This window comes from Rhizobium sp. AC27/96 (assembly GCF_001692325.1).
Classification (GTDB): domain Bacteria; phylum Pseudomonadota; class Alphaproteobacteria; order Rhizobiales; family Rhizobiaceae; genus Rhizobium.
Window position 1 is genome coordinate 1 of record NZ_LXKN01000024.1, and the last position, 56,256, is coordinate 56,256.

At 60.2% G+C, this 56,256-nt stretch carries 56 protein-coding genes and 2 tRNA genes (1 of these 58 only partly in view); 34 read left to right on the plus strand and 24 right to left on the minus strand.

Annotated elements, in window-relative coordinates; all coding sequences use genetic code 11:
* Nucleotides 1-130: 130 nt before the first annotated feature.
* A complete protein-coding gene (locus A6U86_RS19960) occupies nt 131-2,692 on the minus strand; it encodes an FAD-dependent oxidoreductase (RefSeq protein WP_068394713.1) in 2,562 nt (853 codons plus the stop codon).
* Here A6U86_RS19960 and A6U86_RS19965 point away from each other — a divergent pair.
* Complete coding sequence (locus A6U86_RS19965; protein ID WP_068394714.1) at nt 2,692-2,877, plus strand: hypothetical protein; 186 nt, start codon at nt 2,692-2,694, stop codon at nt 2,875-2,877. The genes A6U86_RS19960 and A6U86_RS19965 overlap by 1 nt on opposite strands.
* A gap of 16 nt (nt 2,878-2,893) precedes the next feature.
* Here A6U86_RS19965 and A6U86_RS19970 read toward each other — a convergent pair whose 3' ends face one another.
* On the minus strand, nt 2,894-3,784 hold the full coding sequence (locus tag A6U86_RS19970; protein ID WP_068394715.1) for an amino acid ABC transporter substrate-binding protein: 891 nt from the start codon (nt 3,782-3,784) through the stop codon (nt 2,894-2,896).
* A 146-nt stretch (nt 3,785-3,930) separates the two neighbouring features.
* Complete coding sequence (locus A6U86_RS19975) at nt 3,931-4,794, minus strand: haloalkane dehalogenase (protein WP_068394716.1); 864 nt, start codon at nt 4,792-4,794, stop codon at nt 3,931-3,933.
* 71 nt (nt 4,795-4,865) lie between these two features.
* Here A6U86_RS19975 and A6U86_RS19980 point away from each other — a divergent pair, with 71 nt between their 5' ends.
* The 3 genes from A6U86_RS19980 to A6U86_RS19990 all read left to right on the plus strand — a co-directional run bounded on the left by A6U86_RS19980 (nt 4,866) and on the right by A6U86_RS19990 (nt 7,963).
* A complete protein-coding gene (locus tag A6U86_RS19980) occupies nt 4,866-5,348 on the plus strand; it encodes a MarR family transcriptional regulator (RefSeq protein ID WP_083196916.1) in 483 nt (160 codons plus the stop codon).
* Between the two features lie 147 nt (nt 5,349-5,495).
* The gene (locus A6U86_RS19985; RefSeq protein ID WP_244510021.1) at nt 5,496-6,182 is read left to right on the plus strand and encodes a cysteine hydrolase family protein; all 687 of its coding nucleotides are present in this window, start codon (nt 5,496-5,498) and stop codon (nt 6,180-6,182) included.
* A gap of 578 nt (nt 6,183-6,760) precedes the next feature.
* On the plus strand, nt 6,761-7,963 hold the full coding sequence (locus tag A6U86_RS19990) for a Hint domain-containing protein (protein ID WP_068394718.1): 1,203 nt from the start codon (nt 6,761-6,763) through the stop codon (nt 7,961-7,963).
* A gap of 158 nt (nt 7,964-8,121) precedes the next feature.
* On the opposite strand, the gene A6U86_RS19995 is transcribed toward A6U86_RS19990, so the two are convergent.
* Entirely contained in the window at nt 8,122-8,856 is a 735-nt protein-coding gene (locus A6U86_RS19995; RefSeq protein WP_068394719.1) for a dienelactone hydrolase family protein, read from the minus strand.
* Nucleotides 8,857-9,120: 264 nt separating this feature from the next.
* Between A6U86_RS19995 and A6U86_RS20000 the strand changes: the two genes are divergently transcribed.
* A complete protein-coding gene (locus tag A6U86_RS20000) occupies nt 9,121-10,602 on the plus strand; it encodes a S10 family peptidase (RefSeq protein WP_244510026.1) in 1,482 nt (493 codons plus the stop codon).
* Nucleotides 10,603-10,644: 42 nt separating this feature from the next.
* Here A6U86_RS20000 and A6U86_RS20005 read toward each other — a convergent pair whose 3' ends face one another.
* Nucleotides 10,645-11,262, minus strand: coding sequence for a TetR/AcrR family transcriptional regulator (locus A6U86_RS20005; RefSeq protein ID WP_068394721.1), 618 nt, complete (start codon nt 11,260-11,262; stop codon nt 10,645-10,647).
* 79 nt (nt 11,263-11,341) lie between these two features.
* Here A6U86_RS20005 and A6U86_RS20010 point away from each other — a divergent pair, with 79 nt between their 5' ends.
* On the plus strand, nt 11,342-11,953 hold the full coding sequence (locus tag A6U86_RS20010; RefSeq protein ID WP_068394722.1) for an NAD(P)H-dependent oxidoreductase: 612 nt from the start codon (nt 11,342-11,344) through the stop codon (nt 11,951-11,953).
* 4 nt (nt 11,954-11,957) lie between these two features.
* On the opposite strand, the gene A6U86_RS20015 is transcribed toward A6U86_RS20010, so the two are convergent.
* The gene (locus tag A6U86_RS20015; RefSeq protein ID WP_068394723.1) at nt 11,958-13,472 is read right to left on the minus strand and encodes a mechanosensitive ion channel family protein; all 1,515 of its coding nucleotides are present in this window, start codon (nt 13,470-13,472) and stop codon (nt 11,958-11,960) included.
* A gap of 250 nt (nt 13,473-13,722) precedes the next feature.
* Here A6U86_RS20015 and A6U86_RS20020 point away from each other — a divergent pair, with 250 nt between their 5' ends.
* Nucleotides 13,723-15,309: an aldehyde dehydrogenase (NADP(+)) gene (locus tag A6U86_RS20020; protein ID WP_068394724.1), complete on the plus strand. Its 1,587-nt coding sequence runs from the start codon at nt 13,723-13,725 to the stop codon at nt 15,307-15,309.
* Between the two features lie 64 nt (nt 15,310-15,373).
* Here A6U86_RS20020 and A6U86_RS20025 read toward each other — a convergent pair whose 3' ends face one another.
* Complete coding sequence (locus A6U86_RS20025) at nt 15,374-16,534, minus strand: NAD(P)/FAD-dependent oxidoreductase (RefSeq protein WP_068394725.1); 1,161 nt, start codon at nt 16,532-16,534, stop codon at nt 15,374-15,376.
* 74 nt (nt 16,535-16,608) lie between these two features.
* Between A6U86_RS20025 and A6U86_RS20030 the strand changes: the two genes are divergently transcribed.
* Entirely contained in the window at nt 16,609-17,064 is a 456-nt protein-coding gene (locus A6U86_RS20030) for a MarR family winged helix-turn-helix transcriptional regulator (protein ID WP_068394726.1), read from the plus strand.
* A gap of 46 nt (nt 17,065-17,110) precedes the next feature.
* Here the strand turns inward: A6U86_RS20030 and A6U86_RS20035 are convergent, their stop codons facing one another.
* Complete coding sequence (locus tag A6U86_RS20035) at nt 17,111-18,031, minus strand: 3-hydroxyacyl-CoA dehydrogenase (protein ID WP_068394727.1); 921 nt, start codon at nt 18,029-18,031, stop codon at nt 17,111-17,113.
* A 250-nt stretch (nt 18,032-18,281) separates the two neighbouring features.
* On the opposite strand from A6U86_RS20035, the gene A6U86_RS20040 reads away from it, so the two are divergent.
* A complete protein-coding gene (locus A6U86_RS20040; protein ID WP_068394772.1) occupies nt 18,282-19,265 on the plus strand; it encodes a substrate-binding domain-containing protein in 984 nt (327 codons plus the stop codon).
* A 69-nt stretch (nt 19,266-19,334) separates the two neighbouring features.
* Here A6U86_RS20040 and A6U86_RS20045 read toward each other — a convergent pair whose 3' ends face one another.
* From A6U86_RS20045 to A6U86_RS20065, 5 genes are all read right to left on the minus strand, one after another.
* A complete protein-coding gene (locus A6U86_RS20045; RefSeq protein WP_068394773.1) occupies nt 19,335-20,600 on the minus strand; it encodes an ABC transporter substrate-binding protein in 1,266 nt (421 codons plus the stop codon).
* Nucleotides 20,601-20,739: 139 nt separating this feature from the next.
* Nucleotides 20,740-21,576, minus strand: a complete 837-nt coding sequence (locus A6U86_RS20050; protein WP_068394728.1) for a carbohydrate ABC transporter permease — start codon at nt 21,574-21,576, stop codon at nt 20,740-20,742.
* Nucleotides 21,573-22,496 (minus strand): carbohydrate ABC transporter permease, encoded by a 924-nt coding sequence (locus tag A6U86_RS20055; protein ID WP_068394729.1) that lies wholly within the window; start codon nt 22,494-22,496, stop codon nt 21,573-21,575. Before A6U86_RS20055 ends, A6U86_RS20050 begins: the two co-directional genes overlap by 4 nt.
* Nucleotides 22,489-23,652, minus strand: a complete 1,164-nt coding sequence (locus tag A6U86_RS20060) for an ABC transporter ATP-binding protein (RefSeq protein WP_068394730.1) — start codon at nt 23,650-23,652, stop codon at nt 22,489-22,491. Before A6U86_RS20060 ends, A6U86_RS20055 begins: the two co-directional genes overlap by 8 nt.
* Complete coding sequence (locus A6U86_RS20065) at nt 23,649-24,485, minus strand: metallophosphoesterase (RefSeq protein ID WP_068394731.1); 837 nt, start codon at nt 24,483-24,485, stop codon at nt 23,649-23,651. Before A6U86_RS20065 ends, A6U86_RS20060 begins: the two co-directional genes overlap by 4 nt.
* 232 nt (nt 24,486-24,717) lie before the next feature.
* Between A6U86_RS20065 and A6U86_RS20070 the strand changes: the two genes are divergently transcribed.
* From A6U86_RS20070 to A6U86_RS20095, 6 genes are all read left to right on the plus strand, one after another.
* Nucleotides 24,718-24,927: a SlyX family protein gene (locus A6U86_RS20070; protein ID WP_068394732.1), complete on the plus strand. Its 210-nt coding sequence runs from the start codon at nt 24,718-24,720 to the stop codon at nt 24,925-24,927.
* A gap of 121 nt (nt 24,928-25,048) precedes the next feature.
* Nucleotides 25,049-25,795, plus strand: a complete 747-nt coding sequence (msrA, locus tag A6U86_RS20075; RefSeq protein WP_083196918.1) for a peptide-methionine (S)-S-oxide reductase MsrA — start codon at nt 25,049-25,051, stop codon at nt 25,793-25,795.
* Between the two features lie 130 nt (nt 25,796-25,925).
* Nucleotides 25,926-26,849: a bestrophin family protein gene (locus A6U86_RS20080; protein WP_068394734.1), complete on the plus strand. Its 924-nt coding sequence runs from the start codon at nt 25,926-25,928 to the stop codon at nt 26,847-26,849.
* A 64-nt stretch (nt 26,850-26,913) separates the two neighbouring features.
* Complete coding sequence (locus A6U86_RS20085; RefSeq protein ID WP_068394735.1) at nt 26,914-27,453, plus strand: sigma-70 family RNA polymerase sigma factor; 540 nt, start codon at nt 26,914-26,916, stop codon at nt 27,451-27,453.
* On the plus strand, nt 27,440-28,210 hold the full coding sequence (locus A6U86_RS20090; protein ID WP_068394736.1) for an anti-sigma factor: 771 nt from the start codon (nt 27,440-27,442) through the stop codon (nt 28,208-28,210). Before A6U86_RS20085 ends, A6U86_RS20090 begins: the two co-directional genes overlap by 14 nt.
* A 22-nt stretch (nt 28,211-28,232) precedes the next feature.
* The gene (locus A6U86_RS20095; RefSeq protein ID WP_068394737.1) at nt 28,233-28,949 is read left to right on the plus strand and encodes a Bax inhibitor-1/YccA family protein; all 717 of its coding nucleotides are present in this window, start codon (nt 28,233-28,235) and stop codon (nt 28,947-28,949) included.
* A gap of 417 nt (nt 28,950-29,366) precedes the next feature.
* Here A6U86_RS20095 and dgoD read toward each other — a convergent pair whose 3' ends face one another.
* Both dgoD and A6U86_RS20105 read right to left on the minus strand, forming a co-directional pair.
* Complete coding sequence (gene dgoD, locus A6U86_RS20100) at nt 29,367-30,515, minus strand: galactonate dehydratase (protein ID WP_068394738.1); 1,149 nt, start codon at nt 30,513-30,515, stop codon at nt 29,367-29,369.
* 31 nt (nt 30,516-30,546) lie between these two features.
* The gene (locus A6U86_RS20105; RefSeq protein ID WP_068394739.1) at nt 30,547-31,341 is read right to left on the minus strand and encodes a FadR/GntR family transcriptional regulator; all 795 of its coding nucleotides are present in this window, start codon (nt 31,339-31,341) and stop codon (nt 30,547-30,549) included.
* Between the two features lie 365 nt (nt 31,342-31,706).
* Between A6U86_RS20105 and A6U86_RS20110 the strand changes: the two genes are divergently transcribed.
* The 6 genes from A6U86_RS20110 to A6U86_RS20135 all read left to right on the plus strand — a co-directional run bounded on the left by A6U86_RS20110 (nt 31,707) and on the right by A6U86_RS20135 (nt 38,515).
* The gene (locus A6U86_RS20110) at nt 31,707-32,138 is read left to right on the plus strand and encodes an OsmC family protein (RefSeq protein ID WP_068394774.1); all 432 of its coding nucleotides are present in this window, start codon (nt 31,707-31,709) and stop codon (nt 32,136-32,138) included.
* Between the two features lie 121 nt (nt 32,139-32,259).
* Nucleotides 32,260-32,739: a hypothetical protein gene (locus A6U86_RS20115; protein ID WP_068394740.1), complete on the plus strand. Its 480-nt coding sequence runs from the start codon at nt 32,260-32,262 to the stop codon at nt 32,737-32,739.
* A 229-nt stretch (nt 32,740-32,968) separates the two neighbouring features.
* Complete coding sequence (locus tag A6U86_RS20120; protein ID WP_068394741.1) at nt 32,969-33,577, plus strand: TetR family transcriptional regulator; 609 nt, start codon at nt 32,969-32,971, stop codon at nt 33,575-33,577.
* Nucleotides 33,578-33,638: 61 nt separating this feature from the next.
* On the plus strand, nt 33,639-34,787 hold the full coding sequence (locus A6U86_RS20125; protein ID WP_068394742.1) for an efflux RND transporter periplasmic adaptor subunit: 1,149 nt from the start codon (nt 33,639-33,641) through the stop codon (nt 34,785-34,787).
* 22 nt (nt 34,788-34,809) lie between these two features.
* Entirely contained in the window at nt 34,810-37,968 is a 3,159-nt protein-coding gene (locus A6U86_RS20130) for an efflux RND transporter permease subunit (protein ID WP_068394743.1), read from the plus strand.
* A 124-nt stretch (nt 37,969-38,092) separates the two neighbouring features.
* Nucleotides 38,093-38,515 carry an ASCH domain-containing protein gene (locus tag A6U86_RS20135; protein WP_068394744.1) on the plus strand — a complete coding sequence of 141 codons (423 nt, stop codon included), beginning with the start codon at nt 38,093-38,095 and terminating at the stop codon, nt 38,513-38,515.
* A 25-nt stretch (nt 38,516-38,540) separates the two neighbouring features.
* Here the strand turns inward: A6U86_RS20135 and A6U86_RS20140 are convergent, their stop codons facing one another.
* The 3 genes from A6U86_RS20140 to A6U86_RS20150 all read right to left on the minus strand — a co-directional run bounded on the left by A6U86_RS20140 (nt 38,541) and on the right by A6U86_RS20150 (nt 40,839).
* Nucleotides 38,541-39,284 carry a metallophosphoesterase family protein gene (locus tag A6U86_RS20140; RefSeq protein ID WP_068394775.1) on the minus strand — a complete coding sequence of 248 codons (744 nt, stop codon included), beginning with the start codon at nt 39,282-39,284 and terminating at the stop codon, nt 38,541-38,543.
* A gap of 235 nt (nt 39,285-39,519) precedes the next feature.
* Nucleotides 39,520-39,993 (minus strand): VOC family protein, encoded by a 474-nt coding sequence (locus A6U86_RS20145; RefSeq protein WP_068394745.1) that lies wholly within the window; start codon nt 39,991-39,993, stop codon nt 39,520-39,522.
* A gap of 99 nt (nt 39,994-40,092) precedes the next feature.
* Nucleotides 40,093-40,839, minus strand: coding sequence for an SDR family oxidoreductase (locus A6U86_RS20150; RefSeq protein WP_068394776.1), 747 nt, complete (start codon nt 40,837-40,839; stop codon nt 40,093-40,095).
* Nucleotides 40,840-40,951: 112 nt separating this feature from the next.
* Between A6U86_RS20150 and A6U86_RS20155 the strand changes: the two genes are divergently transcribed.
* Entirely contained in the window at nt 40,952-41,866 is a 915-nt protein-coding gene (locus tag A6U86_RS20155; protein WP_068394746.1) for a LysR family transcriptional regulator, read from the plus strand.
* Between the two features lie 5 nt (nt 41,867-41,871).
* Here the strand turns inward: A6U86_RS20155 and pdxA are convergent, their stop codons facing one another.
* Entirely contained in the window at nt 41,872-42,888 is a 1,017-nt protein-coding gene (gene pdxA, locus A6U86_RS20160; protein ID WP_068394747.1) for a 4-hydroxythreonine-4-phosphate dehydrogenase PdxA, read from the minus strand.
* On the minus strand, nt 42,885-44,174 hold the full coding sequence (locus A6U86_RS20165) for a four-carbon acid sugar kinase family protein (protein ID WP_068394748.1): 1,290 nt from the start codon (nt 44,172-44,174) through the stop codon (nt 42,885-42,887). Before A6U86_RS20165 ends, pdxA begins: the two co-directional genes overlap by 4 nt.
* A 444-nt stretch (nt 44,175-44,618) precedes the next feature.
* Between A6U86_RS20165 and A6U86_RS20170 the strand changes: the two genes are divergently transcribed.
* Nucleotides 44,619-44,966 (plus strand): CAP-Gly domain protein, encoded by a 348-nt coding sequence (locus A6U86_RS20170; RefSeq protein WP_068394749.1) that lies wholly within the window; start codon nt 44,619-44,621, stop codon nt 44,964-44,966.
* Nucleotides 44,967-45,066: 100 nt separating this feature from the next.
* On the opposite strand, the gene A6U86_RS20175 is transcribed toward A6U86_RS20170, so the two are convergent.
* From A6U86_RS20175 to A6U86_RS20190, 4 genes are all read right to left on the minus strand, one after another.
* The gene (locus A6U86_RS20175; protein ID WP_068394750.1) at nt 45,067-46,131 is read right to left on the minus strand and encodes a D-alanine--D-alanine ligase family protein; all 1,065 of its coding nucleotides are present in this window, start codon (nt 46,129-46,131) and stop codon (nt 45,067-45,069) included.
* 280 nt (nt 46,132-46,411) lie between these two features.
* Entirely contained in the window at nt 46,412-47,230 is an 819-nt protein-coding gene (locus A6U86_RS20180) for a hypothetical protein (RefSeq protein ID WP_158008769.1), read from the minus strand.
* Nucleotides 47,184-47,813, minus strand: coding sequence for a hypothetical protein (locus tag A6U86_RS20185; RefSeq protein WP_068394752.1), 630 nt, complete (start codon nt 47,811-47,813; stop codon nt 47,184-47,186). Before A6U86_RS20185 ends, A6U86_RS20180 begins: the two co-directional genes overlap by 47 nt.
* A gap of 342 nt (nt 47,814-48,155) precedes the next feature.
* Nucleotides 48,156-48,230 (minus strand) — tRNA-Thr (locus tag A6U86_RS20190).
* Between the two features lie 153 nt (nt 48,231-48,383).
* Here A6U86_RS20190 and A6U86_RS20195 point away from each other — a divergent pair.
* The 11 genes from A6U86_RS20195 to A6U86_RS20245 form a co-directional block, all read left to right on the plus strand.
* On the plus strand, nt 48,384-48,668 hold the full coding sequence (locus A6U86_RS20195) for a hypothetical protein (protein WP_244510023.1): 285 nt from the start codon (nt 48,384-48,386) through the stop codon (nt 48,666-48,668).
* Nucleotides 48,669-48,809: 141 nt separating this feature from the next.
* Nucleotides 48,810-50,102 (plus strand): UDP-N-acetylglucosamine 1-carboxyvinyltransferase, encoded by a 1,293-nt coding sequence (gene murA, locus A6U86_RS20200; RefSeq protein ID WP_068394753.1) that lies wholly within the window; start codon nt 48,810-48,812, stop codon nt 50,100-50,102.
* 132 nt (nt 50,103-50,234) lie between these two features.
* On the plus strand, nt 50,235-50,678 hold the full coding sequence (locus A6U86_RS20205) for a DUF2948 family protein (RefSeq protein ID WP_068394754.1): 444 nt from the start codon (nt 50,235-50,237) through the stop codon (nt 50,676-50,678).
* 60 nt (nt 50,679-50,738) lie between these two features.
* Nucleotides 50,739-52,037 carry a histidinol dehydrogenase gene (hisD, locus tag A6U86_RS20210; protein ID WP_068394778.1) on the plus strand — a complete coding sequence of 433 codons (1,299 nt, stop codon included), beginning with the start codon at nt 50,739-50,741 and terminating at the stop codon, nt 52,035-52,037.
* Between the two features lie 3 nt (nt 52,038-52,040).
* Nucleotides 52,041-52,514: a UPF0262 family protein gene (locus A6U86_RS20215; RefSeq protein WP_068394755.1), complete on the plus strand. Its 474-nt coding sequence runs from the start codon at nt 52,041-52,043 to the stop codon at nt 52,512-52,514.
* Nucleotides 52,515-52,519: 5 nt separating this feature from the next.
* Nucleotides 52,520-52,987: a low molecular weight phosphatase family protein gene (locus A6U86_RS20220; protein WP_068394756.1), complete on the plus strand. Its 468-nt coding sequence runs from the start codon at nt 52,520-52,522 to the stop codon at nt 52,985-52,987.
* Between the two features lie 142 nt (nt 52,988-53,129).
* Nucleotides 53,130-53,348: a translation initiation factor IF-1 gene (infA, locus tag A6U86_RS20225; RefSeq protein ID WP_004117876.1), complete on the plus strand. Its 219-nt coding sequence runs from the start codon at nt 53,130-53,132 to the stop codon at nt 53,346-53,348.
* A gap of 112 nt (nt 53,349-53,460) precedes the next feature.
* A complete protein-coding gene (locus tag A6U86_RS20230) occupies nt 53,461-54,081 on the plus strand; it encodes a Maf-like protein (RefSeq protein WP_068394757.1) in 621 nt (206 codons plus the stop codon).
* Between the two features lie 3 nt (nt 54,082-54,084).
* A complete protein-coding gene (gene yacG, locus A6U86_RS20235) occupies nt 54,085-54,300 on the plus strand; it encodes a DNA gyrase inhibitor YacG (protein ID WP_068394758.1) in 216 nt (71 codons plus the stop codon).
* A 197-nt stretch (nt 54,301-54,497) separates the two neighbouring features.
* Nucleotides 54,498-54,573 (plus strand) — tRNA-Phe (locus A6U86_RS20240).
* A gap of 942 nt (nt 54,574-55,515) precedes the next feature.
* On the plus strand, nt 55,516-56,256 hold the 5' portion of the coding sequence (locus A6U86_RS20245) for a helix-turn-helix domain-containing protein (protein ID WP_068394759.1). It continues 180 nt past the right edge of the window; the window shows 741 of its 921 coding nt (coding positions 1-741); the start codon lies at nt 55,516-55,518; the stop codon falls past the right edge of the window.

Here is a 56,256-nt window from a genome sequence, read left to right on the forward strand (position 1 = left end):
AAAAGGCTGCGGACGTGTCTACGCCCAAGGCGGTGACCGATAACGTCCAAACTCCCCAACTCAAAAAGCAAACTGCCCGCCTGGAAACCAAACGGGCAGCCAACGGACTTTGGTCTTGAAGAGCAGGCGATCAACTGCGTGGCTTCAGATTTTCGGCATCATAGAGCGGCTTGTAGCCAACGCCGGCAACTTCGACCGGATAGGTCTCGCCGAAATATTCCACCTTCAGCTTGCGGCCTTCCTGGGCATGGGACCAGGGGAGGTAGGCAAGCGCGATGTTCTTGCCGATGGTCGGGCCGTAGGCGATCGAGGTGGTGAAGGAGCGGCGGCCGAGCTCGTCGACCAGGGTCTCGCCGGTTTCCGGGTCCATGACCGGCAGGATGCCGACGGGGTAGCGGGCGACGCCATTGGAGTCGATATTATCAGTCAAGATAAGCGTGCATAGCATGGCCGGCTGATGCTCGCGAGCGCGATATTCGAGATGCTTGGCCTTGCCGCGGAAATCGGCATCCTTGACCTTCGGGCGGGCCAAATCTGCTTCGAGCAAGTTATATTCCGTCAGCAGGTCGGCATTCTGCAGGCGCAGGCTCTTTTCCATGCGGCGGCTATTGGCATAGGTCTCTACGCCGACGGCGATGGCGCCGGTTGAACGCAGTGCGTCCCAGACTGCCAACGCGTCGCCATAGGCCATGTGCAATTCCCAGCCCTGTTCACCGACATAGGAAATGCGGAATGCGGTGACGTTCTTGCCGGCGATGCGGATCTGCTTGATCGCGGCGAAGGGGAAGTTCTCGTGTGAGAGGTTTTCCGGGTTTTCGACCACTTTCTGCAGGTTCGCGCGGGCATTCGGTCCCCAGATACCGATCGTCACATAGCGTTCGGTGACGTCGGTGATGGTGACGTCGAAGCCCTTGTCTTCGGCAACGCGGCGCATGTAGTGGAAATCGCGCGGGCCGGCATCGGCGCCGTCGATCAGGCGGCAGCGATCGGCCATGCGGATGACGGTGAAGTCGGCGCGCACCATGCCTTCGTCGTCGAGGAAGTGGGTGTAGATACCCTTGCCGATATTGGCATCGCCGCCGATTTTCGCCGCGCAGAGCCATTCCAGCAGCGCGACATGATCAGGACCCTCGATGTCATACATGGCGAAATGCGAGAGGTTGATGATGCCGCAATCTTCGCTTAACGCCAGGTGCTCGGCATTGGAAACGCGCCAGAAATGGCGGTTGTCCCATTCGTTTGCGCGCACCGGGATGCGGTCGCCGTATTTCTCCAGAAGGTGCTCGTTGGCGGCATAACCATGCGCGCGCTCCCAGCCGCCGAGCTCCATGAAGTAGCCGCCAAGCTCCTTTTCGCGCTCATAGAAGGGCGAGCGGCGGATGTTGCGGCCGGTGGCATAGGGTTCGCGCGGATGGACGGCGGGATTGTAGATCTTCTGGGCTGCCTCGGTGCAGCGGCCTTCGATGAACTTCTCTTCCAGCATATGCGGGTAGAAACGGGAATAATCGATCCTGTTGTGGTCGATGGGTGTGCGGCCATCGGTCATCCAGTCGGCGACGAGCTTGCCGAAGCCGGGGCCGTCCTTCACCCAGATGGCGACGCAATACCAGAGACCGCGAACCTTCTGGCTTTCGCCGACGGACGGACCGCCATCGGTGGTGACCTGTAGGAGGCCGTTGAAGGAATGGCCTTCATTGTAGCCGAGTTCGCCGAGGATCGGCGTCAGTTCCATGGCGCGCTCGAGCGGCTCGATGATCTGCTCCATGTCGAGATCGCGCTGCGAAGGCGAAAGGCGGGCCTCATGCTTTTCAAGGAGATCGCGCGGATGGCAGAGGCGCGGGTTCTTCTCTTCGTAGTAACCCCATTCGATCTGGCCGCCTTCGGCAGTCTTCGGGTCGCCGGTGTCGCGCATATAGGCGGAGTTGCCCTGGTCGCGCATCAGCGGGAAACCGATTTCCTTGCCGGTGTTGGCAAACTCGTTATAGGGGCCGAAGAAGGTCAGCGGGTGGTCGACTGGCATGACCGGCAGGTCTTCGCCAACCATTTCGGCGATCAGGCGGCCCCAGAGTCCGGCGCAGACGATGACATATTCCGCCTCGATCGTGCCGCGATGGGTGACGACACCGGTGATGCGGCCGTTCTTGACGATGAGCGACTGGGCCGGCGTGTTGGCGAAGGATTGCAGCTTGCCGCTCTTTTCGCCCTGGTCGATCAGCTTGCCGGCAACGGTCTGCGAGCGGGGGATGACAAGGCCGGCATCCGGGTCCCACATGCCGCCCTGCACCATGCTTTCCTCGATCAGCGGGAATTTTTCCTTGATCTCGGCGGCGTCGACCAGGCTCACGCGCGTGCCGAAGGCCTTGCCCGAAGTCACCTTGCGCTTGATTTCCGCCATGCGGTCGTCGTCGCCGACACGGGCGACTTCCAGGCCGCCGACGCGGGCGTAATGACCGAGCTTATCGTAGAAATCGATGGAGTAGAGGGTCGTCCAGCAGGAGAGGAAATCATGGCTGGTCGTGTAGCAGAAGTCGGAGGCGTGCGCCGTCGAGCCGATATCCGTCGGGATGCCTGATTTGTCGATGCCGACAATATCATCCCAGCCGCGCTCGATCAGATGATGAGCGATCGATGCGCCGACGATACCGCCGAGCCCGATGATGACGACCTTCGCCTTTTGAGGAAATACTGCCATTGCGTGCGACCCTGATTGATACTGAAAGCGGATTTTATGATGTGCGCGGCGGCGACCAGAGCCTGTCTACGACATATTCAAGATGCTTGCACGACGACCACCAGACCGTCCAGCTTGAGAAGCGCGGGATTTTGCCATCTTGGGCATGGGGCGAGGATGTCGCAAAGGCGATGGCACGCTTTTAGGCCCGTATCGGCTGCCCTATTGCGGAATGGATTGCATCATGATCTCGCGACGCAAGAGTGGGCCTTCTTCACCAAAATAGCTTGTGAGCAATTTGCTGAAATCATCCGATTGGAATGTTTCGGTCAGGGTCTGATCGACCAGCAGGCGGAAAGCGGAATCATCCTTCCGGAGAGCGATGCCATAGGGCTCATGCGTGAAGAGACGGTTGCCTATCACAAGCGCAGCCGGCTTGTGGGCATGGGTTGCCAGATCGAAAAGCAGCGCGCGGTCGGCAAAATAGGCGTCGATCTTATGGTCTTCGAGCGCGGTCAGGCCGTCCTGATGCGTGGCGAATTCCGCGATTCGTGTTTTCGGTATATCGGGGCCGAGTGCTTCGCGCAGCGTCGCACCCGTCGTCGTGTCGGCGCGAACGCCGATCGTGTTCGTCGCGGGCGCCTGCCTGGCGGAAACCTGCGTCGGCATCTTGTCGAGGAAAAGCACTTTCAGATAGTCGGGCGAATCCTTGCGCAACAGGGCACTCGCGCCGGTCAGGAAGATCGGCTGGGAAAAATCGACGTTCTGGCGCCGGCCGAGATTGATGGTGAGGGCGCCACAGAGAAGGTCGACCTGGCCGCTTTTCACCGCATCGAAGCCATCAGCGAGGGTGGTTTCGATATAATCGCGCTTCAGATTGGCGACCTTGGCTCCCACGGCATCGGCTATTTTCCCGCAGAGATCGATGGCATAGCCCGTCGGGTTGCCATCTTTCTTCTTGAAGGAGAAGGGAGCCTCGTCGCTGATATAGCCGATCCGGATCGTGCCTTTTTGCGCGATGAGGTCGAGCGTCTGCGCGGCTGCAGCCGTATAGGCGGATATGCCGAGAACAATGCCTGCCAGAACCAATCGTCGCATGCAATTCGCCGGCATATCCTGATCTCCGAAAGAAAAATGGGCGATCGCAAAGGCTTAGGCGCAGATTATGGGCTGGCAGGTTTTTGTCAACGGCGGTTTGTCTTTGGCACTTTGCTATCGAGCAAAGGTGGCGGAGACTTCCCGCTAGAAAGACTGTGTGCTTACCTTGATAGCGAATGACGATCCGCCCAGCCGGAAATCGCAGCGGCGATGGCCTCCGGCTGATCTTCCGGTGCGTTGTGCCGGGCAGGTCCGCAATTCTGGACCTCCAGATTGGCTATATTCGCCCGGCACCAGGCCGTCAGCGTCTCTCCGATCAACAATGTTTCGGCCGGGCCGTCGAAGGTCAGGAGAAGCTTGGGAACTTCAGTGCTTTTCGCGAGCCAGGCGTCGTAAGCTTCGATGCGCTCGATCACATCGGCCGGTTCGCCTTCGATCGGCATCGAGCGCGGCCAGGCAAGTAGTGGTCGGCGGCTTTCACGCGTCGGATAGGGGGCTGCGTAGACGGCATGATCCTCTTCGCTAAGGCCATTGAGTACGGTGAGCTTCAGCGCCTGCTCGATGAAGAAATTTTCGTCCAGCACCTTGGTTTCACCGATACCGGGTGACCGGAGCGCCTCAAAGCGAGGGCGTGCACCCGGAAAGTCGTCCCAGGTCATCGGCCGAACGATCGCTTCCAAAAAGGCGATGCCACGCACGCGTTCGGGGTGGCGGGCCGCCCAGTCGAAGGCGAGGGCTCCGCCCCAGTCATGGCCGACCAGCACGACATCGTCGAGCGCCAGCGCATCGAACCAGGCATCGAGATAGCGGGCATGATCTGCAAAACTATAGGCGATATCGGGCTTGCCCGAGCGGCCCATGCCGATGAGATCCGGCGCAAGGCGGCGAGCTGACTTGGCAATGTGAGGGGAGACATTTCGCCATATGTGCGACGAGGTGGGATTGCCATGCAGGAACACGAAGGGCGCTCCAGTTCCCGCATCTTCGTAGAAAATTGTCGAATCCAGCACGTTGACCTTGGGCATGTGGGTATCCTCTCCTGAAAAGAAATGGTAAGGTGCCTGTCTATTATCATAATGGTCAGGTACCTGTCTATATGGAAAATGATGCTCCGGCCCAGCTGTCGCTTGGCCTGCTGTTGCGGCTGGTTCACCAGCATTACGCTCAGGATGTCGATGCTGCCTTGGAAGAGGCCGGCTTTGCCGATATCCGGCCGTCGCATTCCAATGTCTTCACCTTCGCGCGTCCGGAGGGAATCCAGGTGAGCGAACTGACGCGGCTTGCTCACGTGCGCAAGCAGACGATGACGCAGGCGGTGGAGGAGCTTGAGCGCCTGGGTTATGTCGAGCGCCGGCCCGATCCGAGCGACCGGCGTGCGCGGCTGGTTTTCCTGACCGAGCGCGGCAACGGTGTGCGGCCGGTCGCGATGGCAGCCGGCCGGCTGGTGGACCGGCGCTGGTCCAACATGGCCGGATCGGAAGAGATCGAGGCGATCAGGCAGGCTTTACAAGGTCTGCTTGATAAGCTGCGCGGGGGCGACGGAGATGCCGGCGAGCCAGTGGACAGGGCAGGCGGCTAAACCACATCTTTGAGCCGTCCAGGGCTGCTGCTGTATCTAGTGCGGCCCCGATATCACGAAGAGTTTCGTTACCCTGTCGCGGTTTCTGGCCTATCTGTTTTGCACCATCGTCAATCCATGGGAACGCTGATGCAGGAGAGAAACTTGATGCGAACGACAAATGTCAGGATGCGGAAAGCAGGCTTTGTGCTCGGTGCGGTTTTTGCAGTACTTGGCGTAACCAACAGCCCCGCACTGACATCACCGGCGGCGGCGCAGACGATCATCGACGACTGGGCCAAGGTGAAGCCACCGGCACCGCCGCAGCTGAAACCGGTCACGGTCGATCTGAAGACGACCGCCTTGCTGGTGCTCGATTTTAATGGCGCGCAGGACCCGACCAAGGGGCCGTGCAACGAGAAAACCAAGCCGCGTTGCCTGGCCTCCCTGCCGAAGGTCAAAATCTTGCTCGATCAGGCGCGTGCCAAAGATGTACTCGTGGTTTTCAGCCTGGGTGGCGCCGGCGAGGCGCAGGATATCGCAACGGTCCTGGCCCCGCTGGCGAGCGAGCCGGTCGTAAAATCTGGTCCCGACAAGTTCATCGGCACCAATCTGCGCAGCATCCTGGCCGACAAGGGCATCAAGACCGTCATCGTGACAGGCACGGCCTCGGAAGGCGCCGTTCTCGATACGGCGACGGACGCAGCCTTGAACGGCATGAACATCATTCTGCCCGTCGACGGCATGTCGTCCACCGAGCCCTATGCCGAGCAATATGTGGCCTGGCACATGGTCAATGCGCCCGGTGTCTCGCAGAAGACGACGCTGACCAGCGTCGACAAGATCAAGTTCTGATCTCTCGAGTGGCTTGTCTTCTTGTTTGATCTGCAGACACCCGTCGCTCTCAATGAACGCTGTTTCGTTTGCGCCGCGCGTACTATGGACTGCCATAAAATTGTGCCGGCCGTACCCTGGTCGGGGCTCTACCGATCATAAATAAGCTAGGCGAATTTTCCCGTCGCTTGAAACAATTTAAAATTGTGGCATTATGAATATCGTGAATCTGCTCCAAGTCGCTAGAAACAACTAGGCTCGATTATTCGAACCGAGGTTGTTCGTTCGACCATAGAAGAGAGTTTTATAGTCGTTCGAAGATTAGCTTGCATGGCGTTTTTCGGCTTGATGTCTGTATTCCACACCGTCTCCAGCTTTAGGCCGCGAGCAAATCAACTGGGATTGCGCTTGCTTGCAAGCGTTGATCTCGGTGTCGCAAAACCAAGGCCGGTTTAGTGCTCGGATTGAGATGCTAACGCAGGGGAAGGTAATATGTGCAGCAAGAAACGGTAGATTTGGCTGTATTCACGGGGAGCCAAGCGCCGGTCATCATCACTTCAGAAAGAAACGCATCTGCTCAAGAATGAAAAGGATGTCACATGCCTGGGGTCGTTGAACTGCTCCCGAATACCGTAACATACGTTCCTGGAGAAGATGTTGTTTCAGAAGACTGTCAGGTTGTGCTCGCTAACAATGCCACCTTCGAGATTTCAGGAGGTGGACATGTGGTCATCAATAGCTTCGTCGGTATTTTCATAAGCGGTCTTACTTTTCATACGACATTCTCGACGGGCAGTGAGCCCGGATATCTGGAGCTAAGCAATGTCTGGCCCGTCGAAATGATCGGCCTACACCCTGCTTTTACTTACGAGATCGGCAAGGGTGGAACCATCAGTGTGGATCAGTATCAGCCATTGAGCTACCTCTACGTGAGCGGGGCGACTATAGATTTCGGCTCCTCCGACGGTAGTGGCTGCTTCATTCTTAAAGGCGATAGCGATTTTATTGGTTCAACTCCAGTCTTGGCGCCGATGCAAATTGTCAACATCCACCTTGGCGACAGGATTGAACTCGACGGTGCGACTGGATTTGAGCAGGTGGGCAATAAGCTGATCTTCTCTACTATCGCCAATACCTATACATTCATAATTCCTGAAGGTGCCACCTATAGCTATGATACCAACACGGAAACACTAACCTTTACGAGTTGCTTCCTGCGAGGCACCCGCATACGGACACCGGACGGGGATATGCCTGTTGAAGAACTTCGGGTCGGTGACCTGGTAGCCACCCACAGGGGCGCATCGGAAATCATATGGATTGGCCGCCGCATGATCGATCCGAAGGGGATCGACAAGCCGCATGATACCTTGCCGATTCGTATAAAGGCGGATTCGATTGCAGAGAACGTTCCCGAGCGCGATCTTCTGATTTCTCCGGATCATTGCATGTTCTTCGAGCAGGCGCTGATCCCGACGAAATTCCTGATCAATGGAACCACCATCACGCAGGAAACGATGCTTGATCGGTTCGAATATTACCATATCGAATTGGCGCAACACAGCATCGTCCTGGCGGAAGGTGCCCAGACGGAAACCTACCTCGATCTTGGTGACCGGCTTTCCTTTCTGGAACCCGGCGTTTTGCGCTTCGGCGCATTTGGCGCGGAGGCAACGCGAACTTGGGATGATTGGTGCTTCCCGCCGGTCTACGCCGGTGCTGTTCTTGAAAAGGTTCAACACGCTCTCGAAGTGCGTGCGGAGCAGCTGGGCTATGTCATCGAAGATGCAAAAGCCTCTTAGTCTGCTGCAGCATCAGGTCAATGACCTCGACTGCCCGCTGGATCTGACGTGAACGGAGTTGCGTCAGATCCAGCCTTCCGCTTCAGCGGGCTGCCGGGCAGTCAATCAAAGGAGATCTCCCGCTTTCGTCGTCACGGCGGGATGTCGCTGTGAACTACCTAAACGAAAGCTTCGTCGAACAGGTTCAACAGCCGCTTCCAGTGCCTTTCGGCACCGGTTTCGTCGTAAACGCCATGGTGGTCGGGCACGGTCCATCCGTGCGCCATGCCGACATAGTTTTCGACGATGTGGTCGACGCCGCCGGTGCGAAGTGCTTCGGCAAGGCGGGCTGATTGTTCCGGCGGAAAGCTGTTGTCGATACCGGCGACGCCGACATAGACGCGTGCCTTGATATCGGCTGCAAGGCGATGCGGGCTGTCTTCCGCGTCGCTGGCGAGATTGCCGCCATGGAAGCTGGCGGCCGCGGCGATACGGTCGGGATAGGCAGCAGCCGCAGTCAGAGCGCGGCCGCCGCCCATGCAATATCCGACCGCGCCGACCGCACCCTTGGCGCCGGCAGCCGACAGAGCATCAAGGAAGGCGGCGCTATCGGCTTTGGTCATTTCCTGCGTCGTGCCACGCAGCATCGTCATAATGGCTTCACGAGATGTCGGGTTGCCGAAGGCACTGCCATCGAAGGGACCATAGGCGCCGAACCGGTAGAACAGATCCGGAAGCAGCACGATATGGCCGGCATCGGCTAGCCGTTGCGCCATGCCGTAAAGTGAATCGCGTGGACCCATGGCATCCATGTAGAAGATCACGCCATGCTCGGCCGTAGCTCCGTTATCGGGGCGGAAGAGTGCGGCCTTGACAACGCCGTCGGTCGTCTTGATGTCGATGTCCTGTTTCATCGTCGTATCCCTTGCGATGCTTGTTGTCTGATTATCTTCCCCGCGCAGCCGCCACCTTGGCAAATGGCCGGCAGGTGCTCAATAGCAGCCTTTGCTGAAAGTGATGCGACTGGCGGATCGCCGATCAACATCTCTTGAGTTTCCGTGTCCGTCTGCCGTGACATAGTATCGCCGGCAATGACGGCTATGAGCCGGACCTTTGGAGGATATGCCTTGATGTCTTTTCGCCAGACGGTTCCCGGCCTTCTATTGGCACTTTCGCTGATGTCGACGCCGGCCTTTGCCGCGCCTCCCGAGCAGCAACATGCTGTGCCGGGTAGCGATGGTGTGCTGTCGCTGCTGCCGCCCGATGCGGTGAGTGATCATGTCTTGAATGCCGGTGGCAAGAGCATTGCCTATACGGCGACGGCCGGCACACTCGATCTTTTCGGGCAGGATGGCCAGCGCAGCGCGGCGATCTTCTATACCGCCTATGTGGCGAAGAATCGCGATGCCGGCCGACCTGTCACCTTCATCTTCAATGGCGGGCCGGGTGCTGCGTCGGCTTTCCTCAATCTCGGCCTCGTCGGCCCGCGCATCGTCGATTTTGGTCCCGATGGCCGCGATGGCGCCAATGCAAAGCTGGTGGACAATCCGCAAAGCTGGCTCGATTTCACCGATCTAGTCCTGATCGATCCGATCGGCACGGGCTGGAGCCGGACGGTGAAGCCGGATGACCAGAATGATTTCTATGCGGTGGACAGCGATGCCGAAAGCCTTTCCAAGGCGATCGCGCTTTACGTCAGCCACAATGGCCGCGCCGTGTCGCCGAAGTATATTCTCGGCGAAAGCTATGGCGGATTTCGCTCGGTCAAGGTCGCCAACAGCCTGCGCGAGGATCAAGGCATCCTGATCTCGGGCATCGTCATGCTCTCGCCCTTGCTCGAGGGTCGCTATGTCTTCGGTGGTAGCGACGATGCGCTCGGCGCAGCCCTGAAGCTGCCTTCACTGGCCGCGGCGGAACTGGAGCGGCAAAATGCGTTTAGCGACAAGGCGGTTCGGGATACCCAAGCTTTCGCCCTCAACGAATATCTACCTGCCTTGGCCGGCCCGCCGCCTTCAGGCGATGCCGGCCGGGCCTTCTATGGTCGAGTGGCAAAGCTGACCGGCATCCCGGAGGAGGTCGTTGCCAGGAACCAGGGCTTTCTCGGCGGCGTCTATCGGAAACAGTCCGATGGTAGCGGCGGCAAGGTGGCGAGCGCCTATGATGCATCCTTTCTGGCGCCAGACCCCTATCCCGAGTCGGAGTCCGAACACGGCGGCGACCCGATCCTCGATGGTTTCGTCCGTGCCTATGGCGGTGCGTTTTCGAGCTATGCGCGCGATGAGCTTGGCTTCCATACCGACATGACCTACACGCTGCTCTCGTCATCGGTGAACAGACAATGGAAATGGGGCGGGCGGAACAATGGCGGCTCGCGTCTCAGCGCCGGCGTCACCGACGATCTGAAGGAACTTTTGTCACTGTCGCCATCCTTCCGTCTCATGATCGGTCAGGGCTATAGCGATGTCGTCATTCCCTTTGGTGTCAACAAATATGTGCTCGACCACATGCCACCGTCCCTCGCCGATCGGGTGGCGCTGAAACTCTACCGTGGCGGCCACATGTTCTACACCCGGCCGGCCTCGCGCGAACAGTTCACCGGGGATGCCAAGGCGTTCTTCGCCTCGCAGCCTCAGGCTCAGCCGGCGGTTAAGTCGAACTAGCCGGGCTCAGGCACTGGCGCAGCCGCGCTGCGGGACTGCGCTTCATGCATTTCTCGCGACCATCCCCTTGATGGTCTCGAAGAGTTCATCCTTTGCCTGCTGTGGGGTAATGTCCCCCTTGCTGGCGGCATAGGACAAGGATTCGGCCGCACCCAGCATCGCCCAAAGGCCGGCTGTCGCGATGGAGCGCGTGCTGGCGAAGGGCGCGAGTGTGGCCCGGCACTTCTCGATGAATGCCGTCTCATATTCGCGCTTGATCGCTTCGAGTTCCGGCGAGCCTGCGAGCGCGGCAATGATGCCGGGTATCTCGCGGCCCTGCAGCAGCACGCAATCGACATAGGAGGTCGCGATGACCGTTGCCTTGTCGATCAGGTCTAAAGCACTCGCCTGAAGCGCTCCATCCATCACCGAATTCTGGCGCTCGTCGAACTCTCGGTAGAGCGCTGCCAGCAGGCCGGGACGGGTGGCAAAGTGGTCATAGACGACAGGCTTCGTCACGCCGGCCCGCTCGGAAAGCCTTCCCAGCGTCAGAGCTTCCGTGCCCTCTTCCCCCACGATCCGCCACGCGACCTCGATGAGCTGTCGATACCGATCCTCGCGCGACAGGCGGCTGCGCGGCCGTGAACCGGCCGTGTGATTTTTGTCTTCCGTGGTTGACATCGCTATATACCAAAAGTAACTTACCAAAAGTATATAAGGCTAAGTAGCCTTCTGCAATTGGCTCATAGGAGTTTTTCACATGCATGCACTTATCGTTGTCGCGCATCCGGATCCGAAGTCGCTCAGCCATAGCGTCGCGGCGCATGTCGCCGAGGGTGTGATCTGTTCGGGCGACACATTCGAGATCGCCGACCTTACCGCTGAAGCGTTCGATCCGAGGTTCAGTGCTGCCGATATTGCCCTTCATCTCAGGCAGGCGCCGGCGCCTGCCGATGTCGCTGCCGAACAGGCGAGGATTGACCGCGCCGATGCGCTGGTGCTCGTCTATCCCGTCTATTGGTGGTCGATGCCGGGGCTTCTCAAGGGATGGATCGATCGGGTGTTCACCAATGGCTGGGCTTATGACGAGATGCCGGGTGACAAGTCGATCAAAAAGCTGGGGCACCTTCGTGTCCATCTGGTCGCCATCGGTGGGGCCACCATGCGCACCTACGCGCGCCATGGCTATTTCGGCGCCATGAAGACGCAGATCGACCATGGGATTTTCGGCTATTGCGGCGCATCCGTTGCGACGTCCGAGCTGCTGCTGACGGAAGAGCGGGATGCGGCGTCTCATCTCGATACCGCCCGCGCAATCGGGCAAAATCTGTTTGCCGCTGCTTCGCGCGGTAAGACAGCAGATGCGGCCTAGTGCCCTAGTCGTGCTGCTGCAGCTGGAAAAGATGCTTGATGCGTGAACTCAGCGAACTGACAGGCCCACCATGGACCAGCAGATCGGCGTTGGCGAAAAGATGCTTCTCGTCCTCGATGCGCTTGGCCATGATGGCGCCCAGTTCCTCGGCAAGCGCCGGCCTGTCATGCAGCAGCGGCGCCAGGCAGTCCTCACCGATCTCGTAGGTGACGACGAAGGTCAGGGCGCGGACCGTCCCGACTTCGCCTGTCCCCATCAACAGCCCGTTTTCACCGAAGTAATCGCCAGGCGCCAGGCGCGTCAGCTCGATCTGACGATGTCCCTCGTGGCGGGTGATGCTGACGACGCCCGAGCGCACGATCGTCAACGCGCGAAGCTTTGCATCCTGTTCGGCGATGACTGCGTCCTTGCGATAGGTATGGCGCTGCATGCGCGATGCCAGGTGTTCCTTCTCGTCCTCTGTCAACGAGGAGAAGAGCGGGATGTTGCTGACCAGCCGCCATGGCGTTCCGGGAGCGTGTTGCTGCTCGCCGGGTGTGTCCGCTTTCTGCTCCATCGGAAGCGCGATCGTACCGGGCGGGCCGGCGAGCTTCAGGCCTGCTGCCTTGGAATGGCGGTAGAGGAGATCGTAGATCTCGTTCTTTGCGGCCGTTATCAGCGATATATCCCGCACGCGGAAGGACAGCTGCAATTCGATTGCCTGTCCGTCGACGGAATTGATGGCGACGCTGGGCTCGGGGGTCTTCTGGATCGTGTTGCAGCTGATCAATACATTCTGCATCAAGTCGGCGACGATCCTCGGCTGGGTGGTCGGCTGGATGCGGACGGTGACTGTGGCGCCGTGGCTCTCGTCGGGAGAGGACAGATTGGTGAGCCGCGTCTTGGCAAGCACGCTGTTCGGGATCACCACCAGATCGTTGGTTCCGTTCAAGAGCTGCGTGGCCCGCCAGTTGGTTTCCACGACGCGGCCCTGAATATCGTTTTCAAGGACGATCCAGTCGCCGACCGAATAGGGCCGCCCGAGATTGAGCGCGATGCCTGAGAAGACATCGCTCAATGTGCTCTGCAGTGCCAGACCAAGGATGATGGCGAAAACGCCGGAGGTGGCGATCAGCGTGCCGACCGGAACGCTGAAGACATCGCCGACGATGGAAAGGATCGCACCGAGATAGATGATGCCGACGATCAGATCCTGCACGAGCCGGCCCTCGCGGGGCTTGCGCTCGAAAATCAGGAACAGGCGCACGCAGGCGATCAGCACCCAGGCGCCATTGATCCACCAGATGATCTTGGCGAACCCCGTGAAGCTGCGCAACGTCACCGAATCCTGCGGCGGGCTTGGCTCATAGGGGACGATGCCGTGATAGAGCAGAAGCACCGTGAGGCTGACGAAAAAGACGACTTGCCCGATCAAACGACCGGCGCGCTGATGGCGTAGCATGATGCGGCTGACGAATGTGCCGATAACCACCAGCACGCAGAACTGGGCGATCGGGTTATCGAGAAGTGCAAGGAGCATGGGGACTTGGCCGCACTCGGTCTTTCGGATGGCTGTTAAATTGGCACGAAAGAGACCACAACGCCATATGGGGATGAATTCGCTGACTTCCTTCGTAACGCGGCTGCGCCCAAAGGCCGCTGACACCACAATCTTATGGAAATAGCCTTGATAATTAGATGACGATTATCATCTTACATCTGTCATCCCATCCTGCTATCTGCTTTTGCGAGCGCACCTTTCGGTGCTTCGATCTCATCAAGGAATATCCATGACACAGTCTTTCGAGATTAGCGGCGATTTGCTGATCGGCGCAGAATCCACCGGTGACAACAAAACCGCGCGTGCCATCAACCCGGCAACCGGCGCCAATCTGGAGCCGGCTTTTGCTATCGCCAGCGAGGCAGAGGTCGCACGGGCCTGCGAACTGGCCGCCCAGGCTTTTGATGTCTATCGCGCCACCAGCACGGAGCAGCGCGCGGCATTTCTCGAAAAGATCGCTGACAACATCATCGAAATCGGCGATGCACTGATCGAGCGGGCAACGGAAGAGACCGGCCTGCCGGTGGCGCGCCTACAGGGCGAGCGCGGCCGCACCGTCGGCCAGCTCCGGCTGTTTGCGCAGGTGGTTCGTTCCGGCGAATGGCTGGATTTGCGTGTCGATCCGGCGTTGCCGGAGCGCAAGCCGCTGCCGCGGCCTGACCTGCGCCTGCGCCAGATTCCGCTCGGACCTGTCGCCGTCTTCGGCGCGAGCAACTTCCCGCTCGCCTTCTCCGTTGCCGGTGGTGACACCGCATCCGCGCTTGCGGCCGGCTGCCCGGTCGTCGTCAAGGGTCACCTTGCCCATCCGGGCACGGGTGAGTTGGTCGGACGCGCTATCCGCGCCGCCGTTGCGGCTTGCGGCCTGCCTGAAGGCACGTTCTCGCTGCTGACCGGCGCCAATGAAACCGGTGCGGCGCTGGTGCGCGATCCGCGTATCAAGGCCGTCGGCTTCACCGGCTCGCGTGGTGGTGGTCTGGCGCTTGGCGCCATTGCGGCCGCACGGCCGGAGCCGATCCCTGTCTATGCCGAGATGAGCAGCGTCAATCCCGTCTTCCTGTTTCCGGCCGCACTTGCAGCGCGGGCAGAGGCCATCGGAACGGGCTTCATCGATTCCCTGACACTCGGTGCCGGCCAATTCTGCACCAATCCCGGTCTGGTCTTTGCCATCGATGGTCCGGACCTTGATCGGTTCGTCCAGTCCGCCAGCAATGCGCTCACCGGACGCGCGCCGGCGCCGATGCTGACGCCGGGCATCCACGCCGCCTTCGACAAGGGCGTTGCCGCTCTTGCGGATCATGAAGCAGTCAAGACGGTTGCGCATGGTGCGCCGCCAGAGGGCGTCAACCGCAGCCCCGGCATCTTCTTCGAGACTGACGTCGAGCAGTTCCTGGCAGACGAGCGCCTGGGACATGAAGTGTTCGGCGCGGCGAGCCTGCTGGTGCGCTGCAAGGATATCGATCAGATGATCGCGGTTGCTGAAAAGCTTGAGGGCCAATTGACTGCCACGCTGCAGATCGAGGCCGGCGACCATGCTACTGCCGCCAAGCTGCTGCCGGTGCTGGAACGCAAGGCCGGGCGCATCCTCGCCAACGGCTGGCCGACCGGCGTGGAAGTCTCCCATGCCATGGTGCATGGCGGGCCGTTCCCGGCGACATCGGACAGCCGCACGACCTCGGTCGGCACGCTCGCCATCCGTCGCTTCCTGCGCCCGGTCTCCTATCAGGATCTGCCCGAAGGTCTGCTGCCGGCTGAGCTTCGCGACGATGGCGTCAAGACGTTGCCGCATCTGCTTGATGGCGTGCGCAAGGGCAGCTGAAGATAATTTCTATCTCCATGAGACAAACCAAAGCGGGCCGTATCGGCCCGCTTTTTTATTGAGGCTATGCCGCAGCGCCTTGCTGGCGGGCTTCGAGATGCGCCCTGTAATGCTGGAGCGACAGTTCCGCACCGAGATGGGAAAGCTCGGTGGCGACGGCCTCGGCCGCATGTTCGGCCGGTTCGATGACGCGTTCGAACATCTCGATCTCATAGGCCTGGACGGCGCTCTTCCAATCATCGCTTTCAAGAAGCTGCCGGCCGAGCTCTGCAGCATCCAGCATCGCCGCATTCACGCCTTCGCCGCCGAAGGGCGACATCACATGCGCGGCGTCGCCGAGGAGGGTTATCCCGGTGCGATTGTTCCAGCGATGCCCGACCGGCAGCGCATAGATCGGCCTGGAAACGATATGGTCATTGCTCGCATGGATGAGGGCGACGATGTTCGGCGCCCAACCCTTGAATTCCGCGGCCAATTGCGTGCGGGCCGTTGCCGGGGCGGCGAAATCGAAGGCCTTGTCGGCCCAATCGGCCGGTACGCGGAAAATCGCGTAGCCTCTGATATGGGAATTGCCGTTGCGCTGCACGATCATACCGCGTCCGTCAGCCTCGATACCGATCTTGCCGCGGCCGATAAGGGCTGCCAGATTGGGATGGCTGGCGTCGACGTCGTCGATGCCGAATTCGATGAAGCTGATGCCGCTATATTGTGGGCGATAGTGCGAGACCAGCGGCCTTACCTTGGACCAGCTGCCGTCGGCGCCGACGACGAGGTCGAAGGGGCCGGCCGTTTCGTTTTCGAAGACTAGGTCGTAGGTGCCGTCGTCGCGAGGGCGCACGTCGCGCAGGCCGTGGTTCCAGCGAATGATGTCTGCCGGAAGAGAGGCGAGCAGGATCTGGCGCAGCGCCGTGCGGTCCACTTCCGGCCTGTCGGACTCATCGGCGTCGTCATCGGCAAACAGCAGGGTGCCGTCCTTGTCGTAGAGCCGGCTTCCCTGATCTTCGTAGCGGGCGATCTGCAGGAATTCTTCGTAGAGCCCGGCTTGGCGCAGCGCCAGCTGGCCGGACTCTGTATGGAGGTCGAGCGTTCCGCCCTGCGGCCGGGCAAGTGCGTGTTCCTCGTGTTCGAAGACGGTGACCGTCAGTCCGCCGCGATGAAGAATGCGGGCGAGTGTCAGGCCGCCGGGTCCTGCTCCGATGATGGCGATGCGGGGTTGAGATGTCATGGACAAAATTCTCTTCTTTCTGTAGATAGGTACCTATGTAGATTAATATAGGCACCTATTCAAGTGACGAAAATATGACCGATTGGGACTTGTTCGAGAATCCGGCTCCGCTCATCAACATGGCGTCGCGCAGCCTTGCGCGGCTGGGCGAGCGCCGGGTGAAGGCGCTGGGCTTCAATATCGGCCAGCTGCCGGTGCTCTACCTGCTGCGCAATGGAGCGCAGATGTCGCAGAAGGAATTGGCGAAATTTGCCAAGATCGAGCAGCCGTCGATGGCGCAGATGCTGGCGCGCATGGAGCGGGATGGGCTGATCCGCCGCACGCCCGACCCCGCAGACGGGCGCAGCAGCCTCGTGTCCTTGACCGAGGCGGCTCTGGCGAGACTTCCCGCTGCCCGCGACGCGCTGGACGAGGGACGGGAGAGAGTTCTGGCGGGGTTCAGCGAGGATGAGGTTCAGACGCTGCTCCAACTGATGCGGCGGCTCAACCGGAACCTGGAGCGGATGATTGCGGAAGAGGATGCACCGTAGGCACGCTCTTTTGCGTGCCTACGGTCGCCTTGGTGTCGTCGGTTGATCAGATTTCCGCGTAGACGATGCCGGTGAAGGAGCCGGCATGGTGCAGAAGTTCGCGCTCGCCCGAACCATCGAGATCAGCCGAATAGAGATTGCCGCCGATATCGGTGAAGAACATGCGATTGTTCGGCAGGTCGAGCGACAGGCCGATGCCTTCGTCCAGACCTTCGAGGACGACCTCGGAGGTGGCCGCGAGGTCATCCATGCTGGCGCGGTTGACGGTATTACCGCGCGGAAGATTGCCGCGGTCGGTCCAGTAAATGGTGCGGGTGGCGAGATCGAGCTCAATGTCGATCGGCTCCGGCAATTTGTCCAGCAGCGTTTCGATATCGCTGCGTCTCGTTGCCGTCTCGCCTTCGGGAATATCGATGCTGGCGCGGAGGATGCGGCCGAGGCCGGCGTCAGGCGGTCCCTTTTGCGTCCAGTAGATCTGCCCGAGCGGCAGGTCCAGCGCGATGCCGACGCACCAGCGCTCGATATCGGCGCTATCTTTGGGGCTGTCGCCGTTCTGCACCAGGGTTTCGATGTCGGAGCCGTCGATATTGGCGCGCATGACGCGCATGCCCTCGCGGTCGCACCAGTAGAGCGTGCCGTTGTCGTGATCGATCTGGATCTGCTTCGGTGTCACCAGCGTGCTGCCCGGCGGGATCAGCGTGACATGGTTGCTGCCATCGAGGTCCATGCGTTCGATCGAGCCGTCATGGGCGTTGTAATCAGTGCCCATTTCTGTCCAGTAGATCCAGCCGTTCTCGCTGTCGACGAGAATGCCGTCCGGGCTGCGGCCCGGGCGCTGGATGACCAGCTTTAGGTCGGTGCCATCGATGGCGGAGGAGAGAATTCGTCCGTCGTTGATATCGAGGAAGAACAGTCTTTCGGTCTTGTCGGTGGAATTGGCAGGCGTCCGTGCTTCTGCTTCAGACATGAGAGCATCCTTTCAAAGGGTCGGATCTGCGGATCACAGCGCGGCAATCATGGCATCGGTTGATGACAGCTTCATTCGCTGTTGCGATCCCGACGAACATCTGCTGCGCTGCAGCAAAGTCAAGCGCGCAGATGTCGCGGTGAGAGCGGCGCTCCGTCAAATAACTGTCACCCGTTTGATATAAATCCGCGTCATTCCCAATGGCTGTGCCAGTCAGAGCCAAAATCCGAAGCCGGAGGTGCTTGATATCGTGTCGACGCTCCAGCAGGTCGCTTTTCGTGCTGGCTGCTCGGTCGCAACCGCGAGCCGAGTGCTCAATCGCAACGGGCCGGTCAGCGACGAAATGGTGCGGCGCGTGCGCCGGGCAGCGGCAGAACTCGGCTATCGGGTCGGCTACCGCAACGGTAATGGCCGACCGGCGATCGGCGTGCTCATTCCCAGCATCACCAATCCTGTCTTTGCAGCGTCGCTCTCCAGCATCCAGAACAGGGCTCTTCATGCTGGTCACAGCGTGCTGATCGCGCAGTCGAATTACGATCCGGCGCAGGAGGCCGATGCCGTCGCATCGTTGCTCCAGCAGCAGCCGACCGGCCTCATTCTCACGGTTTGCGACCCCGAACGCAGCCTGGCTCTCTCATCCGCCCTGCCGCCGACCGTGCTGCTCGGCAATCTGCCGACCACGCGGTTTACGGCCGCCGTCGCGACCGACAATTTCGGCGCGGGCCGGGATCTGACCGATCATCTCCTCTTGAGGGGGCACCGGCGCATCCTGTTCATCTCGGGCCATTTCGCTGCGTCGGATCGGGCGAAGCTTCGCTATCTCGGTTATCTCAAGGCGATGGAGGCTGCAGGCCAGCAGCCTCTCGAAGCCCTGGAAATTTCCTTCATCAGCAGCCTGGATCAGCTTGATCTCTCGGATGCCATCGCGCGTCTTTCCCCGACGGCGATCATCGGGTCCAACGATCTTCTCGCGCTCGGGGTGATGGGCGCTCTGCGGCGTCAGGGCCTTTCGATCCCGCGCGATATCTCGGTCGCCGGTTTCGATGGAATCTCCCTCGGACTGCTGACCGAGGTTTCATTGACGACGGTGGAGATACCGGACGGGACGATGGGGGGCGCTGCCGCCTCGCTATTGCTTGATATGGCGGAGAATGCAGCGCCGCCGCGCCATTTGACCTTGCCTTATCGATTGCGGCCGGGCGGCACCGTGCGCGATCTCTCCATTCAATCCTGACGGATCTGCGCGCATGAAAACGCCGCCTCTCAAGGAGAGGCGGCGCAGATTTCAAACCGGATCCTGCAATCAGCTGCGCGGCAGCATGCCTGCTACGTCGGCAGCGGCGTCGTCGAGCGCTTCCTTCGGCTCGGCCGAGCCGTCGACGATGCGCGACAGGTTGTCAACGATGGTCTGCGTGACCCTGACGCCGTTGGCGCCCGGGAAGGCATACCAGGGGATCATCACCGACATCTGGCTGAGGCCGGCCTGGAACAGCGGGTTCTTCTTGTAGAAGTCGCCGAGATAGTCGGCAGACTTGGCAGCAAGCTCGTTGTTCGGAACGTAGCCGGTGCCGGGAACGACGACGGACGCGCCATAGGGGCCGGCGGCGAACTTGGCGAACTTCCAGGCGGCTGCTTCCTTGGCTTGGTCATGCGTCAGGATGACGACGGCGTTACCGCCGGTGGGCAGGCGGCCGTTGACCGGATCGATCAGCGGGATCTTGGCGGTGCGCAGGTCGAACTTGGTGCCGACATTCTTGATCGTGTTGACCAGAGCACCAGTCGTCTGGAATTCGAAGCCGACCTTGCCGGCTGCGAAAGCCTGTTCGCCGGCAGCCTTGGTGAAGACCGGCATGCCGCCTTCCTTGACAAAGCGCTGGATCAGCTCGACAGCCTTCTGGCCCTCGGGACCATTGAAGGCGACCTTGCTTTCGTCGTCGCTCAGCATCTTGCCGCCGGCGCCGAAGAGAAGGGCGGAGAACATCCAGTCGTCACCCTGCCAACGGAAGTCCATACCGTCGACGCCGTTGCCGAGCGCCTTGATCTTGCCGGCGAGTGCGATGACTTCATCCCAGGTCTTCGGCGGGTTGTTCGGGTCGCCGCCGGCCGCCTTCACCAGATCGGCATTGTAATACATGATCGGGTTCGAGGTCGCGAAAGCGAGGCCGACCTGCTTGCCCTTGACCTGAGCGAGCTTCAGGATCGTGTCGGAGAAGCCCTGTTCGGCCATGTTGCCGTCTTTCTGGACGAGCGGTCCGAGATCGACGGCGACATTGCGCTCGTCCATCATGCGCAGGCGGTTGAGGCCGATGAAGGTGACATCGGGCATCTCGCTGGTGCCGGCCTGGCGAAGGATGGTCTGGATGCCTTCCTCATAGGTGGCCGAGGGAGCTGCGAACTGGATCTTGATATCGGGGTTTTCTTCCATGAACTTCTTCGAGATCGTGTCCATCACGTTCTTGAAGAAACCGGGCATGGGATAGTGAACCGTCAAGGTCGTCTCGGCGTAGGCCGGGACCGACACGACCATCGAAATGGCCGCGGCGGCGAGAATCTGGGTGATATGCTTCATCGCTCGTTCTCCGTTTTCGAGCATGATGCCGAAAAGTGCGTGCGGTTTTCGGACGACATCATGCTCTACTTCTTTGATTCTAGGGCGGATTCAGATTTTAGATCGATGCGATCTAAAATCATCCGCTCTAGGGAACCGGTCAGCCTTTGAGACCGGTCATGGTGATGCCCTCGACGAAACGCTTCTGCGCCAGAAGGAATGCGACGACGAGGGGAAGGGTGATGATCAGGGTTGCCGCCATGAGAGCGCCGTAGTCGTCGCCGGCTTCGGCAGCGCGGAAATACATGAGGCCCAGCGGCGGCGTGGCATAATCCGGCTTGCTGATGACGATCAGCGGCCAGTAGAGGTCGTTCCAATGCGCGACGACCGAGAAGATCGCGAAGGCCGTTACCGCCGGCCAGGCGTTCGGCACGATGACGCGGGCGACGATGCCGAGTTCCGACATGCCGTCGAGGCGGGCGGCGTGGATCAGATCGTCGGGCATGGCGCGGAAGAACTGCAGGAACATGAAGATCGCGAAGACCGAGATCGAGAAGGGCGCGACCAGAGCCGTATAGCTGTTGAGCAGCGACAGGCTGTTGAAGCCGACATAAAGCGGCAGCGCCGTAGCATGGATCGGGATCAGCAGCCCGAGCATGACCAGCACCATCATCGTGCGTGCCGCCGGGAATTTCAGCTTCGCCATGGCATAGGCGCAGGGAATGGCGATCAGCACCTGGAAGAAGAAGATCAGCCCGCAGACGAGGACGCCGTTGAACAGCAGCCTGCCCATATCAACCTTGCTCAGCGCCTTGGTGATGTTCTCGATATAGAAGAAATGCGTCGGGATCAGCCTCAGCGCCGAGGTGAAGATATCGTCCTGCGCCTTGCCCGCCGTCGAGATCATGAAGATGTAGGGCGCGAGGAAGACGAGCGAGCCGATGATCAGCAGGGAGAGGCGCAGGATGCGGCCGGGAGTGAAGCCTGTCGAGGTCATGTGTAATGCACCTGCCGGTCCTGGACGCGATATTGCAGGAAGGTCAACACCACGAGAATGGCGAGAAACACCGTCGTCATCGCCGAGGCATAGCCGACCCGGAGGTAGACGAAACCTTCCTGGTAGATGGTGAAGAGCAGCACCTCGGAGGCATGGTTCGGTCCGCCGTCGGTCAGAGCCTTGACGGTGTCGAAGACCTTCACCGCGTTGATGATGCTGATTGTGGTGACGAAGAGCGTCGTCGGTCCGAGCATCGGCCAGGTGACGAGCCAGAAGCGATCGGACGCCGATTTCGCGCCGTCGACTTCGGCTGCGGCGTAGAGTTCACGCGGGATGGCGGTGAGGCCGGCGAGAAACAGCACCATGTTGAAGCCGACCGACTGCCAGACGCCGATGATCGACAGGCTGTAGAGGGCTGTGGCCGAAGAGCCGAGCCAGTTCGGGCCTTGCAGGCCGAACTCGGCGAGAAGGGCGTTGATCGGGCCGATCGTGGGATGGAAGAGATACTGCCAGACCGTCGCCATCGCGACGATCAGCGAGGCCACGGGCAGGAAGTAGGCGGTGCGAAAGAAGCTGCGGCCGATGCCTTCACTCTCGATCAACAACGCGACGCCAAGGCCGAGCACGATCGAGATGGGAGCGACGATCGCCGTATAGACCGTCGTGTTCCACAGCGATTTCACAAAGGCGCGATCCTTCAGCAGATGCGCGTAGTTCTCGAAGGCGACGAAGCGCAGGTTCTTGTCGCCGAGCTGGAAATCCGTGAAGCCGAGGACGACGACGGCGACGATCGGCACCAAGATGAAGAGCACGATCAGGATGATTGCGGGCAGCGCGAAGAGGAGCGCGGTGCGGGCTTCGCTACGTTCGCGCGCCGCCGCCGTCTGCAACGGCAGGGAAGTGACGGCAATGCTAGCCATGCGCCTTCTCCCTGGCGGCATCGACGGTTACCGGGACGGTGCGCAAACGGCGACCGTCTTCGGCGAAAACCATGGCCTGCTCGGCCGCCAGCGTCAGCGCGACCGGCATGCCAGCGGAGAGACCGGCGGCTTCGGCGGGTGTCAGCTTGACGATCATGGCCTCGCCGATGGCGTCGAGCTTGGCATAGAGGATGACTTCGGAGCCGAGGAATTCCATCCGCTCGATATGGGCGGCAAGCGCATCCTGCCGTCCCTGTGTGAGGCTGACGAATTCCGGACGGATGCCGAGCGTGACGTTATTACCGGCAAAGCTGCCGTCTTCGAGCGCCAGCCGGATGCCGCCGAAGGCGACGATGCCGTTTTCGGCCAATGCCGGTAAAAGGTTGATGCGCGGCTGGCCGACGAAACGGGCGACCTCGATATGGCTCGGGTCGTCATAGATCACTTGTGGGGAGGCCAGCTGCAGCAGCTGCCCGCCGATCATGACGGCGACGCGATCCGCCATCGACAGCGCCTCGGCTTGATCATGGGTGACGTAGACTGTGGGAACGCCGGCACGGCGATGCAGGTCGACGATCTCGCCGCGGGCATGGACGCGCAGATTGGCATCGAGATTGGAAAGCGGCTCGTCCATGAGGAAGACGCTCGGACGGCGCACCATGGCGCGGGCAAGCGCCACGCGCTGACGCTGGCCGCCGGACATCTGGCCGGGCTTGCGGTCGAGCAGATGGTCGATCTTCAGCGAAACAGCCATTTCGCGAACGTCGCGGATGATGCCGCTGCGGGTGCTGCGCTGGCCGGGGATCAGCGAGCCGATGAAGGGCAGGCGCTGGACGCGTGACAGGCGGCGCATGGCGAGCGGCACGGCGATGTTTTCAGACGCCGTCAGATGTGGATAGAGCGCGTAGGACTGGAAAACCATGGCGATGTTGCGGTCAGCCGCCGCAACGCCGGAGACGTCGGTACCGCCAAGAACGATTTCACCGCTGTCGGCATGCTCGAGACCCGCCAGAATGCGCAACAACGTGCTCTTGCCGCAGCCGGAGGGACCGACGAGGGCGATGAATTCGCCAGGCTCGACGTCGAGATCGACACCTTTAAGGATGGCGTTGCCGCCGAAGGACTTGGCGATACCGCGAAGCGAGAGTGCGCTCATTCGGTGGCTTCCTTCTGAAGCTTCGGGGCGGCCTGCGGATAGACTTCCATGACGACGTCATCGAGGAAGTAGGCGGTCATGCCCGGTACTGCGACAAGCTCGGTCGAGACGGTTTCGCCGAGATCATGAATGGCGGCGCCAACGAGCCGTTCGCCGGGCATTTCGCGTTCCATCTTGTCGAGGATGAAGGCGGCAGGCGGAGCCCAGACGAGGGCCGTGTCGTTGAAGCGGCCTTCCCAGGTCCAGTGCAGATGGCCGCTGCCGAGCAGGGCGACATCGTGGGCTGCTATCAGATCGTAAAGACGGCGGCGTTGTGCCGGGCGTACGCTCCAGTAACCGGTATCGCCTTCATCAGGTGTATCGACGAAGAGCGGCTTGTGGGCGAAGAGGGCAACGCGGCGATCGCCACGGCTTTCCAGCTTCTCCTGTAGCCAGTCGAATTGCTTCTGCTCTTCAGCATCTTCGAAGCCCATCAGCAGGCTGTTGAGGCCGATCAGCCGCCAGTTATCGACGTCCTTCGCCCAATAGTCCGGGCCGACGAGGCGGCGCCAGCGCGCCAGCCGCTCGGGATTGACGGGCTGATAGGACCCCGGCAGATGGCCGACATCGTGATTGCCGGGCACGATTAGCATCGGCACCGAGATCTGGCGCATCAGCTCCATGGAGAAGGTGAGATCCTCATCCTTGTCGGCGCCGTCGACGCTGAGATCGCCGGTGTGAACGACAAGATCAGCGCCGCTCGCTTCAATCCATTTCGCCAGAGGTTCCCAATTGCCGTTGAAATGCGGCTTGTTCGGGCTCAAATGCGTGTCGGTAATCTGGATGATCTTCAAGGCGCGTCTCCGGAGTCTTCAGAAGCAAAGCGCCCACAAGGGATACCCAAGGCAGGCGCGTTTCTGCGCTCTCTTTAGAAGGTGCCCATGTCAGTTGAGTAACGGGTCTTTTCAGCTGTTTTTCAGTTTTGTCACATCACCGTCAAATGAGGTCGCCGCCGGCTGCATGGTGAATTGAGGCCTGTACGCGCCGGGCCCGGGTGATATAGATCGCTGCCGAAGAGGATTGGACATGTCAGACGAACAGAACCGCATCACGACACTCGAGGAAATGGTCGCCCATCAGGCGAAGATCATCGAAGAGCTGTCCGACCAGATTGCGGAGCAATGGAAGGTCGTCGAGCAGACGCGCCAGAAGCTCGATCGGCTGACCGAGCGCTTCCTGACGCTGGAGGAACAGTCACTCGACGCGCCGGCCATTACAAAGCCGCCGCATTACTGATCTGCGCTGATACCTCGTTCACGTTTCGGTGTTTCACGCGGGCGTGTGTAACAAATGCGCCAGTCTTCCCGTATTTCCTTGTGACCGGAGCATCTACTATCTCGGTCGAGAGGAAATCATCATGAAGACTTTATCGACGGACATGATCCGCAACTATTCGGCACGCATCACGCGCTTCGCCGGTCTCACGGCCGCAGCGGTCCTTGTCGGCGGCATCGCGCTGCAATTTGTCAGCCGGGCTTCTGCTGAGGATGCGCGCGTTATTCCCGCACCGAGCGTGGACGAGAAGGCGGGCTCCGCCGGCACCGAGACCATCGTGCTTGCGGGCGGCTGCTTCTGGGGCGTGCAGGGTGTGTTCCAGCATGTCAACGGCGTGATCAGCGCCACCTCAGGCTATGCCGGCGGCGGCAAGGATGCCGCGCACTATGAATTGGTCAGCAATGGCGATACCGGCCATGCCGAATCCGTTCGCGTCGTCTTCGATCCGCACAAGGTCAGCTACGGACATCTGCTGCAGATCTATTTCTCCGTGGCGCATGATCCGACCGAGCTGAACTATCAGGGGCCGGATACCGGCACGCAATATCGTTCCGCTATCTTCCCGGCGACGCAGGAGCAGGCTGATGTCGCAAAGGCCTATATCGACCAGCTCAACAAGGCCAAGACCTTTGACGCCGCGATCGTCACCCGCATCGAGCCGGCCAGGCAGTTCTACGCCGCCGAGGATTATCATCAGGACTTCCTGACGACACATCCGACCTATCCCTATATCGTCATCAACGATCTGCCGAAGATCAAGAATCTTCAGCATCTCTTTCCCAAGGATTATCGCGCCGATCCGGTTCTGGTGACGGCCAGCGCCAATTGACCGATGTGGGATGAGCTGACCGGCGAGCGATGCCCGCCGGTCAGCTCCGCCTTGCAAGAAATGCTCGTTACTTGCGGCTTGTCTGGTGTATTGCTGACCCATCAGACATTCATCGAGAGTGCGTTTTGTCATGATCGTCCGCGACCGGCCGAATCTCTTCCAGCTTTTCTTCATCGTGCGCGGTTCGGTCATTCAGCGCATTCTGCCGCAGATCGTCGTCATCTTCCTGCTGTCGGCCCTCATTGTCTGGGGACATGAGGAGCGGCCGAACCTGGTCGTTTCCTTCAACGGCTCGTCGCTTTCCCTGCTCGGCATCGCGCTTTCGATCTTCCTCGGCTTCCGCAACAATGCCGCCTATGACCGCTGGTGGGAGGGGCGTCGCGACTGGGGCCAGCTCGTCTATGTCGCGCGCGGCTTTGCCCGTCAGACATTGATCCTTGAAGCGGGCGGTGAGGCCGGTATCGCAGCGCGAAAGACCCTGCTGCGCCTGACCATGGCCTTTGCGCAGGCACTGGTCTGCCTTCTCCGGCCGGGCAGTGACGACAGCAAGGTGATGCGGCTTTTGACCTCGAGCGAGGCTGAATTCTATCACGCCGCGCAGAACCGACCCGATCTCATCCTGCGCCTGATGTCGGCCGATCTCGCACGTCTGAAAGCAAGCGGCGCGATTTCGGATATCCAGTATCAGATGCTGGATATCAGTGTCGGCCAGATGGGTGCGGTCCAGGCCGCCTGCGAGCGCATCCGCAATACGCCGCTGCCGTTCGGCTATACGCTGCTCCTGCATCGCACCGCCTATCTCTTCTGCTTCCTGCTGCCGTTCGGCTTCGTCGATACCCTCGGCTGGGGCTCGCCCTTCGTCACCGCTCTCATCGCCTATACTTTCTTCGGGCTCGATGCGCTGGGCGACGAGCTGGAGGATCCTTTCGGCCATCGTCCGAACGCGCTCGCCATCGGCGCTCTTGCCGATACGATCGAGATCAATCTGCGTGAAGCGCTCGGCGAAACCGATCTGCCGCCGCTGCCGCAGCCCCAGGATTTCGTGCTGATGTAGGCCATCGGCAAAAAATTTCGAAAAGCCATGGAATAGAATCCGGAGTGCTTCCGTATATAGGTGTATGGATCGCAAAGGACGCACATTCGATGTTTTGGGGCAGCTCGGTTCGCTGAGACGTTACGCCCGCTCGCTCGTGCGCAATGCGGACGAGGCCGAAGATCTGGTGCATGACGCGCTGGTCAAGGCATATGAGCGCAAGGCCTCTTTCCGTCACAGCGGCAACCTGCGCACCTGGCTTTTGTCGATCCTGCACAATGTGCATATCGACCGCCTGCGCCAGAAGAAATCGCTAAACCGTCGCCATGAAGAGGCGGCGGCCGAGCTTGAAACAGCATTGCCCGCGTCCCAGGACCATACGGTTCGTCTGAGCCAGGTACGCGAGGCCTTCTTCAGTCTGCCCGAGGAACAGCGCGAGGCGCTGCACCTCGTGGCGATCGAAGATCTTTCCTACCAGGAAGCGGCGTCCGCGCTCGGCATTCCTGTCGGCACACTGATGTCCCGCATTTCGCGGGCCCGGGCGAGCCTGCGCAATTTCGAGGAGGCTACCTCCAAGGTTTCACATCTCAGGCTGATCGAGGGAGGCGGAAATGAAAACGGTTGATCCGATCATCGATACCGATCTCGATGCCTATGTCGATGGCGAGCTGTCGGTTGCGCGCCGTGTCGAGGTGGAGTCCTATCTCTCGGAGCGTCCGGAGATCGCCGCCAAGGTGATGGCGGATATGAGCATCCGTGGCGAGCTGCGCATGGCCTTGGCCGGCGAGAGCCATGTGCTCAGGGCCGAGACCCGCGAGGCCGCAAGGCGGCTGGAGCGCGGACTGGTCTATGGACGCATGCTGGCATCTTTCCAGCGGGTTGCAGCCGTTGCCGTGCTGGTGGCGAGCGGCTGGGTGGCGCATACGTCCTTCGGCGCGTTCACCGCGAGCGAAGTCAGCGCCTCCACACGGCCACCGGCTTTCGTCGACGACGCGGTGCAGGCCTACAAGACGACGGCCATGCGCGAAGAGATCAAGCCGCAATCGGCGGCCACGAATTACAATCCGGAAGAAATCCGCGCATCGACGGCGATCGTCCTGCCGGAACTTCCGGGTGACTGGCGCGTCACCGATGCCCAGATCTATCCGTCCGAATTCGGTCCGAGCGTCGAAATGATGGTCGATGCTGGCAAGGACGGTCACTTGTCACTTTTCGCCGTTCGTCCGGGGAGTTTCGCCGTCAAGGACGTCAGTCACATCAAGCGTGACGATGTTCAGGCTGCCTATTGGCAGATCGGTGAAGTTGCCTATGCGCTGATCGGCAATGGCCAGGCGGCGCAGCTCGACGGCGATGCCGAAAAGCTTGCCCGCAGCCTGTACTAGTTCGAATTAAAGGAGAACGAGCATGAACCCGACCAATCCGCGATACGGCGCGGGAGCCGCCGCCGGCTCGCAGGCGCTCTTCGATGAAGGTCTGCGTCAGCACATGCTGCGCGTCTACAACTACATGGGCATTGGCCTCGTGCTGACGGGTATCGTCGCCATGGTGGTCGGCACGACGCCGGCGCTCTATGTGCCGATCTTCCAAACGCCGCTGAAGTGGGTCGTCATGCTGGCGCCGCTCGCCTTCGTGTTCTTCTTCTCCTTCCGCATCCAGACCATGTCGGCAAGCACGGCGCAGATGATGTTCTGGGCCTTCTGCGCGGTCATGGGCCTGTCGCTGGCCTCGGTGTTCCTCGTCTTCACCGGCACGAGCATCGCGCGGACCTTCTTCATCGCTGCGACCATGTTCGGCGCGACGAGCCTCTACGGCTATACGACCAAGCGTGATCTTTCCAACATCGGCTCGTTCCTGATGATGGGCCTGTTCGGTGTGATCATCGCCAGCATCGTCAATATCTTCCTTGGCTCCAGCGCCCTGCAGTTCGCCATCTCGGTGATCGGTATCGTCGTCTTCGTCGGCCTGACCGCCTGGGATACGCAGAACATCAAGGAACAGTATGCCGAGAACCATGATCAGGAATCGCAGCAGAAGCTCGCCGTCTTCGGTGCCCTGTCGCTCTACCTGAACTTCGTCAACATCTTCCAGCTGCTGCTGAACCTCACCGGCGAACGGGAGTAGTTTTGAAATCACCGGCTTGGGCATGGTCGGACCCGAAAGGCACTCCACGCTTTTGGTGATCATGCTCGGGTTATGCGTCTCCCTGGGGGCTTGTTGAGACGCATGAAGCGCCTGCAGTATCTGCGCCGATACTGCAGGCGCAACTTTTTTGGGGGATTGGAAAACTGGAGTTGCGATCGAAGCGGCCGGCCCGTGGTGACGAGCAGCAAGATCTTCGTCGCACTATCGAGGATGGCAAGCCCACTCGATGAAGCACCGGTTTTGCAGCCATCTTCGCCGCAGCGCGGCAAGGGGAAAGGTGCCGGACTAAGAGAGCACCGGCTAAAAGAAAGGGCCCGATAGCGCTAGTCAGCTGCCATCGGGCCCTTGATCATTGAAGGTATGCGGCCCCACGTTTATCAGAGCCGTAACGTGGTCCTACCACTCGGCGACGCTGCCGTCCTCATGACGCCAGACGGGGTTGCGCCAGCGATGGCCTTCCTTGGCGCGCTCGATGACATAGGCTTCGTCCACCTCGATGCCGAGGCCCGGTCCCTGAGGAATGCTGACGAAGCCGTCGGCATACTGGAACACTTCCTTGTTGGAGATGTAGTCGAGGATATCATTGCCCTTGTTGTAGTGAATGCCGAGGCTCTGTTCCTGGATGAAGGCATTGTAGCTGACGGCATCGACCTGCAGGCAGGCGGCAAGCGCGATCGGCCCGAGCGGGCAATGCGGCGCCAGCGCCACGTCATAGGCTTCCGCCATGGCCGCAATCTTGCGGCATTCGGTGATGCCGCCGGCATGGGAAAGATCGGGCTGCAGAATATCGACATAGCCGTCCGACAGGACCTGCTTGAAATCCCAGCGTGAATAGAGGCGTTCGCCGAGCGCGATCGGCGTCGAGCAATGATTGGCGATTTCCTTCAATGCTTCGCGGTTTTCGGAGAGAACGGGCTCTTCGATGAACAGCAGCTTGTAGGGCTCAAGCTCCTTGGCCAGCACCTTGGCCATCGGGCGGTGGACGCGGCCGTGGAAGTCGACGCCGATGCCGATATAGGGGCCGATCGCCTCGCGGATGGTGGCGATGGTCTCGACCGCTTTCTCCACCTTGTCGTAGGTGTCGACGATCTGCATTTCCTCGCAACCATTCAGCTTGATCGCCTTGAAGCCACGGGCAACGACTTCCTTAGCATTGTTGGCGACGTCGGAGGGGCGGTCGCCGCCGATCCAGGAGTAGACCTTGATCTTGTCGCGCACCTGGCCGCCGAGCAGCGAGTGGATTGGCTGTCCGAGCGCCTTGCCCTTGATGTCCCAGAGTGCCTGGTCGATGCCGGCGATGGCGCTCATATGCACGGCGCCGCCGCGATAGAAGCCGGCGCGGTACATGACGTTCCAATGGTCTTCGATCAGGAAGGGATCCTTGCCGATGAGGTAATCTTCCAGCTCGTGCACGGCGGCCTGCACGGTCAGTGCCCGGCCTTCGACCACCGGCTCGCCCCAGCCGATAATGCCCTCATCCGTCTCGATCTTCAGGAACAGCCAGCGCGGCGGCACGATGTAGGTCGTCAGTTTCGTGATCTTCATGGGTAGGATTCCATTTCGGCTTTGGATGATATCAGCGGTTTGCAGCCGCGGATTTCGAGGTTTCTGGTTTGATCCGCCGGCCATCCTCCAGCCGTCGTTCGACGGCGAGATCGCGGGCGGCGAGATCGAGCATGCGATGGGCACAGTCGCGGGCTGCGGTGCGGTTGCGCAAACGCAGCGCCTCCACCAGCTCGCCATGAACGGTAATTGCCTCGTCGCGGCTGTGGGCGGCGACATTCGAGGCGTGCAGGGCATATTTGAGGCCGGCATGCATGGCGCTGGACAGGCGGCGGAACACCTGGTTGTGGCTGGCGCTCAGCAGCACCTTGTGAAAGGTCACATCGGCTTCGGTGAAGCCTTCCGGGTCGTCGCTGCTATCGCGCATCTGCCGCCAGGCATTGTCGAGATCGGCAATTTCCTGAGCGGTGGCACGTTCCGCGGCATATTCGGCGGCGGCCGGCTCGATGGTGCGGCGGGCCTCCAGAATGGAACCGAGGATGTCGAACTGCGCGATATGAGGACCCATCCACTCCAGCACGTCCTGATCAAGGATGTTCCAGTCGTCCTTGTCGCAGACCGTGGTGCCGATGCGCGGCTTGCCACGCACGAGGCCTTTCGATTCCAGTACCTTGAGGGATTCTCGGATGACCGTGCGGCTCACACCGTAAATCGTGCACAGGTCGTTTTCTCGCGGCAGGATCGATCCCGAGGGATAGCGCTCGGAGCAGATGTCTTCGGCGATCGACGCCGTCACGTTCCTGCGCACGCGCGGGCGGCGCGCGGGCTGGGCTGACGAGCCATGCTCCTGTCTTTCGAGCGATTCCACCCTATCTCCTCCACTCGACCCCGCATGTCCCCGGGGAGCCTTTCCCGACGAGAGGCAGGCGGGTCTTTCATGCAGCCGATGTCCGGTCAGGTTTGGCGACCATACTAAAATCAATATACTGTAATCATCATACATAGGCAATCATGTTGTATGATGATTTGAAAAGCTACGTGTTGTGGGCGGGAACAATCGGGCCCGCCGCGCTTTGTCGAAGACGGCGCCGTCCTGTTATGGCGGCGTCGTCTTCGACGGATAGAAGGACTATGGTGCCCGTGCGGCTGGCATGAATGCTTTTTGCCGCCGGATCATCGCGGGGAGGCGAGGATTACGCTTCCGAAGCTCATCTCAACGACAAGGAGGACGTTATGCAGATCAATCGCACAGGTTCGGCTCAATGGGCTGGTGGCTTGAAGGATGGCAAGGGCCAGATCTCAAAGCAGAGCGGCGCGCTCAATCATTACCCCTATGGTTTCGCCAGCCGCTTCGAAGGCGTCGCCGGCACCAATCCGGAAGAGCTGATCGGCGCTGCGCATGCCGGCTGCTTCACCATGGCCCTGTCGCTCATCCTCAATGAGGCCGGTTTCACCGCGGAGAGCATGGAAACGACGGCCAAGGTCACGCTTGAAAGCGTCGAAGGCGGCTTTGCCATCACCGCAATCCATCTGACGCTGACCGGCAAGGTTCCAGGCGCCGACGAGGCCACTTTCACCGAGCTTGCCAACAAGGCAAAGGCCGGTTGCCCGGTTTCGAAGGCGCTGGCTTCCGTTCCGATTTCGCTGGAAGTTCACGCCGCGTAAAACGGACTTTCACGGGTGTCGCGCCGCGCTGGATCGCGCGGCGCGCTTCATGTATATTAGCTATTCCGGGCATTGGGCTGTCATTTTCATCAGGATGAAATGCCCGATGAGAGGGGCAAAAATGTCTGGAATTTTGTTGATTCACGTCGTCATAAGCCTGATCGCTATCATCAGCGGCATTATCGTTGCTGCGGGTTTTCTCACCGCCGATCCTCATGGACGGTCGACGCTGGTCTATATGGTCACGACCATTCTCACCAGCCTGACGGGTTTTCTCTTTCCGTTTCATGTCGTTACGCCGGCGATCATCGTTGGCAGTCTCTGCGTTCTCATCTTCATACCGACCGCACTGGCGCGCTACCGCTTTCATCTTGCCGGCATCTGGCGTCCGGTCTTCATCATCGGCGCCATGGTGCTCCTGTTTTTCAACTGTCTCGTGCTGATCATCCAGTCGTTCCAGAAGATACCCGTGCTCAACGCACTGGCACCGAATGGCAACGAGCCGCCGATACTGGCCGCCCAGGTGGCGCTGCTGGTGGCCTGTGTGCTTGTCGGCTATTTCAGTATCCGCCGCTTCCGCCCCACGCTTCTGGGCGTCTGATCTCGGGCTAAAGGCTCCTGCGACAAAATGTCGGACACATCCGGTCGTTCGGTCGGGCGTGTTGTCGATGATTTAACCCTTGTTTCAGGTTGTTCGGCGCATCCTTGGTTTATTGATTAGCGTCTAAAAACCGCCTGCAGTTGCGGGTGGTTTCTTGACATGGACGTCATGATGATTTACGAGTGACGAAAATTGAAAATCGTCACTCGTAAATCATCAGGTTCTAATTATGCTCGATCTTCCCGATATCAGCGCCGATCCAGCGCGAGAGGAAAACATCGCGCGCATTCTCGAAGCGGCCGAAAGGCTCTTTCGCTACTACGGCTACAGCAAGACGACCGTTGCCGATATCGCTCGCGATCTCGGCATGTCGACGGCGAACATCTACCGGTTTTTCGGCTCCAAAATCGAAATTCACCAGGCTCTGTGCGGGCGCATGTTGGGGCAGAGCTACGAGATGGCCCTCAATATCCGCAATCAGCCGATCAGCGCATCCGAGCGGCTGCGAACCTATGTGCTCGCTCAATACAAGATGACGCTGGAGACCATGCTCGACGAGCAGAAGGTCCATGAGATGGTAGTCATTGCCATCGAGCGGGACTGGCATGTCATCGAAAAGCATATCGAGCGTATTCAGGATCTTATTGCCGAGATCATCGCCGAAGGGATCGCTGCCGGCGAGTTCGTCGAGCAGGATCCGGTTGTTGCGGCGAGGTGTTTCGCTGCCGCGACCGTCGATCTCTGTCATCCGCAGATGGTGGCGCAATGCCTTGCCAAGCCATACCAGGCCAAGCCCGAGGATCTCGTCGAGTTCGTCATCAGGGCATTGAAGAAATAGCAGTTCGTGCGCCGGATGGCCGGCGTGCCCCCACTCTTTTGTTCGACTTTAGGAGAGCGACATGGTTTCGCTGACGACCAACACCCTACGGACCGTTGCCGGCGCGGCTTTCTTTGCCGCCTTGGGGCTCGGGCTTGCGGGCTGCAATGAGAAGAAGGAAGAGGCGGCGGAGGTGGTCCGGCCGGTAAAAGTGGTCGAGATCGCTCAGGCTGACACGACACGCAAGCTCGACTATTCCGGCTCCGTCAAGGCGCGGACAGACATGAACCTCGGTTTCCGCGTCAGCGGCAAGATCGTCGAGCGCAAGGTGGATATCGGCCAGAAGGTCAAGCCCGGCGATGTGCTCGCCCGCATCGACTCCACCGACTACGTTCTGGCGGTGCGCCGCTCGCAGGCGGACCTGGATTCGGCTGAAAAGCAGGTCCAGACGACCGAGCTTGCCCGCGACCGTGCCCAGAAGCTCTTCGACAAGAACGTCGGCTCCAAATCGCAGCTCGAACAGGCCGAGCTCTCCTATGATCAGGCGTCCTCGACACGGGATTCCGCAGTGTCGGCGCTCGCCGAGGCGAAGAACCAGGTCGCCTACAGCGATCTGACGTCGGACATGAACGGGATCGTGACGACAATCAATGCCGATGTCGGCCAGGTGGTCAGTTCCGGCACACCTGTCATCACCGTCGCCGTCGATGGCGAAAAGGAAGTGCTGATCGCTGTGCCGGAAATGGATATCGCGCAGTTCAAGGTCGGCAAGGCCGTCAAGGCGCGCTTCTGGTCCGACGACGCGCTGGTGCTTGACGGCAAGGTGCGGGAAGTGTCCGGCAGCGCCGATCAGTCGCGCACCTTCGCGGTGCGTGTGAGCCTGCCGGCCGATCAGCGCGTGTTGCTCGGCATGACGGCGACCATCGAGGCGCTCGCCGACAACACCCAACCCTATGTTTCCATTCCGCTGAGCGCCCTTGCCCAGAAGGATGGGCAACAGATCGTCTGGCTTGTCGACCGCAATGCCGGCACCGTGCATTCCCGTGCCATCAAAGTCGCCGATTTCGCCGATGACGGCGTGCGCATTGCCGATGGCCTCAAGACCGGCGACGTCGTCGTCGCGGCGGGCACGCAATTCATGACTGAGAACATGAAGGTCAAGCTTCCGGCTGCTCCAGCTCAGCAGGCCTCCGCAGACACCAATTCCGCTTCGGCGGACGTCGTACGCTGACCCGGATCGAGAGGGCGAAACCATGTCCATCAACAACACTTCCGGTGGGAAGCAGCGGTTCAACCTGTCGCGCTGGGCGATCGGCCATCCGAGCATTGCGCGGTTCCTGTTCGGTCTCATCATCATCGCAGGCGCGCTCGGCCTGACCCACATGGGTCAGAAGGAAGATCCGGATTTCACCTTCCGTGTCATGGTCGTTCAGACCGTATGGCCCGGTGCTTCCCTGCAGGACATGGAAGACCAGGTGGTCAACAAGATCGAGCGCAAGCTGCAGGAAACGCCGCATCTCGACTGGGTCAAATCCTATACCCGCGCCGGCTTTGCCATCACCACCGTCCAGATCAAGGGCGACACCAATACGGCCGAGGTGAAGGACGCCTTCTACCAGATCCGCAAGAAGGTCGGCGATATCGGCAACGAACTGCCCTCCGGCTTGCTTGGCCCTTATTTCAACGATGAGTTCGGCGACACCTTCATCACGCTGCATTCGATCAGCGGCGACGGCTATTCCTATCCGGAGCTGAAGAAATTCGCCATCCAGGCGCGTGATATGCTGCTCTCGACACCCGGTGTCGAGAAGGCCACCATCATCGGCGACCAGGCCGAGCAGATCTATATCGATGTCTCCTCCAAGGTACTGGCTGAGAGCGGCTTGACGCTCAACGACCTGAAGAATGCCGTCGTCGGCCAGAACAATGTCGATCCGGCTGGCAACGTCGATACCAGCACACGCTCGGTGCGCATCTCCGTCGAGGGTGATGTCAACAGGATCGAAGACATCAAGAACCTGCGGCTGACCGCAGGCGGCCAGGTGACACGCCTCGGCGATATCGCCACCGTCACGGCCGGGCTACAGGACCCTTATACCGCCAAGTTCCTCTACAACGGTCACGCCAGCGTGCAGCTCGGCGTCGTCATGGCCAACGGTTACAAGGTGACCGATGTCGGCAAGTCGGTGGAGGAAACCTACAAGCGCTTCGAGGCCTCGCTGCCGGTCGGCGTTCAGGTCGACCAGATCGCCAATCAGCCCGATGTCGTCACCGACGCGATCAGCGAATTCATGCATGCGCTCGGCGAAGCTCTCGTCATTGTGCTGATCGTCTCGTTCCTGTCGATTGGCTGGCGCTCGGGCCTCGTGATCGCCATCGCCATTCCGCTGGTGCTGGCCGCAACCTTCGCCATCATGTATGAGTTCGGCATCGACCTGCAGCGCATCTCGCTCGGAGCGCTCATCATCGCACTCGGTTTGCTGGTCGACGACGCCATGATCGTGGTCGAGCTCATGGAGCGCAAGCTGGAGGAGGGGCTGGTGAAGCTCGATGCCGCCAGCTTCGCCTATTCCTCGACTGCTTTCCCGATGCTGACCGGCACGCTGATCACCACGGCAGGCTTCATTCCCGTCGGCTTCGCGGCATCGACGGCGGGCGAATATGTCCGTTCGCTCTTTTATGTCGTCGGCATCGCGCTGGTGGTGTCCTGGTTCGTGGCCGTCTATTTCACGCCATGGCTCGGCTACATGATCCTCAAGCAGCGGCACCATGCCGGCGAGCATCATGATGTGTTTGATACGCGCTTCTATCGCCGCCTGCACTCCTCGGTCGCCTGGGCCGTGCGCCACCGCGTCATCGTTCTGCTTCTGACGATCGCCGCCTTCGTCGGCAGCCTCTGGTCGTTCCAGTTCATTCCGCAGAACTTCTTCCCGCAGTCGTCGCGTCCTGAAATTCTCGTCGACCTGTGGCTGCCTGAGGGCACCAGCATCAAGGAAGTGGAGCGACAGGCGCAGGCACTGGAATCGCGCATGGCCGACGATCCGGACAAGCGCTTCATCGCCACTTATGTCGGGCAGGGCGCACCGCGCTTCTTCCTGCCGCTCGACCAGCAGCTCACCAATCCGAACTATGCCCAGATGCTGGTCATGGCCAAGGATGAGCCGGCACGCGAGCGTCTGATCACCAAGCTGCGTGGTATTCTGGCTGCCGACTTCCCGTCCGTCCGTGGCAAGGTCGACCGCCTGTTCCTCGGTCCGCCGACTGGCTGGCCCGTACAGCTGCGCGTCATGGGTCCGGACCGGCAGGAGGTTCGCCATATCGCCGACCAGGTGAAGCAGCGCTTCGCCCAGAACCCGCTGCTCGGTGCCATCCACGACGACTGGCTCGAGCCGGTGCCGGCGATGAAGCTGGTGATCGACCAGGACCGCGCCCGTGTGCTCGGCGTTACCTCGCAGCGCATTCGCCAGATGCTGCAGGCCTCGATGTCCGGCTTCACGCTCGACAATTATCGCGAAGGCGAAGAGACCGTCGGGATCGTTGCCCGCGAGCCGGACGCAAGCCGCCATCTGCTGACCTCGGTCAATTCCATCTATATCCCGACGGATAGCGGTGGGTTCGTGCCGCTGTCGCAGGTCGCCAAGATCGTGCCTGTCATGGAGCAGAGCATAGAATGGCGGCGCGACCGTCTGCCGACCATCACCGTGCGGGCGACCTTGCCTGACGATGTGCAGTCGAACGACGTGACCGCCAAGCTCTACAACGACATGGCGGATCTCAGAAACAGCTTGCCTGCCGGCTACAAGATCGAGATCCAGGGCGGTGCCGAAGACAGCGCCGAGAGCCAGGCCTCGATCGCCGCCAAGGCGCCGATCATGCTCGTCATCATCGTCGTATTGCTGATGATACAGCTGCAGCACTTCGGCAAGGCGATGCTGGTGCTGGCGACCGGTCCGCTCGGCATCATCGGGGCTGCCGCGGCTCTGCTCATCAGCGGCGCGCCCTTCGGCTTCGTGGCGATCCTCGGCGTCATCGCGCTGCTCGGCATCATCATTCGCAACTCGATCATCCTCGTCGACCAGATCGACCAGGATATCGCGGCGGGCATGGACCGGAAGGAGGCGATCATCGGCTCGGCCGTCCGTCGTTTCCGGCCGATCATGCTGACCGCGCTGACGGCGGTGCTCGCGCTGATCCCGATCTCGCGTGGTGTCTTCTGGGGCCCGCTCGCCTACGCCATGATGGGTGGTATCCTGGTGGCGACGATCCTGACAATCTTCGTCCTGCCTGCCGGCTATGCCTTGTTCTTCGGTCGCGAGCCGAAGAACAAGTCGGCGGAGCCACCGGTGAAGAATCAGGTCGAGGACAGTGACGAGAACGCTCTCCACCTGCCGCCATCCATGGCGGCGGAATAAGGGGCGTCAGTCTAAGTCTGACTCCCATTACAGTGCAGGGTAGCTTTGTCTTTTGTTGTCTGTATCTGTTGCACATTCCCGGCCCGATCTCGAAGACGGGTCGGTTGCAGACGCGGCGGTTCCGATGACGGCAGATACAGACAATAGTTCCAAGCTGGATTGGCAATCGCTGCAACGCTTCTCGTTTGGCAATAGCCCTGCTTTGGCCGATGAACTGCTCGATCTGGTTTTAAAAGGTAAGAAGACCGGAACGTGTTGGTCTGTTAGAGATGGGCAATTGACCGAGATCGGTCAGCGATCCGTCGTGTGCGACGGTAAAGGCGTGCCGAGGGCGATCATAGAGACCGTATCCCTGGAGCAACGGCCCTTTGATCAGGTCGGTGAAGCCTTTGCGCATAGTGAAGGCGAAGGCGATCTGAGCCTCGAATATTGGCGCCGCGCGCACCGCTCCTATTTCGAGGAGACAGGCGGGTTTGAACCGGCGATGATGCTATGGTGCGAGACTTTCCGTCTCGTTGCGATCCTGGATCAGCCTTTAGCTCTCTAGTTGGCTTGCGTCTTCGAAGAGTAATTCAGGAGGACGATTCCAGGATTGTCGGCTTGCCATCGGCAAGCTTGAGGATCGTCAGGGTTCCGCCCATGGAAATGGCGGTGTCGATGCCGATACGATCCTTGCCGAAAACGGGCTGGGAGTCCGGCGTGTGGCCGTGGATCACCAGAAGCGGCAGCTGCGGGCCATCCCACAAGAATGGCTCGCGGATCCACATCAGATCCTCATCTGTCTGATCTGCCAACGGTATGCCCGGGCGGATGCCGGCGTGGACGAAGAGAAACGAGCCGACGGTGACGGCGCCGGCCAGGGAGCGAAGCAGATCGACATGCGCCGCCGGCATCGCCTTCAGCGTGAGATCGCGCAGCTCCCTGATACTGCGGCCTTGTGCCAGCAGCTCTTTCGCATCGATGCCATAGGATGCGAGTGTCGGCAGCGCGCCAAAATCCAGCCAGTGGCGATTGGCCTCGGGGTCATCGAGAAAGCGCAGGAAGACATCGTCATGATTGCCGCAGAGCACGTAACGATCGAAGCCCTCCGGCGGCGGTGCGCAGAGATGCGACAGCACATCGCTGGAGTGCGGGCCGCGGTCGACGTAATCACCAAGGAACATCAGCAGCTTTCGGCCGGGAAGGGTGCTGGCATCTTCGACGATGCGCTTTTCTGCTTTCACCATGGGATGGTAACATCCATGGATGTCGCTCAGCGCGTAGATGGCCGTGTAGTCGTGTCCGGTGAGATCGACGCGGTCTCGTTGTTTCTGCATGAAATCGGCCGTTTCCCGCCGGGTCGTGCCTGAACGGCCGCGACGGTCCAATTGCTTGAAAAAGTGTCGAGAAACCCGCCTTTGACGAGTCTGCAGAGAAAGCTATTCCAAGCCTTGATTTGCCGCAAGCCGCGCCGATGGCGATCGTCGGTCAAAATCGATGAAATCGCATGGAATTTCAAAATTATATTCGGGAGGCGGCGAGCCTTGCGCACCTCCCGAATTGGTCGCAATTTCAACCGCGATAGGCGTCTTCCAGACCCGCAATATCGAGCTTGACCATCCCCATCAAGGCCTGCATGACGCGGGCAGCCTTTGCCGCATCGGGGTCGGCCAGATATTTACCGAGCACCGTCGGCACAACTTGCCAGGAGACGCCGTAGCGGTCCGTCACCCAGCCGCATTCCACGGGTGCTCCGCCATCGCAAAGACCATTCCAGAGGCGATCGACCTCGGCCTGATCTGCGCAATCTATTTCCAGTGAAATCGCATGATTGAACTCGATGCGGCTGCCGCCGTTCAGCGCCATGAAGCGCTGACCGGCAAGCGTGAAGTTGACGACCAGAACCTCGTCGGGTTTGCCTGCCGGCGTATCGATAATGTTCTTCTGCACATGATCGATCCGGGAATCAGGAAAGATCGAAACATAGAAGTTCGCGGCTTCCTCCGCTTCTCGTGCAAACCAAAGGCATGGGGCAATCTTCGACATTGGGTGCTCCTCTCTCGTTGGATGTTCCTAGGACGAACGAGGGGCGCCAAGCCCGACAAGCTTGCGGAATTTTTTCGAACCCATGCCGATCGTCAACGGCTACACGAGGCGGCCGCCACCATCGATGTGCAGGATCTCTCCGGTCATGAAGCGGTTCGCCATCAGGAAGAGGATGGCCTGCGCGATATCCTCCGGCCGGCCGATATTGCGGCTGGGGAGCGTCGAGGCAGTCTGCTCGAGCACTTGCCGCTTGGCTTCGCCCATAATGCCGTCGAGCAACGGGGTATCCACCCATCCCGGCGAAACCGCGTTGATGCGCATTGGCGACAATTCGAGGGCGAGGGCGCGAACCGTGCTCTCGACCGCGGCGACAGCAGCGGCCACAACCGCGCCGATGGTGGCGGGGCGGGAGGCGAATTGTCCTGAGGTCATGGTAATCGAGCTTGCCGGATGCAGGAGTGGGAGAGCAGCCTTAATCGCGAGCAAAGGTCCGATCAGTCGTTCGCTCATGACCTTCGAGAGGTCAGCCTCCGATTGATCCTTGAGCGGCTGCAAATGCACCGTCCCGGCCGTGATCAGCAGATGATCGATCCTGTCGATGCCCGCAAATATCGCTGGTTGTGGGGCGGCAATATCCGCGACGATCTGCGTCGCGCCACCAATCGCTTCGGCCGCCTCGCGGAGACGCTCGGGATTGCGTGAAATCAGGAAGAGGTTCGCGCCGGCGTGCTTGGCCTGTTTTGCCGTTGCCAGGCCGATGCCCGATGAGCCGCCGATGATGACGATGCTCTGGCCCTGGAACGATTGAGCCTGGGTTTCGCCCGTGTGAATGGTGCTGGTCTGCAAGACTGGTTCTCCGATTGGAATGTTGACCAACCCCAAATTCGTCGATCGTCATATGCTTTAGAAGAGAGCGAATGGCGATGTTATTTATCGTAAAAGACGATAGAATGCCGGCATGGATATGCTTTCCGCCATGCGCATCTTCACCCGTGTCGTCGAACGCGGCAGTCTTTCGGCCGCCGCGCGCGATCTTGGTCTCGGCCAGCCCACAGTCAGCGAACGCGTGGAGAAGCTGGAGAAGCATCTGGGAGTGCGGCTCCTCTACCGGACGACCCGCGCGGTGCAGGCGACCGATGCCGGCGCGCGCTTTTACGAATATGCCAAGCGCGCCATTGAAGCCGCCGAGGAGGCGGAGGCTTCCGTTGCCTCGGCCGAGGCATCCCTGACCGGAACGTTTCGGATCGCGGCGCCGCATGGGCTCGGCGAGATGGCATTGCCGAAGCTGCTCATCGAATTCCAGACACGGCATCCGGCTCTGGCCATCGATGTGACCTTGAACGATCGTTTCGTCGATCCGATGACTGAGGGCGTTGATCTCTCCATCCGCATCGGCGAGATCGGCAGCGGCAATTTCATTGCCCGCCGTCTCGGGACGTTGCGCCGGCTCGCGCTGGCCGCTCCCGGCTATCTCGAGCGACACGGGCCGCTGCATGAACCGATGGACCTTGCGGCACATCCGTTCATCAGGGTCGCCGGTTTCGCGGCGGATGAGCGGCTGCATCTGATCGGTCCCGATGGCGGGTCGGTGGAGGTGCCTATTCGCACCACATGGCGCGTCAGTCATTGGAGACCGCTGATGGAGGCGGTGCTGGCGGAAAGGGGGATCGGTGCATTATTCGCGGTCGTCTGCGGCCGGGAAATCGCCGAAGGGAGGCTGGTTCCCGTGCTGCCCTCTTATGCGTTCAGGCGCGTGGACGTCCATGCCATCTATCCGCCTGGACCACGGCCGGCTGCCCGAACGAAAGCCTTCCTTGAGCTGCTCACCGAGCGGATTGATCTCCTTCTTGGCGAGGCGCCTGAGGCTTCTTGAGCGCATTATCTGCCGATGGCGAGCCTTTCGGCGAATTCGATCGCCTCGATCAGGCTGCGTTCATTGGCGATGCCCTTGCCGGCGATATCGAAGGCTGTTCCATGATCGACGGAGGTACGCACGATCGGCAGACCGAGGGTGATGTTGACGCCGGAAAGATCCATCCACTTGCCTGTGGCAGGGTCGATCTCGAAGCCTAAGAGCTTGACCGGGATATGCCCCTGGTCGTGATACATGGCGATGACGGCATCATACTGGCCGGCGCGCAGCTTGACGAAGACGGTGTCGCCGGGAACGGGCCCGACGATGTCGAGGCCATCGGACACGGCCTTGGCGATGGTCGGCGCTGATATATCGATATCCTGCCGGCCGAAGAGGCCGCCTTCGCCGGCATGCGGGTTGAGCGCGGCAACCGCGATCTTCGGCCTTGCTATGCCGAGATGCTGGAGCGCCTTGTTGGTGAGGTCGATGACGAGGCGCAGCCGCTCGGGCGTCAGCCGCTTCGGCACATCCTCCAGCGCCACATGGGTGGTGACGTGGCTGACACGCATATTGCCATGAGCGAGCATCATCACCGAGCCGTGTGCACCGGTAAGTTCTGCCAGAAGCTCGGTGTGGCCGGCATAGTGGAAGCCGGCCTTGTTCAAGGCTTCCTTGTTGAGCGGCGCGGTGACGATGCCGCCGACCTTGCCGGTCATCGCAAGCTGAACGCCCTTCTCGATCGCCTTGAAGGCCATGCGGCCACCATCGGCGGAAAGCTGGCCGGGCAGGATCGGCTCGCCCTCGACATCGGCCTGGATGAAGCAGAGGTCCGGCCAGTCGCCATCCATCCGTGTCTCGGGAATTCTGGCATCGAGGCCGAGCTGTTGTTCCGCCAGGCGAAGGGAAGGGCCGCTGCCGATTATTGTAAGTTTTAACTTACCTTCTTCTATCCTGTCCTTCAGCCGAGCCGCAGCCTTGAGGATGATTTCCGGGCCGATGCCGGCGGGGTCACCCATGGTGATTGCCAGATGCCGCGTCATATCCCGTCTCCTTTGTCGATCAATCCGTTTTTCCTGAGCAGATCGCGCCAGAGATCCGGACCGCCAAAGGCGCCGGATTTCGAGATCACGTCCACCTTGTCCCAATGGCCGCCTGAAATGACCGAGCGCGGCAGGCCCGGCGATACCTGGCCGGTTACCGTCAATGCTTCGGGGCCCAGCGAATGACAGAGCCCGCGCAGCGTCTCGCCGCCGGCGACGATCAGCGTGCCGGGGGCGGGCAGCGCCCTTGCGATGCGGGCGAAGCACGTCTCGATCCGTGCAGCCGCTTCGGCGCGATCGAGCCCCGGCGGCAGATTGACGCTGACGAGGGCGGCACCATCCCGCTCGAGCTGCTTTTCAATGACGGAGGGATCGGTCTCTTCGCCGATATGGAGTCCGCGGCTGCCACAGGCTTTCAACTGCGCGCGCGTGATGGGCTGATCGGAGCCGAAAAGGCCGAGAACTGGAGGTTTTAGCCTGTGCGATATGGTGATGGGCCGCAGTCGGTCCGGTGTCGGCTCCAGTGATGTCGGTGGCCATAATCTCGTCAAAAAACTCATTGGTTTGGCTTGTCCGAGCACGAAAGCGCGTGCGCCGGGATCAAACAGACTTACGGAAGCACCGGCCTCCAGTTTGCTTCCGCGCGCCATGGCGCCAGCCAGACCGCCAGTGCCGCTCCATAGGATGGGCCCGCGAGCATTCTGGACCAGGGCGATAATCTCATCGAGATCAGAATCGGTATCAGCGTCAAAAACGCTAATACCATCTGAGAGACGGTGTTCGTATTCTGAATTGTCGAGACGTAAGGGGCTTGGTGCGCGATGCCGCTTGGCTACCCCGGTTACCTGCAATCCCTCCGCAGCCAGAGCCTCCACCAGATCGCCACTCACATCCTGCCATGTGCCATCCGCCGCGCGCAGCATTTGCCGGCCGTTGCGGGTTACGCGGCCATAATGCGGAAAGGCCGGCGCGAGGATGCAATGCCGCCAGTGCCCGAGCCGGAAGACGGCGGCGAGTTCGGCGGCCCAGGGGCCACGAAACAGGCTGTCGACCTTCTTGAAGGCGATATCCGCGCCCTTCAGCAGCGGCGCCAGCTGTTCGATGATACCTACCGCGTCGGCGGCCGAGCGCTCCCGCGTGCCGCTGTCGATGGCAAGGCTGGACTTACCCTCGGCACCGGGCTCGCTTCCAAGCGCGATCTCTATCGGCCCGCACAGACCGACGAATTCTACCGCGGTGTCGAGCGCGCCGGTGAGATCGTCAGCAAGGAGGCGGAGGGTGGGCATGATCGGAGGGAGCCTTCAGCGGGCCTTGCTGACATCGGATGTTGGCATGCAAGCAAGGCCTTACGGCTGCTCGAGCGAAGCGCAATCTTCAGCCTTCCATGGGGCTTGTCAACGGATTGCTTTGTCACCGTTTCATGCAAGGCCATCGCATATGAAATAAAAAGTGCCCCTCACCCAGCCCTCTCCCCGTTTTGACGGGGAGAGGGGGGATCCTGTCAAACCCCTTCGCCCCGCGTGCGGGGAGAAGGTGGACTCGAACAGTTGAGCGAAGCGAAACTGTGAGAGGACGGATGAGGGGCTTACCTGTCTATGTGCGATTGCCCCGCCGTTTCATCGATCGCGGACTGCGATGCCCGCCCGCGTTTACTCTGAAGCCGATATGCGGCTATGGTTGCCTTTCGGCAATAGGGGCCAGGTGGCGCCTGTCGCTTCAAGGAGAGCAGAGTGAGTTACGATTTCCATGTGGGCCAGAAGGTCGTCTGTATCGATGACAAGTTCAAGCATGTCAGCATCGACCAATTGATCCGCAAGGGCACGATCTACACGATCCGCTGGGTCGGCGAATACACGCATTATGTCGACGGCACCTTCATCGGCGTGAAGCTCGAGGAGATCCATCGCGGCAAAGATGACGGCCCCGAAGGCTATGGCGCCGACGACATGCCCTATCGCGCCACCCGCTTCCGCCCGCTGGTGAAGGACAAGATCGCCTCGCTCAGAAAGCTGCTGGCCCCGACGCCGGATGCGCCTGTGGAGCCGAAGGTGAAGGTCAAGAAGACGGAAAAGGTCTGACGGGCAGGGAAGGGGCGGCGGCGAAAGTTCTGCCGCCCTTACTGTCTCACTTGACGCAATTGCGGGCACAAAACCGCTCCGCACTCTTCGCGGAGTTGCTTTAGGCCTGCTTTGCTCTGGCCAGCCCATGCTCGATCAGCCGGCCGACGAGTTCCGGATAGGAAATGCCCGAGGCGCCCATGGCCTTGGGATACATGCTGATATTGGTGAAGCCCGGCATGGTGTTGATTTCATTGATGACGACGCTCTCATCCGGCCTCACAAAGAAATCGACGCGCGCCAGCCCTTCGCATCCCAGCGCCCGGAAGCCATCTGCCGCCATGCGCCGCAGCGTTTCCGCCGTCTCGGTGGGGATCTCAGCCGGAATGGTGACCACGGCGCCGTCCTGATCGACATATTTCGCATCGTAGGAATAGAAGCCATGCGCGGCGGCGGTGGCGATTTCGCCCGGTACGGAGACGAACAGCGCACCATCCGGCTGCTCCAGCACGGCGCATTCGATCTCGCGGGCGCGCACGAATTCCTCGACGAGCACCTTGCGGTCGTGCTTGAAGGCGTCGGCCAGCGCGCTTTCGAATTCCCCGGCGTCATGCGCCTTGCTGACTCCGACCGACGACCCCTGGCGGGTGGGCTTGACGAAGACGGGCGCGCCGAGCGCGCTGACGATCGCCTCGAAATCCGGCTTTTCGCCGCGCGTGAGCGTGACGGAGCGCGCAACCGGCAGGCCCGCCTCGCGCAACAGCCGCTTGGCGATATCCTTGTCGATCGCGTTTGCCGAACCCAAGATGCCGCAGCCGACGAGGGGAATGCCGACCATCTGGGCAAGGCCCTGAATGGAGCCATCCTCGCCATAAAGCCCATGCAGCACCGGAAACAGCACATCGACCGCCGCGATCTCCCGCGCGCCGGCGCCTTCCAGCGCCAGCAGCCGCCCCTTCGCGCCCGGCAACAGGCAAACCTCCGTGCCTTCATAGGCAACCGGCTCCGCCAACACGCCGCCCTCCGCCTCCACAAGCAGCCAGCGCCCGGCACGATCGATCAGGATCGGCACGACCTCATATGTCCCGGCATCGATCGCCCGGATGACATTACGAGCCGACATGATGGACACATCATGCTCACTGGACTGGCCACCAAACAAAACGGCGACGCGGAGTTTCGACATGAGGGCTGCTCTCCCGGGCAAGAAGGATGTGATGGATGGGAGGGTTTAAACGGGGGATTGCAGCGGAATTGGGGAGGAGGTTGTGGGTATGCTTTGCCGGTAGCCTCTTTGCTCGCGTGGAAAATTGCTTCAACGGCTACGGTGACAAGATACTTTGAGACACCAGGATCCCTTTAAATCGCCGTGGAATATCCGGGAGAAGTGCTGTTGCGCTCGACTAGACGCTACAGCGGCTACGCACACCCGATTCGGGATGTCTCCTTGCTGACTTATGCCGTTTTCAAGCGGCGCCATTGCGAGAGATGTGCGCATAATTTTTACCAGTCATCCCATCTGCCTCGACGACAAAGCCATCTGCTGCGGCTATAGAATCGGCTGCGTATTTCTTGCACATCACACAAATCACCAAGATCAATTGGCGGGTCTCCTCCGAAAGAATAGGTCCGTCGGTCGCTGCGATCATATCCGAAAAGAGCATAATGTGACGTTTGATCTGCTGGACATTATGCTTGTCCAGAAACTCGATCTCCTCTTCGAATCTTCCGAAGGTGCCGTCAGTCAGCAGATCGTTGATCGCGCTCATGCGCTGCCTCGCTTGGTGACGGGTCAATGGTCGGATCGAGAACTCTGGAATTCGTCGGTCAAGGACAGTGATAAACGCCTGAGCGTGCATGTCGAGCAGACTTGCGTAGCCTTTTGTTTTTTTACTTAGCGCATAGTTTCTTCGAAGTTGTATTTTTGCGCTGTTTTCATTGGCCTTCATCGCGGCTTGAACTTGCCGACTGAGATAGAAGATTGTTGGTATGGCGGCAAAAAGAGCTGCCCAGCTGCCGGTCGCAGAAATCCAGTTTCTCAGGCAATCACTATCTGCATTACGGCAAAAGCTCGAACTGCTCCAGACCAGCGGCAGAAAAAAGAGTAGGAGCAGGAGGATACAAATTATCCAGCCGTAACGATCCCAATGCTTTTTCATCTTCCACGCCTCATGGTTGCCATCACTAAATAAACTCAAGCGCTGGCCAGGTGGCGACGGAGCGGACATGAGTGCGATTTCATGCGCCAGTGTAGCGGCTGATGTATGCCTGTGCTTTTTGGTCAACAGCGTCTGCATACGACGAAACTTTGCGGATGACACTTCCGCCACCGATCTTAATTGCGCTATCATCAATCCGTTGTGCAAGATAGGCATTCGGATTCGGCTTTGGAAGCTCGGCGATCGCTTGGATTACCGCGCTGGTGATTGATTTTGCTTCTATCAAACCAGAGGTGTCACCGGAGCCGATTTTAAGTTCGAAGTCTCTAATGATATCACCGGTAAGAATTGTGTGTATTTCTTTGAGTGTGATCATGGTCGCTGTCATTCGACCCTGCTGCAGGCTTTTTTCCAGCGACCTACATATAGTCCTGAGCATGTTGGAAGAGTCTTTTGCTAGTTGCGCGGTGCGAAAAATTGGCACGTTCTGCAACTTAATATTCTCGCGGTGGTGATGATTGATGACAAGGATCGTGATAATTGCCGCTGCGCCTCCGACCCATCCGCTTAGCGCACCGATCCACTCCCGTAGGCATTGTTCATCCTTGATGCCGCAGAACGGCTCGCGGCCCCAGAAGGCACGCAGAACAACCAACGACAAAACCATAAGTGCAATCAGCCAGCCGTAATTGTCCCAAAACTTCTTCATATGTGGACCTACGCGAGAAATCGAATAATCGTTAATCGCGCAGTGGTCGTGAGGCAAGAGGGTGGTATGCACGTGCCAGCCCCGAAAGTAATATGTTGGCTTTCTTGCGGCGTGGCTTCTGCGATCGCAACGAGACTGACCTTGAAGAAATATTATCCTGGAGCGTTTTTGCGAGGCAGCCAACATAGCGCTTGTGGGTAGCCGGTAGTATCATCGCCATGCGTTTCGTGTGTTCTCATCTCAGGGAAAGTCGAGATTGGCCACGATCGTAAAAATTTACTGAGCAAGCTCTGCGCAACCGGCGCAAATATACACTTGTTATTTCAAAACACCGGAAAAAACTGGTGCTGCTAGAGAGATTTGAACTCTCGGCCTCTCCCTTACCAAGGGAGTGCTCTACCCCTGAGCTATAGCAGCAATCCGTGGCGCGAGTGGTGCGCCGTATTGGGCGAGGGGGCTATTGCCATAGGTGGAGGCTGAGTGCAAGCCGCAATTTTCAACTTCTGTGAAAGATCGTTGGAAAAAATGTGTCGGTCTTTTGACAGCTAAGGTTTTAGGCTATGGAAAGTTATGGGTGCGGATAAGACGAAAATCGATGAGGGCGAGGCTTTGCAGGGCGGTTTGACGTCCGACCAGTTGGGCGGCGAGGCGGGCGAGCCTGCGGGCGGCAAGCAGATCACCGAGGCGGACAGGCGGCGTGAGCGCGCGGCGCAGAAGCTGCGCGAGAACCTGTCGCGCCGCAAGCAGCAGGTGCGGGCGCGGCGCGCGGGGCAAGCCGACGAGACGGATGGGCTGCCGGCGGCGAAAACCGGGGATGGGCAGGGGGCTGCCGCAAAATTGGACGAATCGCAGTGATTGATGTCGCTCATCATCAAACGAATTGAAGCCTTAATCTATTTCGTCTAAAGAGCGCCTTTTCTCAGGCACTCTGACTGTGGCGCCCGGACGGGGCGCACGGAACTTCTAGGAAAGGCGGGCCTCGCCCGTATTGCATATATGGATCGTATCAGGATTGTCGGCGGCAACGAGCTCAACGGTATCATTCCGATCTCCGGCGCCAAGAATGCCGCCCTGCCGCTGATGATCGCCTCGCTTTTGACCAGCGATACCCTGACGCTCGAAAACGTGCCGCATCTGGCCGATGTCGAGCTCTTGATGCGCATCCTCGGCAATCATGGCGTCGATGTCGCCGTCAACGGCCGGCGCGAGCGCCAGGAAGACGGCTATTCCCGCACCATCCATTTCACCTGCCGCACCATCGTCGATACGACAGCGCCTTATGAGCTGGTCGCCAAGATGCGCGCCAGCTTCTGGGTCATCGGGCCGCTGCTCGCCCGCGAAGGCCAGGCGCGCGTGTCGCTGCCGGGCGGCTGCGCCATCGGCACGCGTCCGGTCGATCTGTTCATCGAAGGTCTCCAGGCGCTCGGCGCCACCATGGAGATCGACGCCGGCTATATCAACGCCACGGCGCCCAAGGGCGGCCTCATCGGCGCGCGTTATGACTTCCCGAAGGTTTCGGTTGGTGCCACGCATGTGATGATGATGGCGGCGACGCTTGCCCGCGGCACGACCGTGATCGGCAATGCCGCCCGCGAGCCTGAAATCGTCGATCTCGCCAATTGCCTGATCGCCATGGGCGCCAAGATTTCCGGCGCCGGCACCAGCACGATCACCATCGAGGGTGTCACCTCGCTTTCCGGCGCGCGCCACCGCGTGCTGCCTGACCGTATCGAGACCGGCACCTATGCCATGGCTGTTGCCATGGCCGGCGGCGATGTCACGCTCGAAAATACCGATATGGCGCTGCTCGACACGGCGCTCGAAAGCCTGCGCCGCGCCGGCGCCGCGATCATGCCGACCAACAATGGCATCCGCGTCAAGCGCAATGGCGGCGGCATCCAGCCGGTGGATGTGACCACCGATCCGTTCCCGGGCTTCCCGACCGACCTGCAGGCGCAGTTCATGGCGCTGATGACGCGCTCGTCCGGCACGTCGCATATCACCGAGACCATTTTCGAAAACCGCTTCATGCATGTGCAGGAGCTGGCCCGCCTCGGCGCCAAGATCTCTCTGTCCGGCCAGACGGCCCGCATCGAGGGCGTCGAGCGGCTAAAGGGCGCGCCTGTTATGGCGACGGACCTTCGCGCCTCCGTCTCGCTCGTCATCGCCGGCCTTGCCGCCGAGGGCGAAACGCTGGTGTCGCGCATCTATCACCTCGATCGCGGCTTCGAGCGGCTGGAAGACAAGCTGACGCGGTGCGGCGCTATCGTCGAGCGCATCAGCGACTAAATTATCTCTTGTCGTGCAGAGAGCGGGCAAGCCCGCTTTCTTCGGTTGCGTCTTTTGCGCTCGCATCCTATGTCCACAGAAGGAAAACGTCTGTCACGGCGTTTCGATTGTGCGATCGGGGATGAAGGGCGAATGGGCGATCTCAAGCTAATGGCACTCGACAACGAGGATCTGGGCGTCATATCCGCGCATATGCAGGATAGCGTCTTCAAGGTCGGCGACATGTCCTTTGCGCCGAAGCTCGAGCAGTTCTCGCTGGCCGCCAACCGTTTCGACTGGGAAAAGTCAGAACAGCGCAGCAAGTCCTATGAGCGCCATCGTTCCGCGCTGGTGTTCAAACGGGTGCAGGCGGTGCGCTCCAACGGCATCAACCGGCGCAACCGCGACGAGGTGCTGTCCTTGCTCGCCATCCGCTTCGAGCAGAAGGGCGAGGGGCCCGACGGCACGATCGAGCTGACGCTTGCCGGCAACGCCACCATTGCGCTTGATGTCGAATGCATCGAAGTTCAGCTTGCCGATATCGGCGGCACATGGGAAACCGCGCATAAGCCGCGACATCCGGATGCGGGCGAATAGATAAGCGATCGATGAATGCCGGCCGCTGAAGGCGGCCTCGATGGAAGAGGAATATCAGCGTTGGCTATCTGGCTGGATCAGGCGTCGGAAGGGTTCGAGCAGCAGTTCGCCGCTTTCCTGACGACCAAGCGGGAAGTATCCGAAGATGTGAACGCCGTGGTGCGCGGCATCATCGATGATGTGCGGGCACGCGGCGATGCCGCCCTTGCGCATTATTCGCAGAAATTCGAAGGCATCGATTTTGCCACGACGCCGATGCGCGTCAGCGAAGCCGAAATCGATGCGGCGATCGAGGCTGTTCCGGCCGAAGTGCTCGGCGCGCTCAAGGTTGCCGCCACCCGCATTGAATCGCATCATCGCCGGCAATTGCCGAAGGACGATATCTATGAGGATGATCTCGGCGTCGGTCTCGGGTCGCGCTGGACGGCGATCGAAGCGGTCGGCCTCTATGTGCCCGGCGGGACTGCGAGCTATCCGAGCTCGGTGCTGATGAATGCCGTGCCGGCCAAGGTCGCCGGTGTCGAGCGCGTCGTCATCGCCGTTCCCACGATGAAGGGCGCCATCAACCCGGCCGTGCTTGCCGCAGCCCGCATGGCCGGCGTCGAGGAAATCTACCGCATCGGCGGCGCGCAGGCCATTGCGGCCCTTGCCTATGGCACCGAGACGATTGCGCCCGTCTACAAGATCACCGGCCCGGGCAATGCCTATGTCGCCGCCGCCAAGCGCCATGTGTTCGGCACTGTCGGGATCGATATGATCGCCGGCCCTTCGGAAGTGCTCGTCATTGCTGACAAGAATAACGACCCGAATTGGCTCGCCGCTGACCTGCTGGCTCAGGCCGAGCATGATGAAGGCGCGCAATCGATCCTGATCACCGACGATGCCGAGTTCGGCAGGGCCGTTGAGGGTGCCGTCGAGCGCCAGCTCAAGCAGCTGAGCCGCTCGCAGACGGCGGCTGCCAGCTGGCGCGATTTCGGCGCCATCATCCTCGTATCCGATCTCAAACAGGCCATCCCGCTCGCCAACCGCATTGCGGCCGAGCATGTGGAACTTGCGATCGATGATCCCGAGCCGCTGCTTGCGGGCATCCGCAACGCCGGCGCGATCTTCGTCGGCCGTCATACGCCCGAGGTGATCGGCGATTATGTCGGCGGCTCCAACCACGTATTGCCGACGGCTCGCTCCGCCCGCTTCTCGTCGGGCTTGTCAGTGCTCGATTTCGTCAAGCGCACGTCGATCCTGCGGCTCGGGCCGGATCAGCTTCGCGCGCTTGGACCGGCGGCGATAGCACTTGCCAATTCCGAAGGGCTGGATGCTCACGCGCGGTCGGTCGCGATCCGCCTCAATCTCGAGGGGTAAGGCATGGCTGAAGGCGTCTTCCGGCTGAGCGACGTTGTCCTGGACGACACGATCGGCCGCTCGACGCCGGATGTCGAGCACGAGCGCGCCGTCGCCATCTTCGACCTGATCGAGGAAAACAGCTTTGAGCCTGCCGGCCACGCGGGCGGGCCCTATCTGCTCAACCTGTCGTTGGTCGACCAGAAGCTGGTCTTCGACATCCGCATCGAAGACGGCAGCATCGTCGCCACGCATATCCTGTCGCTGACGCCGTTTCGCCGCATCGTGAAGGATTACTTCATGATCTGCGAGAGCTATTACGAGGCAATCCGCTCGGCCACGCCGAGCCGCATCGAGGCGATCGACATGGGCCGCCGCGGCATTCACAATGAAGGCTCGCAGACGCTGATGGACCGGCTGAACGGCAAGATCACCGTGGATTTCGACACGGCGCGCCGGCTCTTCACGCTGGTCTGCGTGCTCTATTGGCGCGGGTGAGCGTCATGGAGCAGCTGCAGGCGGTCGAGCATAGCAACAAGGCGCCGGGCGCGATCTTGTTCATGTGCGGGCTCAATGCCATCCGTTCGCCGATGGCCGAGGCGATCGCGCGGCATATGCTGCCGCAGGGCACCTATATCGCCTCGGCGGGCGTGCGGGCCGGCGAGCGCAATCCCTTTGTCGATGTCGTGCTTGACGAGATCGGGCTTTCTCTTGGGCGCCGGCAGCCGCAGACCCTGGAGGAGCTGGAGGATGATTTCTTCGATATCATCATCACGCTCTCGCCGGAGGCGCATCACGCCGCCCTGGAGCTGACGCGGGCGAACGCCATCGAGGTCATCTATTGGCCGACCATGGACCCCTCGGCAACGGACGGAACGCGCGATCAGGTTCTCGATGCTTATCGCGAAGTTCGGGACTATCTGCTCGGCCTGATCGAAAGCCGACTTGTGGAACGTCGCGGCTCGCTTTAGAGCTGCAAATGAAACAAATGCAGAAACCCTTATCAACGAGGTTCACAAAACCGCGGCGATTGTGTAGTTTCCGCGCAATTTCCGGCGACCCCCGGCTTTTTGCCATGGGCGCCGGCCTCAACCGACAGGAAAAGAAGCTTTAATGCCGAAAGAAGAAGTCCTCGAATTTCCCGGTGTCGTCACCGAACTCCTGCCGAACGCGACATTCCGCGTGAAGCTGGAAAACGAGCATGAGATCATCGCCCACACGGCGGGCCGCATGCGCAAGAACCGCATCCGCGTTCTTGCCGGCGACAAGGTGCTGGTGGAAATGACCCCCTATGACCTGACGAAGGGCCGCATCACCTACCGTTTCAAGTAGTCCGGCTCTAGTATCAAACAAGCAGAGCATGATGTTCTCCGAAAACCGCTGATACTTTTCGGCACCATGCTTTAGAGCCCGTTCTCATTCCCGCATGACAGGTCGAGGTCTGATGGCGTTGAAACACAAGCTGATACTGGCTTCCGGATCGCCGCGACGCGTCGAACTCCTGCACCAGTCAGGCATCGAACCCGCGCGCCTCATGCCGATGGATATCGACGAGACGCCGAAGAAGTCGGAGCATCCGCGCTCGCTTGCGCGGCGGCTTTCGGCTGAAAAGGGCGAGGCGGCCTTTGCTGCCATCAAGAGCGATGCCGCCTGGCAGGGCAGCTATATCCTGTCCGCCGATACCGTGGTCGCCGTCGGGCGTCGCATCCTGCCGAAGGCGGAGTTTATCGACGAAGCCTCTTCGGCGCTGCATCTGCTCTCTGGCCGCGGCCATGTCGTCTATACCGGCATCTGCCTGATCACGCCGGACAGGAAGCTGCGTCAGAAGGTTGTCGAGACCAAGGTGCGCTTCAAGCGACTTTCGGGCCGCGATATCGAGATGTATCTGGCCTCGGGCCAATGGCGCGGGAAGGCGGGAGCCTATGGCATCCAGGGGCTTGCCGGCTCCTTCGTGCAGAAGCTGATCGGCTCCTACACCAATGTCGTCGGATTGCCGCTTTATGAGACCATGCTGCTGCTGGCGGGCGAGGGCTTCGATGTCCATGCCGGTTGGCAGGAAGGATAGACGATGGGCAAGACTGAGGAAATCAAGGTAGGTTCCAAGGTGGAGCCGCTGCGCAAGACCCGCGCCTGCGCGGAATGCGGCCGTCCTTCGGTGCGCGAACATTATCCCTTCTGTTCGGATCGCTGTCGTTCGGTCGATCTTTCGCGATGGCTGAATGGTTCCTACGCCATTCCCGTTACCGAGGATGAGACTAAGGCCGGCGGCCAGGACGACGAATAACCCTCGCGCGCCGGCATTGTTCGGCCTTGCGAAGCCATTCATTTTGTTCGTGAATTGCCAAAATTCCATTTCCTGTCAAAAAAGAGTCATTTGCGGCTGGACATGGACGAACAAGATGCTATAACCCCGCTCGCTTCCGGGGCGCACCAAACGCCCAGAGCCCTTCAAGGCTCTTCCCTTGGACACGAAGCTCGGTTGCCCAGATAGCTCAGTTGGTAGAGCAGCGGATTGAAAATCCGCGTGTCGCTGGTTCGATTCCGGCTCTGGGCACCACTACAACCCTCAAAAAATCAGTATTTTACCTTCTGCTTTTGGCCTGCGATTTTCCGTCGTGTTGTCGCGTCATCTTGCTGGCCAATGAACTCTTGGAGCGCCGCCGATAACCATTACCGACCTCTGTCGTTGATGTTTCCATGGATCAGCCGCGGACAGTGTTTGGTAAGGTTCACGCATTTATGCGGCAGTATATTCCCCTGCATTGTGAAGAATGATGAAAATACATAAGGGGAATGTAGCTATGAATTATGATTGGGATGGCGTGAAAACGCGCCGCATCAAAGCGTTGAAGATCGGCGTGTCCCTACTGTTGGCGGGAATCACTTTGGTGGCCCCAAAGCTGTTCATGCTCAAATTCTATTAGAGGCACATCCAGCACTGGACTATGCTCGGATTTATTCAGGCTGATTTCAGCTATCTGTGGTAGCAGTTGGCTGTGCGGAACTGACGCCCCCAATCCAAGTTTCGCACGTTGCGCTCAAATCGCGCTATAGCTCTGCCTCACGCCAAAGGAGGCAGAGCTTTCATTGGCTGTTGTGCGGGTAGCCAGTGCATGGTTACGTAGCTCGCGCCAGATTTCGCCGTGCCTTGCCTATTGCAGCAATATGAGCATGAAAATGCCAAGCACAGCCAGGCCGCCAAAGATCGGCAGCAATATCTTCATAATCAGGCGAGCAAGTTTCTTTCGCTCGCTCTGTGTCAAACTAACCCAGCGCGATTTTGGCAATTAAATGAACACCTATCCCCAATCGTAGCGTCGCATTTCAAACTGAAATGACGCTTAAGGTATTGTGGTGCTTCGTCTCTCGCTCACAGTCGCATGACCAGCCGCAAGCACGATATCCATCATGCTTATGCAAACATCACAAGAATCCAGATGTTTTTAATGGAAATATGCTAAAAGGAGAGGAACGTTATGCAAAGGCCAGGGAGGGGACTATGCAGTCTTTGCTTACGCCAGTTCATACACCGGTGCCGGTAGAGGTGCTCGAGGCGGAAATCCGACGGATCTGCGGGGCGTTCACCCTGGAGCCGACGCTGTCGTCGGGCATTGTCGCTGGAGATGTCGCCACTCGTCGCATGGGGCTCTTCGAAACCGCGATCGTGGCGCTCGATGACAGCGAGCATGTCGAACGCAGTGTCAAGGCGATCCGCCGCGACCCCGGCGAACACTTCTTTCTGCTTATCCAGGATGCCGGTCATTGCCGGGTTGAGCAGAACGGCCGGATTACCGATCTCGATCCCGGCGACATGCTCCTGGTCGATTCCGTCCGGCCATCGCGCTTTTCCTATGGCGGTGTTCGTTCTTCCCAGGTTTCGATCCACCTTCCGCGTGACGAGATGGTTCACCGTTTTGGCAATAGCTGCGCCGGCGGGGTCTCGATCAGCCGGAGCGATCCGCTTTGGCTGGCGATGCGGGCGGTGGTGACCAAGATGCTCGACAGCTCGGCCAGCCAGCCGCAGCTTGGTGAGGCCTTCCTCTGTCTGATGGGTGCCTATCTGCAGTCGCTCCGCAGCGCAGCCGCGCCGGAAACGCTGCTGTCTCGGGCGCTTGCCCTCATCGATCGCCACAGGGCCGATCCCGCTTTCGGTCCGCGAGAGCTCGCAACCCGCCTCAATGTTTCCGAGCGCATGTTGCAGCGCCATTTCCAGGTGCTGGGCGAAACGCCTGGTCACCGG

Bases quoted from the DNA above. Each gene is read 5' to 3' on its own strand.
- A6U86_RS20025 (WP_068394725.1), bottom strand. From the start codon at position 16,534: ATGACATCTCAACCCCGCATCGCCATCATCGGAGCAGGACCCGGCGGC.
- A6U86_RS20175 (WP_068394750.1), bottom strand. From the start codon at position 46,131: ATGTCGAAACTCCGCGTCGCCGTTTTGTTTGGTGGCCAGTCCAGTGAG.
- A6U86_RS20115 (WP_068394740.1), top strand. From the start codon at position 32,260: ATGTCTGGAATTTTGTTGATTCACGTCGTCATAAGCCTGATCGCTATC.
- A6U86_RS20095 (WP_068394737.1), top strand. From the start codon at position 28,233: ATGAACCCGACCAATCCGCGATACGGCGCGGGAGCCGCCGCCGGCTCG.
- A6U86_RS20135 (WP_068394744.1), top strand. From the start codon at position 38,093: ATGACGGCAGATACAGACAATAGTTCCAAGCTGGATTGGCAATCGCTG.
- A6U86_RS19995 (WP_068394719.1), bottom strand. From the start codon at position 8,856: ATGAAACAGGACATCGACATCAAGACGACCGACGGCGTTGTCAAGGCC.
- A6U86_RS20085 (WP_068394735.1), top strand. From the start codon at position 26,914: ATGGATCGCAAAGGACGCACATTCGATGTTTTGGGGCAGCTCGGTTCG.
- A6U86_RS19970 (WP_068394715.1), bottom strand. From the start codon at position 3,784: ATGCCGGCGAATTGCATGCGACGATTGGTTCTGGCAGGCATTGTTCTC.
- A6U86_RS20110 (WP_068394774.1), top strand. From the start codon at position 31,707: ATGCAGATCAATCGCACAGGTTCGGCTCAATGGGCTGGTGGCTTGAAG.
- A6U86_RS20050 (WP_068394728.1), bottom strand. From the start codon at position 21,576: ATGACCTCGACAGGCTTCACTCCCGGCCGCATCCTGCGCCTCTCCCTG.
- A6U86_RS20195 (WP_244510023.1), top strand. From the start codon at position 48,384: ATGGGTGCGGATAAGACGAAAATCGATGAGGGCGAGGCTTTGCAGGGC.
- murA (WP_068394753.1), top strand. From the start codon at position 48,810: ATGGATCGTATCAGGATTGTCGGCGGCAACGAGCTCAACGGTATCATT.
- A6U86_RS20130 (WP_068394743.1), top strand. From the start codon at position 34,810: ATGTCCATCAACAACACTTCCGGTGGGAAGCAGCGGTTCAACCTGTCG.
- A6U86_RS19980 (WP_083196916.1), top strand. From the start codon at position 4,866: ATGGAAAATGATGCTCCGGCCCAGCTGTCGCTTGGCCTGCTGTTGCGG.
- A6U86_RS20125 (WP_068394742.1), top strand. From the start codon at position 33,639: ATGGTTTCGCTGACGACCAACACCCTACGGACCGTTGCCGGCGCGGCT.
- A6U86_RS20060 (WP_068394730.1), bottom strand. From the start codon at position 23,652: ATGAGCGCACTCTCGCTTCGCGGTATCGCCAAGTCCTTCGGCGGCAAC.
- A6U86_RS20230 (WP_068394757.1), top strand. From the start codon at position 53,461: ATGGCGTTGAAACACAAGCTGATACTGGCTTCCGGATCGCCGCGACGC.
- yacG (WP_068394758.1), top strand. From the start codon at position 54,085: ATGGGCAAGACTGAGGAAATCAAGGTAGGTTCCAAGGTGGAGCCGCTG.
- A6U86_RS20005 (WP_068394721.1), bottom strand. From the start codon at position 11,262: ATGTCAACCACGGAAGACAAAAATCACACGGCCGGTTCACGGCCGCGC.
- A6U86_RS20030 (WP_068394726.1), top strand. From the start codon at position 16,609: ATGACCGATTGGGACTTGTTCGAGAATCCGGCTCCGCTCATCAACATG.
- A6U86_RS20165 (WP_068394748.1), bottom strand. From the start codon at position 44,174: ATGCCCACCCTCCGCCTCCTTGCTGACGATCTCACCGGCGCGCTCGAC.
- A6U86_RS20155 (WP_068394746.1), top strand. From the start codon at position 40,952: ATGGATATGCTTTCCGCCATGCGCATCTTCACCCGTGTCGTCGAACGC.
- pdxA (WP_068394747.1), bottom strand. From the start codon at position 42,888: ATGACGCGGCATCTGGCAATCACCATGGGTGACCCCGCCGGCATCGGC.
- A6U86_RS20070 (WP_068394732.1), top strand. From the start codon at position 24,718: ATGTCAGACGAACAGAACCGCATCACGACACTCGAGGAAATGGTCGCC.
- A6U86_RS20045 (WP_068394773.1), bottom strand. From the start codon at position 20,600: ATGAAGCATATCACCCAGATTCTCGCCGCCGCGGCCATTTCGATGGTC.
- A6U86_RS20090 (WP_068394736.1), top strand. From the start codon at position 27,440: ATGAAAACGGTTGATCCGATCATCGATACCGATCTCGATGCCTATGTC.
- A6U86_RS20010 (WP_068394722.1), top strand. From the start codon at position 11,342: ATGCATGCACTTATCGTTGTCGCGCATCCGGATCCGAAGTCGCTCAGC.
- dgoD (WP_068394738.1), bottom strand. From the start codon at position 30,515: ATGAAGATCACGAAACTGACGACCTACATCGTGCCGCCGCGCTGGCTG.
- A6U86_RS20120 (WP_068394741.1), top strand. From the start codon at position 32,969: ATGCTCGATCTTCCCGATATCAGCGCCGATCCAGCGCGAGAGGAAAAC.
- A6U86_RS20140 (WP_068394775.1), bottom strand. From the start codon at position 39,284: ATGCAGAAACAACGAGACCGCGTCGATCTCACCGGACACGACTACACG.
- A6U86_RS20080 (WP_068394734.1), top strand. From the start codon at position 25,926: ATGATCGTCCGCGACCGGCCGAATCTCTTCCAGCTTTTCTTCATCGTG.
- A6U86_RS20185 (WP_068394752.1), bottom strand. From the start codon at position 47,813: ATGAAGAAGTTTTGGGACAATTACGGCTGGCTGATTGCACTTATGGTT.
- A6U86_RS20220 (WP_068394756.1), top strand. From the start codon at position 52,520: ATGGAGCAGCTGCAGGCGGTCGAGCATAGCAACAAGGCGCCGGGCGCG.
- infA (WP_004117876.1), top strand. From the start codon at position 53,130: ATGCCGAAAGAAGAAGTCCTCGAATTTCCCGGTGTCGTCACCGAACTC.
- A6U86_RS20020 (WP_068394724.1), top strand. From the start codon at position 13,723: ATGACACAGTCTTTCGAGATTAGCGGCGATTTGCTGATCGGCGCAGAA.
- A6U86_RS20055 (WP_068394729.1), bottom strand. From the start codon at position 22,496: ATGGCTAGCATTGCCGTCACTTCCCTGCCGTTGCAGACGGCGGCGGCG.
- A6U86_RS20145 (WP_068394745.1), bottom strand. From the start codon at position 39,993: ATGTCGAAGATTGCCCCATGCCTTTGGTTTGCACGAGAAGCGGAGGAA.
- A6U86_RS20215 (WP_068394755.1), top strand. From the start codon at position 52,041: ATGGCTGAAGGCGTCTTCCGGCTGAGCGACGTTGTCCTGGACGACACG.
- A6U86_RS19985 (WP_244510021.1), top strand. From the start codon at position 5,496: ATGCGAACGACAAATGTCAGGATGCGGAAAGCAGGCTTTGTGCTCGGT.
- A6U86_RS19975 (WP_068394716.1), bottom strand. From the start codon at position 4,794: ATGCCCAAGGTCAACGTGCTGGATTCGACAATTTTCTACGAAGATGCG.
- msrA (WP_083196918.1), top strand. From the start codon at position 25,049: ATGAAGACTTTATCGACGGACATGATCCGCAACTATTCGGCACGCATC.
- A6U86_RS20000 (WP_244510026.1), top strand. From the start codon at position 9,121: ATGTCGACGCCGGCCTTTGCCGCGCCTCCCGAGCAGCAACATGCTGTG.
- A6U86_RS20035 (WP_068394727.1), bottom strand. From the start codon at position 18,031: ATGTCTGAAGCAGAAGCACGGACGCCTGCCAATTCCACCGACAAGACC.
- A6U86_RS19960 (WP_068394713.1), bottom strand. From the start codon at position 2,692: ATGGCAGTATTTCCTCAAAAGGCGAAGGTCGTCATCATCGGGCTCGGC.
- A6U86_RS19990 (WP_068394718.1), top strand. From the start codon at position 6,761: ATGCCTGGGGTCGTTGAACTGCTCCCGAATACCGTAACATACGTTCCT.
- A6U86_RS20015 (WP_068394723.1), bottom strand. From the start codon at position 13,472: ATGCTCCTTGCACTTCTCGATAACCCGATCGCCCAGTTCTGCGTGCTG.
- A6U86_RS20205 (WP_068394754.1), top strand. From the start codon at position 50,235: ATGGGCGATCTCAAGCTAATGGCACTCGACAACGAGGATCTGGGCGTC.